62 protein-coding genes (2 of these 62 only partly in view) are annotated in these 56,534 nt (G+C 39.2%); 25 read left to right on the top strand and 37 right to left on the bottom strand.

What is annotated here, in order from left to right; genetic code table 11:
- Both acnD and prpF read left to right on the top strand, forming a co-directional pair.
- Positions 1 to 2,348: the 3' portion of a Fe/S-dependent 2-methylisocitrate dehydratase AcnD gene (gene acnD / locus I6F42_RS05175; RefSeq protein WP_197151282.1), read on the top strand. Its footprint begins 262 nt before the window's first position; 2,348 of the gene's 2,610 nt are visible here — the last part of the coding sequence; its start codon lies off the left edge, out of view; the stop codon is at positions 2,346 to 2,348.
- 11 nt (positions 2,349 to 2,359) lie between these two features.
- Complete coding sequence (gene prpF / locus I6F42_RS05180; RefSeq protein WP_197151284.1) at positions 2,360 to 3,526, top strand: 2-methylaconitate cis-trans isomerase PrpF; 1,167 nt, start codon at positions 2,360 to 2,362, stop codon at positions 3,524 to 3,526.
- A gap of 116 nt (positions 3,527 to 3,642) precedes the next feature.
- Here prpF and I6F42_RS05185 read toward each other — a convergent pair whose 3' ends face one another.
- Both I6F42_RS05185 and I6F42_RS05190 read right to left on the bottom strand, forming a co-directional pair.
- Entirely contained in the window at positions 3,643 to 4,284 is a 642-nt protein-coding gene (locus I6F42_RS05185; protein WP_197151285.1) for a CPBP family intramembrane glutamic endopeptidase, read from the bottom strand.
- A 65-nt stretch (positions 4,285 to 4,349) separates the two neighbouring features.
- On the bottom strand, positions 4,350 to 4,922 hold the full coding sequence (locus I6F42_RS05190) for an inner membrane-spanning protein YciB (RefSeq protein WP_010554210.1): 573 nt from the start codon (positions 4,920 to 4,922) through the stop codon (positions 4,350 to 4,352).
- Positions 4,923 to 5,113: 191 nt separating this feature from the next.
- Here I6F42_RS05190 and I6F42_RS05195 point away from each other — a divergent pair, with 191 nt between their 5' ends.
- Together I6F42_RS05195 and I6F42_RS05200 are read left to right on the top strand one after the other, a co-directional pair.
- Complete coding sequence (locus I6F42_RS05195) at positions 5,114 to 5,383, top strand: HU family DNA-binding protein (protein ID WP_007375441.1); 270 nt, start codon at positions 5,114 to 5,116, stop codon at positions 5,381 to 5,383.
- A 464-nt stretch (positions 5,384 to 5,847) separates the two neighbouring features.
- A complete protein-coding gene (locus I6F42_RS05200) occupies positions 5,848 to 6,426 on the top strand; it encodes a type 1 glutamine amidotransferase domain-containing protein (RefSeq protein ID WP_007582489.1) in 579 nt (192 codons plus the stop codon).
- Positions 6,427 to 6,548: 122 nt separating this feature from the next.
- On the opposite strand, the gene trpA is transcribed toward I6F42_RS05200, so the two are convergent.
- The 6 genes from trpA to I6F42_RS05230 are packed head-to-tail and all read right to left on the bottom strand — an operon-like array spanning position 6,549 to position 13,137.
- Positions 6,549 to 7,370 carry a tryptophan synthase subunit alpha gene (gene trpA, locus I6F42_RS05205; protein ID WP_024590411.1) on the bottom strand — a complete coding sequence of 274 codons (822 nt, stop codon included), beginning with the start codon at positions 7,368 to 7,370 and terminating at the stop codon, positions 6,549 to 6,551.
- Positions 7,367 to 8,551 carry a tryptophan synthase subunit beta gene (gene trpB / locus I6F42_RS05210; RefSeq protein ID WP_024590412.1) on the bottom strand — a complete coding sequence of 395 codons (1,185 nt, stop codon included), beginning with the start codon at positions 8,549 to 8,551 and terminating at the stop codon, positions 7,367 to 7,369. Before trpB ends, trpA begins: the two co-directional genes overlap by 4 nt.
- 7 nt (positions 8,552 to 8,558) lie before the next feature.
- Entirely contained in the window at positions 8,559 to 9,923 is a 1,365-nt protein-coding gene (trpCF, locus tag I6F42_RS05215; protein WP_197151290.1) for a bifunctional indole-3-glycerol-phosphate synthase TrpC/phosphoribosylanthranilate isomerase TrpF, read from the bottom strand.
- Positions 9,916 to 10,953, bottom strand: a complete 1,038-nt coding sequence (trpD, locus tag I6F42_RS05220) for an anthranilate phosphoribosyltransferase (protein WP_007582496.1) — start codon at positions 10,951 to 10,953, stop codon at positions 9,916 to 9,918. Before trpD ends, trpCF begins: the two co-directional genes overlap by 8 nt.
- Before the next feature lie 11 nt (positions 10,954 to 10,964).
- A complete protein-coding gene (locus I6F42_RS05225) occupies positions 10,965 to 11,567 on the bottom strand; it encodes an aminodeoxychorismate/anthranilate synthase component II (protein WP_007582498.1) in 603 nt (200 codons plus the stop codon).
- A 1-nt stretch (position 11,568) separates the two neighbouring features.
- Positions 11,569 to 13,137, bottom strand: coding sequence for an anthranilate synthase component 1 (locus I6F42_RS05230; RefSeq protein WP_197151291.1), 1,569 nt, complete (start codon positions 13,135 to 13,137; stop codon positions 11,569 to 11,571).
- A gap of 464 nt (positions 13,138 to 13,601) precedes the next feature.
- Between I6F42_RS05230 and I6F42_RS05235 the strand changes: the two genes are divergently transcribed.
- From I6F42_RS05235 to I6F42_RS05255, 5 genes are all read left to right on the top strand, one after another.
- On the top strand, positions 13,602 to 14,456 hold the full coding sequence (locus tag I6F42_RS05235) for a PHP domain-containing protein (RefSeq protein ID WP_197151292.1): 855 nt from the start codon (positions 13,602 to 13,604) through the stop codon (positions 14,454 to 14,456).
- Positions 14,453 to 15,073: an L-threonylcarbamoyladenylate synthase gene (locus I6F42_RS05240; protein WP_024590418.1), complete on the top strand. Its 621-nt coding sequence runs from the start codon at positions 14,453 to 14,455 to the stop codon at positions 15,071 to 15,073. Before I6F42_RS05235 ends, I6F42_RS05240 begins: the two co-directional genes overlap by 4 nt.
- Positions 15,074 to 15,079: 6 nt before the next feature.
- The gene (locus tag I6F42_RS05245) at positions 15,080 to 15,916 is read left to right on the top strand and encodes a ScpA family protein (protein WP_101163607.1); all 837 of its coding nucleotides are present in this window, start codon (positions 15,080 to 15,082) and stop codon (positions 15,914 to 15,916) included.
- A gap of 356 nt (positions 15,917 to 16,272) precedes the next feature.
- Positions 16,273 to 16,824: a cytochrome b gene (locus tag I6F42_RS05250; RefSeq protein ID WP_002961572.1), complete on the top strand. Its 552-nt coding sequence runs from the start codon at positions 16,273 to 16,275 to the stop codon at positions 16,822 to 16,824.
- Between the two features lies 1 nt (position 16,825).
- Entirely contained in the window at positions 16,826 to 17,407 is a 582-nt protein-coding gene (locus I6F42_RS05255) for a YceI family protein (protein ID WP_197151293.1), read from the top strand.
- A gap of 84 nt (positions 17,408 to 17,491) precedes the next feature.
- Here the strand turns inward: I6F42_RS05255 and I6F42_RS05260 are convergent, their stop codons facing one another.
- Together I6F42_RS05260 and I6F42_RS05265 are read right to left on the bottom strand one after the other, a co-directional pair.
- Positions 17,492 to 18,334 carry a transporter substrate-binding domain-containing protein gene (locus I6F42_RS05260; RefSeq protein WP_010554219.1) on the bottom strand — a complete coding sequence of 281 codons (843 nt, stop codon included), beginning with the start codon at positions 18,332 to 18,334 and terminating at the stop codon, positions 17,492 to 17,494.
- Between the two features lie 139 nt (positions 18,335 to 18,473).
- Positions 18,474 to 18,617, bottom strand: a complete 144-nt coding sequence (locus I6F42_RS05265; RefSeq protein WP_167381322.1) for a hypothetical protein — start codon at positions 18,615 to 18,617, stop codon at positions 18,474 to 18,476.
- Between the two features lie 394 nt (positions 18,618 to 19,011).
- On the opposite strand from I6F42_RS05265, the gene I6F42_RS05270 reads away from it, so the two are divergent.
- A complete protein-coding gene (locus I6F42_RS05270; protein ID WP_024590421.1) occupies positions 19,012 to 19,563 on the top strand; it encodes a hypothetical protein in 552 nt (183 codons plus the stop codon).
- Here I6F42_RS05270 and I6F42_RS05275 read toward each other — a convergent pair.
- Entirely contained in the window at positions 19,560 to 20,363 is an 804-nt protein-coding gene (locus I6F42_RS05275; protein WP_007582515.1) for a hypothetical protein, read from the bottom strand. The genes I6F42_RS05270 and I6F42_RS05275 overlap by 4 nt on opposite strands.
- A gap of 187 nt (positions 20,364 to 20,550) precedes the next feature.
- On the opposite strand from I6F42_RS05275, the gene icd reads away from it, so the two are divergent.
- The gene (gene icd, locus I6F42_RS05280; RefSeq protein WP_165721494.1) at positions 20,551 to 21,819 is read left to right on the top strand and encodes an NADP-dependent isocitrate dehydrogenase; all 1,269 of its coding nucleotides are present in this window, start codon (positions 20,551 to 20,553) and stop codon (positions 21,817 to 21,819) included.
- A gap of 12 nt (positions 21,820 to 21,831) precedes the next feature.
- Here the strand turns inward: icd and I6F42_RS05285 are convergent, their stop codons facing one another.
- The 6 genes from I6F42_RS05285 to I6F42_RS05310 all read right to left on the bottom strand — a co-directional run bounded on the left by I6F42_RS05285 (position 21,832) and on the right by I6F42_RS05310 (position 25,492).
- Positions 21,832 to 22,263, bottom strand: a complete 432-nt coding sequence (locus I6F42_RS05285; RefSeq protein ID WP_010554222.1) for a hypothetical protein — start codon at positions 22,261 to 22,263, stop codon at positions 21,832 to 21,834.
- A 436-nt stretch (positions 22,264 to 22,699) separates the two neighbouring features.
- Positions 22,700 to 22,906, bottom strand: a complete 207-nt coding sequence (locus I6F42_RS05290) for a hypothetical protein (protein ID WP_197151294.1) — start codon at positions 22,904 to 22,906, stop codon at positions 22,700 to 22,702.
- A 29-nt stretch (positions 22,907 to 22,935) separates the two neighbouring features.
- Entirely contained in the window at positions 22,936 to 23,385 is a 450-nt protein-coding gene (locus tag I6F42_RS05295) for an N-acetyltransferase (RefSeq protein ID WP_197151299.1), read from the bottom strand.
- Entirely contained in the window at positions 23,369 to 23,818 is a 450-nt protein-coding gene (locus I6F42_RS05300) for a hypothetical protein (RefSeq protein WP_101216730.1), read from the bottom strand. Before I6F42_RS05300 ends, I6F42_RS05295 begins: the two co-directional genes overlap by 17 nt.
- Before the next feature lie 87 nt (positions 23,819 to 23,905).
- A complete protein-coding gene (locus I6F42_RS05305; RefSeq protein WP_133120254.1) occupies positions 23,906 to 24,238 on the bottom strand; it encodes a hypothetical protein in 333 nt (110 codons plus the stop codon).
- A gap of 306 nt (positions 24,239 to 24,544) precedes the next feature.
- Complete coding sequence (locus I6F42_RS05310; protein WP_101216732.1) at positions 24,545 to 25,492, bottom strand: LysR family transcriptional regulator; 948 nt, start codon at positions 25,490 to 25,492, stop codon at positions 24,545 to 24,547.
- 381 nt (positions 25,493 to 25,873) lie between these two features.
- On the opposite strand from I6F42_RS05310, the gene aceK reads away from it, so the two are divergent.
- The 3 genes from aceK (at position 25,874) to I6F42_RS05325 (ending at position 28,987) form a co-directional block, all read left to right on the top strand.
- The gene (aceK, locus tag I6F42_RS05315; protein ID WP_197151301.1) at positions 25,874 to 27,646 is read left to right on the top strand and encodes a bifunctional isocitrate dehydrogenase kinase/phosphatase; all 1,773 of its coding nucleotides are present in this window, start codon (positions 25,874 to 25,876) and stop codon (positions 27,644 to 27,646) included.
- 64 nt (positions 27,647 to 27,710) lie between these two features.
- Positions 27,711 to 28,673 (top strand): zinc-binding dehydrogenase, encoded by a 963-nt coding sequence (locus I6F42_RS05320; protein WP_197151302.1) that lies wholly within the window; start codon positions 27,711 to 27,713, stop codon positions 28,671 to 28,673.
- Positions 28,674 to 28,735: 62 nt separating this feature from the next.
- Positions 28,736 to 28,987: a DUF2999 family protein gene (locus tag I6F42_RS05325; RefSeq protein ID WP_007582532.1), complete on the top strand. Its 252-nt coding sequence runs from the start codon at positions 28,736 to 28,738 to the stop codon at positions 28,985 to 28,987.
- An 81-nt stretch (positions 28,988 to 29,068) separates the two neighbouring features.
- Here the strand turns inward: I6F42_RS05325 and I6F42_RS05330 are convergent, their stop codons facing one another.
- Positions 29,069 to 29,569, bottom strand: a complete 501-nt coding sequence (locus I6F42_RS05330; RefSeq protein ID WP_007582534.1) for a fasciclin domain-containing protein — start codon at positions 29,567 to 29,569, stop codon at positions 29,069 to 29,071.
- A gap of 183 nt (positions 29,570 to 29,752) precedes the next feature.
- Between I6F42_RS05330 and lepB the strand changes: the two genes are divergently transcribed.
- A complete protein-coding gene (gene lepB, locus I6F42_RS05335; protein ID WP_007582535.1) occupies positions 29,753 to 30,403 on the top strand; it encodes a signal peptidase I in 651 nt (216 codons plus the stop codon).
- Between the two features lie 81 nt (positions 30,404 to 30,484).
- On the opposite strand, the gene I6F42_RS05340 is transcribed toward lepB, so the two are convergent.
- Both I6F42_RS05340 and metG read right to left on the bottom strand, forming a co-directional pair.
- Positions 30,485 to 31,132 carry a bifunctional 4-hydroxy-2-oxoglutarate aldolase/2-dehydro-3-deoxy-phosphogluconate aldolase gene (locus I6F42_RS05340; RefSeq protein ID WP_024593389.1) on the bottom strand — a complete coding sequence of 216 codons (648 nt, stop codon included), beginning with the start codon at positions 31,130 to 31,132 and terminating at the stop codon, positions 30,485 to 30,487.
- A gap of 116 nt (positions 31,133 to 31,248) precedes the next feature.
- On the bottom strand, positions 31,249 to 33,270 hold the full coding sequence (gene metG, locus I6F42_RS05345; protein WP_007582537.1) for a methionine--tRNA ligase: 2,022 nt from the start codon (positions 33,268 to 33,270) through the stop codon (positions 31,249 to 31,251).
- A gap of 187 nt (positions 33,271 to 33,457) precedes the next feature.
- On the opposite strand from metG, the gene apbC reads away from it, so the two are divergent.
- Both apbC and dcd read left to right on the top strand, forming a co-directional pair.
- On the top strand, positions 33,458 to 34,534 hold the full coding sequence (gene apbC, locus I6F42_RS05350; protein ID WP_010554232.1) for an iron-sulfur cluster carrier protein ApbC: 1,077 nt from the start codon (positions 33,458 to 33,460) through the stop codon (positions 34,532 to 34,534).
- 6 nt (positions 34,535 to 34,540) lie between these two features.
- Positions 34,541 to 35,125, top strand: a complete 585-nt coding sequence (gene dcd / locus I6F42_RS05355) for a dCTP deaminase (RefSeq protein WP_007582539.1) — start codon at positions 34,541 to 34,543, stop codon at positions 35,123 to 35,125.
- Between the two features lie 230 nt (positions 35,126 to 35,355).
- Here dcd and I6F42_RS05360 read toward each other — a convergent pair whose 3' ends face one another.
- Positions 35,356 to 36,279 (bottom strand): GlxA family transcriptional regulator, encoded by a 924-nt coding sequence (locus I6F42_RS05360; protein WP_197151303.1) that lies wholly within the window; start codon positions 36,277 to 36,279, stop codon positions 35,356 to 35,358.
- 99 nt (positions 36,280 to 36,378) lie between these two features.
- Here I6F42_RS05360 and I6F42_RS05365 point away from each other — a divergent pair, with 99 nt between their 5' ends.
- Entirely contained in the window at positions 36,379 to 36,942 is a 564-nt protein-coding gene (locus I6F42_RS05365; RefSeq protein ID WP_010554235.1) for a cysteine hydrolase family protein, read from the top strand.
- A gap of 48 nt (positions 36,943 to 36,990) precedes the next feature.
- On the opposite strand, the gene I6F42_RS05370 is transcribed toward I6F42_RS05365, so the two are convergent.
- Together I6F42_RS05370 and I6F42_RS05375 are read right to left on the bottom strand one after the other, a co-directional pair.
- Positions 36,991 to 37,773, bottom strand: a complete 783-nt coding sequence (locus I6F42_RS05370; RefSeq protein ID WP_197151553.1) for a CLCA_X family protein — start codon at positions 37,771 to 37,773, stop codon at positions 36,991 to 36,993.
- 24 nt (positions 37,774 to 37,797) lie between these two features.
- Positions 37,798 to 38,394, bottom strand: a complete 597-nt coding sequence (locus tag I6F42_RS05375; protein WP_024590433.1) for a tRNA-uridine aminocarboxypropyltransferase — start codon at positions 38,392 to 38,394, stop codon at positions 37,798 to 37,800.
- 137 nt (positions 38,395 to 38,531) lie between these two features.
- On the opposite strand from I6F42_RS05375, the gene I6F42_RS05380 reads away from it, so the two are divergent.
- A complete protein-coding gene (locus I6F42_RS05380) occupies positions 38,532 to 38,876 on the top strand; it encodes an Hpt domain-containing protein (RefSeq protein WP_007582543.1) in 345 nt (114 codons plus the stop codon).
- 105 nt (positions 38,877 to 38,981) lie between these two features.
- Positions 38,982 to 40,199: a pyridoxal phosphate-dependent aminotransferase gene (locus I6F42_RS05385; RefSeq protein WP_197151304.1), complete on the top strand. Its 1,218-nt coding sequence runs from the start codon at positions 38,982 to 38,984 to the stop codon at positions 40,197 to 40,199.
- Positions 40,200 to 40,629: 430 nt separating this feature from the next.
- Here the strand turns inward: I6F42_RS05385 and I6F42_RS05390 are convergent, their stop codons facing one another.
- The 4 genes from I6F42_RS05390 to I6F42_RS05405 all read right to left on the bottom strand — a co-directional run bounded on the left by I6F42_RS05390 (position 40,630) and on the right by I6F42_RS05405 (position 43,706).
- Entirely contained in the window at positions 40,630 to 41,097 is a 468-nt protein-coding gene (locus I6F42_RS05390; protein WP_008134100.1) for a glycine zipper 2TM domain-containing protein, read from the bottom strand.
- A gap of 178 nt (positions 41,098 to 41,275) precedes the next feature.
- Entirely contained in the window at positions 41,276 to 41,896 is a 621-nt protein-coding gene (gene lpoB, locus I6F42_RS05395; RefSeq protein ID WP_007375407.1) for a penicillin-binding protein activator LpoB, read from the bottom strand.
- Between the two features lie 11 nt (positions 41,897 to 41,907).
- Entirely contained in the window at positions 41,908 to 42,333 is a 426-nt protein-coding gene (locus I6F42_RS05400; RefSeq protein ID WP_007582549.1) for a YcfL family protein, read from the bottom strand.
- Positions 42,334 to 42,341: 8 nt separating this feature from the next.
- Positions 42,342 to 43,706: a COG3014 family protein gene (locus I6F42_RS05405; RefSeq protein ID WP_197151305.1), complete on the bottom strand. Its 1,365-nt coding sequence runs from the start codon at positions 43,704 to 43,706 to the stop codon at positions 42,342 to 42,344.
- 516 nt (positions 43,707 to 44,222) lie between these two features.
- Between I6F42_RS05405 and I6F42_RS05410 the strand changes: the two genes are divergently transcribed.
- Positions 44,223 to 45,092 (top strand): DMT family transporter, encoded by an 870-nt coding sequence (locus tag I6F42_RS05410; protein ID WP_197151306.1) that lies wholly within the window; start codon positions 44,223 to 44,225, stop codon positions 45,090 to 45,092.
- 19 nt (positions 45,093 to 45,111) lie between these two features.
- Here the strand turns inward: I6F42_RS05410 and I6F42_RS05415 are convergent, their stop codons facing one another.
- The 7 genes from I6F42_RS05415 to I6F42_RS05445 all read right to left on the bottom strand — a co-directional run bounded on the left by I6F42_RS05415 (position 45,112) and on the right by I6F42_RS05445 (position 51,766).
- A complete protein-coding gene (locus I6F42_RS05415; protein ID WP_197151307.1) occupies positions 45,112 to 45,798 on the bottom strand; it encodes a M15 family metallopeptidase in 687 nt (228 codons plus the stop codon).
- On the bottom strand, positions 45,798 to 46,928 hold the full coding sequence (gene dapE, locus I6F42_RS05420; protein WP_197151314.1) for a succinyl-diaminopimelate desuccinylase: 1,131 nt from the start codon (positions 46,926 to 46,928) through the stop codon (positions 45,798 to 45,800). The genes I6F42_RS05415 and dapE overlap by 1 nt, the downstream gene beginning before the upstream one ends.
- A complete protein-coding gene (locus I6F42_RS05425) occupies positions 46,928 to 47,272 on the bottom strand; it encodes an ArsC family reductase (protein WP_197151315.1) in 345 nt (114 codons plus the stop codon). Before I6F42_RS05425 ends, dapE begins: the two co-directional genes overlap by 1 nt.
- Before the next feature lie 4 nt (positions 47,273 to 47,276).
- Positions 47,277 to 47,774 carry a PTS glucose transporter subunit IIA gene (locus I6F42_RS05430; protein ID WP_007582561.1) on the bottom strand — a complete coding sequence of 166 codons (498 nt, stop codon included), beginning with the start codon at positions 47,772 to 47,774 and terminating at the stop codon, positions 47,277 to 47,279.
- Positions 47,775 to 47,777: 3 nt separating this feature from the next.
- Positions 47,778 to 48,164: an ACT domain-containing protein gene (locus tag I6F42_RS05435; RefSeq protein WP_007582563.1), complete on the bottom strand. Its 387-nt coding sequence runs from the start codon at positions 48,162 to 48,164 to the stop codon at positions 47,778 to 47,780.
- 226 nt (positions 48,165 to 48,390) lie between these two features.
- Positions 48,391 to 50,550, bottom strand: coding sequence for a phosphate acetyltransferase (gene pta, locus I6F42_RS05440; RefSeq protein ID WP_197151316.1), 2,160 nt, complete (start codon positions 50,548 to 50,550; stop codon positions 48,391 to 48,393).
- 1 nt (position 50,551) lies between these two features.
- Positions 50,552 to 51,766 carry an acetate kinase gene (locus I6F42_RS05445; RefSeq protein ID WP_197151317.1) on the bottom strand — a complete coding sequence of 405 codons (1,215 nt, stop codon included), beginning with the start codon at positions 51,764 to 51,766 and terminating at the stop codon, positions 50,552 to 50,554.
- Between the two features lie 284 nt (positions 51,767 to 52,050).
- Between I6F42_RS05445 and yfbV the strand changes: the two genes are divergently transcribed.
- The gene (gene yfbV, locus I6F42_RS05450) at positions 52,051 to 52,497 is read left to right on the top strand and encodes a terminus macrodomain insulation protein YfbV (protein WP_007582569.1); all 447 of its coding nucleotides are present in this window, start codon (positions 52,051 to 52,053) and stop codon (positions 52,495 to 52,497) included.
- Here yfbV and I6F42_RS05455 read toward each other — a convergent pair.
- The 3 genes from I6F42_RS05455 to xthA are packed head-to-tail and all read right to left on the bottom strand — an operon-like array spanning position 52,494 to position 54,765.
- Complete coding sequence (locus tag I6F42_RS05455) at positions 52,494 to 53,309, bottom strand: putative RNA methyltransferase (protein ID WP_197151319.1); 816 nt, start codon at positions 53,307 to 53,309, stop codon at positions 52,494 to 52,496. The genes yfbV and I6F42_RS05455 overlap by 4 nt on opposite strands.
- A complete protein-coding gene (locus I6F42_RS05460) occupies positions 53,306 to 53,953 on the bottom strand; it encodes an energy-coupling factor ABC transporter permease (RefSeq protein ID WP_197151322.1) in 648 nt (215 codons plus the stop codon). The genes I6F42_RS05455 and I6F42_RS05460 overlap by 4 nt, the downstream gene beginning before the upstream one ends.
- Positions 53,954 to 53,958: 5 nt before the next feature.
- Positions 53,959 to 54,765, bottom strand: coding sequence for an exodeoxyribonuclease III (gene xthA / locus I6F42_RS05465; RefSeq protein ID WP_165727397.1), 807 nt, complete (start codon positions 54,763 to 54,765; stop codon positions 53,959 to 53,961).
- A gap of 240 nt (positions 54,766 to 55,005) precedes the next feature.
- Between xthA and I6F42_RS05470 the strand changes: the two genes are divergently transcribed.
- From I6F42_RS05470 to scpB, 3 genes are all read left to right on the top strand, one after another.
- Complete coding sequence (locus I6F42_RS05470) at positions 55,006 to 55,437, top strand: hypothetical protein (protein ID WP_007582577.1); 432 nt, start codon at positions 55,006 to 55,008, stop codon at positions 55,435 to 55,437.
- 227 nt (positions 55,438 to 55,664) lie between these two features.
- Positions 55,665 to 56,186: an EF-hand domain-containing protein gene (locus I6F42_RS05475; protein ID WP_197151324.1), complete on the top strand. Its 522-nt coding sequence runs from the start codon at positions 55,665 to 55,667 to the stop codon at positions 56,184 to 56,186.
- Between the two features lie 151 nt (positions 56,187 to 56,337).
- Positions 56,338 to 56,534, top strand: the 5' portion of a protein-coding gene (gene scpB / locus I6F42_RS05480; RefSeq protein ID WP_197151334.1) for an SMC-Scp complex subunit ScpB. 394 nt of this gene lie beyond the right edge of the window; the window shows 197 of its 591 coding nt (coding positions 1-197); its start codon is at positions 56,338 to 56,340; the stop codon falls past the right edge of the window.

Raw genomic sequence — 56,534 nt, forward strand, 5'->3', positions numbered from 1 at the left:
GCCAAACGGCACTTGTTGATTTAGCAGGTTTGCGTGATGCAATTGCAGCTAAAGGCGGCGATCCGGCAAAAGTGAATCCTGTGGTACCCACGCAGTTAATAGTGGATCATTCACTAGCGGTAGAGCATGCCGGTTTTGATCCTGACGCATTTGAAAAAAACCGCGCCATTGAAGACAGACGAAATGATGACCGTTTTCACTTTATCAACTGGACAAAAACTGCCTTTAAAAATATTGACGTTATTCCACCGGGTAATGGCATTATGCATCAAATTAACCTTGAAAAAATGTCGCCGGTTATTCAAAACCGAGATGGCATTGCATTCCCAGATACACTAGTTGGCACCGACAGTCACACACCACATGTTGATGCGCTGGGCGTTATTGCTGTGGGCGTAGGTGGGCTTGAAGCTGAAAGCGTAATGCTTGGCCGTGCTTCTTATATTCGCTTGCCTGATATTGTCGGTGTTGAGCTAACAGGCAAGCGCCAACCCGGTATTACCGCAACCGATATTGTGTTGGCTATTACTGAATTTTTACGTGAGCAACGTGTTGTTTCTACTTATTTAGAGTTTTACGGTGAAGGTGCCGACGCGCTTACTCTTGGCGACAGAGCAACCATTTCGAACATGACGCCTGAATTTGGCGCAACTGCAGCCATGTTTTATATTGATGATAAAACAATAGATTACTTGCGTTTAACAGGCCGTGAAGAAGAACAAATAGCCCTTGTAGAAAACTACGCTAAAACAGCAGGCCTTTGGAGCGATAGCTTAAAAACCGCAAAATATGAGCGTGTGCTTAAGTTTGATTTATCAAGCGTGGGGCGCAATATTGCCGGTCCATCTAATCCACACCGCCGTGTATCGACAAGCGATTTAGCTAAAGAAGGTATTTCGGGTGTTGTTGAAAATGAAGAAGGCTTAATGCCAGACGGCGCGTGTATTATTGCCGCTATTACTAGCTGTACTAATACGAGTAATCCACGCAATGTAATTGCCGCTGCACTACTTGCCCGTAACGCAAATGCTAAGGGTTTAATGCGTAAACCTTGGGTTAAAACTTCATTAGCACCGGGCTCAAAAGCAGTGCAATCATACCTTGAAGACGCAAACCTACTAACAGAGCTTGAGCAACTTGGCTTTGGCATTGTTGGTTTTGCGTGTACTACCTGTAATGGGATGAGCGGGGCGCTTGACCCTGTTATTCAAAAAGAAGTAATCGATCGCGATTTATACACTACAGCGGTGCTTTCGGGCAATCGTAACTTTGATGGGCGCATTCATCCTTATGCTAAGCAAGCATTTTTAGCTTCACCTCCTTTAGTTGTTGCGTACGCTATTGCAGGTACTATTCGCTTTGATATTGAAAAAGGGATACTAGGGCAAGATCAACAAGGCAACGATATTACGCTTAAAGATTTATGGCCGTCTGACGAAGAGATTGATGCAGTAATTAAGCAAAGCGTTAAGCCAGAGCAATTTAGAAAAGTGTACGAGCCAATGTTTAATTTAACCGTAGATTACGGTGAAGATAACGACCCACTTTACTACTGGCGCCCAGAAAGTACGTACATTCGTCGCCCTCCTTATTGGGAAGGTGCACTTGCGGGTGAGCGCACAATGACCGGTATGCGTGCGCTTGCTGTACTTGGCGATAACATTACAACGGATCATTTATCGCCATCAAACGCAATTATGGCAAGCAGCGCTGCTGGCGAATACCTGACCAAAATGAACGTCCCAGAGGAAGACTACAACTCGTACGCAACGCACCGGGGCGATCATTTAACAGCGCAGCGCGCAACCTTTGCCAATCCAAAACTACTTAATGAAATGGTACTGGATGAAAACGGCAACGTTAAACAAGGTTCTTACGCACGCTTAGAACCACAAGGCACTAATACCCGTATGTGGGAAGCAATCGAAGCCTACATGGAGCGTAAACAACCGCTTATTATTGTAGCCGGTGCCGATTACGGCCAAGGTTCGTCGCGCGATTGGGCTGCAAAAGGCGTAAGACTTGCAGGCGTTGAAGTAATAGCAGCTGAGGGCTTTGAGCGTATTCACCGCACTAACCTAATTGGTATGGGTGTTTTACCGCTTGAGTTTAAAGCAGGCACAACGCGTAAAACTCTAAAGCTGGATGGCAGCGAAACGTACGATGTAGCAGGCGATTTAAAACCAGGTGCCACCGTTAATTTAAGTATTACTCGTAAAGACGGTGAAGTACTCACTGTGCCTATGAAGTGCCGTATCGATACCCAAGAAGAGCTTTCTATTTACGCGGCTGGTGGTGTGTTACAACGCTTTGCACAAGACTTTTTAGAAGCAGCACAATCTGCATAAGGGCAAGCATTATGTTTAAACCGCAAATTAAAGTGCCTGCAACCTATATGCGTGGCGGCACCAGTAAAGGTGTGTTTTTTAATTTAACTGATTTGCCAAAGCCTGCTCAAGTAGCAGGCGAGGCGCGGGATAATTTATTACTGCGTGTTATTGGCAGCCCCGATCCGTATGCTAAGCAAACGGATGGCATGGGTGGTGCTACATCAAGTACCAGTAAAACTGTAATTTTAAGTAAAAGTGAACAAACTGACCACGATGTAGATTATTTATTTGGTCAAGTGGCAATAGATAAACCTTTTGTAGATTGGAGCGGTAACTGCGGTAACTTAACCTCAGCAGTGGGTGCTTTTGCCATTAGTAATGGTTTGGTCGATAAAAGCAGAGTACCCGATAACGGTGTTGCTATCGTGCGTGTGTGGCAGGCTAATATTAAAAAAAGCATATTAGTGCATGTCCCCATGACAAATGGCGAAGTACAAGAAACCGGCGACTTTGAGCTCGATGGCGTTACATTTGCAGCAGCTGAAGTAAAACTTGAATTTATTGACCCCGCTGATGGCGATGGCGCGTTATTTCCAACTGGTAATGTAGTTGATGATTTAGAAGTACCGGGTGTTGGTACTTTAAAAGCAACAATGATAAATGCAGGTATTCCTACCATATTTATTAACGCCACTGATATTGGTTATACCGGCACAGAGCTGCAAGACGATATAAATAACGATGTTGCAGCGCTTGAAAAGCTTGAAACCATTCGTGCTTATGGCGCTGTTAAAATGGGTTTAATCACTAACATTAGTGAAGCGCAAGCTCGCCAACATACGCCTAAAGTTGCGTTTGTTGCAGCGCCTTTAGATTATACAGCGTCTAGCGGTAAGCTTATTGAGGCTGCAAATATTAACTTACTCGTGTGCGCTATGTCGATGGGTAAGCTGCATCATGCCATGATGGGCACAGCTGCGGTTGCTATTGGCACTGCTGCCGCGATTGAAGGCACACTCGTTAATATAGCCGCAGGTGGCGGTGTATTGAGTGAAGTTAACTTTGGTCACCCGTCAGGTACGCTAAAAGTAGGTGCTGAAGCTAAAAATAATGCAGGCAACTGGCTAGTTACCAAAGCAAGTATGAGCCGAAGTGCACGGGTATTAATGGAAGGGGTTGTAAGAGTCCCTCAGTAGTTCCTCATTAATAACTATCGTACAGCCATCGCATAAGTATTGTGATTAATTTACAGCATCAAAATACTTATGCGCTTTGTGCTTTCATTATTGTCATAATTAATAACAAAACAGCACTAACTCATAGTGCCTGAATCAAGGTAGCTGCCGATCCCGAGTGTAAACATCCATATCCCCCATAAACTATGCTCAATAACACACACGACGGTTGAGCGGCTTTGTGCATAGGTATAAGCAAACAGTAAGCCACCTAAAAAGGCTAAGGCTACTGCAATCCAATTTGCATACACAATATGCGCCAACGCAAATACACTCGCACTAACTACAATACGCACTGCTTTTTTGGGCATGATGCGCTTATAACGATGAAAAAAATACGTTCTGAATATTAATTCTTGAGGAATAACCGACAGTATTGGGTAGAGTAGCAACAGTAAAAGCCAATCATTAAACGAGTTACGGGGAAGGGTAAACCAGTTGCCTTGATGAATAATCCCGTAAAACATACCTGAGAACAGTGCACCTAAAAAAAAGAAGCTAAACACACGTTTTTTAACAGCAGAAAATTGCCCAAGGCTTGTAAGCCTAAAACGTTTAAAATGCGGATCGCCCAGTAGCAACATACAACACACGCTCATTAAAATAATAAGCGCAGGAATAAGCCAGTTAGCTAAATACTCGCGTAATACAAAACCCAACAAGGGTAGTAACACAAAAATGAGGGTAAATTCAAACCAGCGATATTGATTGGCGTTCAAGGTCGTCTCAACTTGTTTTTTTAATAAACTATCAAGCTAAGACGACATTTTTATGACGAGGGGGCTTACTTTGCTGGTTCTTCACTAGGGAGGTATTTGTACAAGGCAATAATAGTGGCAAAAATACTCACAAAGGTAATACCCATTAAACCAAACACTTTAAAATTAACCCAAAAGTCGAGCGAAAAATTATATGCAATATAAATGTTTAGTGCTGCGATGCCAGCAGTTATAGCAACCCACATTAGGTTAAGCTTATCCCATAATGGTTCTGGGACAACAATGGCTTGTTTTGTATCATTAGCATTTTCGAGTATTGAACTAAGCGCTTTTTTAACGAGATTTTTCTTAAGTACATAACGGCTAACAAGTAACGTTAAGCTTAAACCTGCGTATATGAGTGTTGCTTTCCATTTTATGTATTGCTCATCATGAAGTACCAGCGTTAACGTACCAAACACAGCAGCAATGCCAAAAAATATCCACTGACGAGTAGGCACAGTTCCATGTTTAAAGTAGCTATAAGCAACTTGAATGAGCGTAGTGGCCATTAATAAACCGGTAGCCCAGTAAATATCGACTAGCTTGAAAACTGCAAAAAACAGTATGAGTGGAATGTATTCAATTAATGCGTGCATATACTACCTAAATTATACAAAAAAGAGTCAAAGGCTTTTTACCACATAAAGCTTAGCAACTACAAGGTTGACTTGTTGCCCTGTAACCCTTAGCCTGCGTGGCTTTATTGCCAATTTGGTTTGGTATTCTTTATATCATCATATTCCCACGCTTAACCAACACTGATTTGGCGTGTATTTAGGAGCCTAAAATGAATAAAGCAGAACTCGTTGCTGCCATTGCACACAAAAGTGAATTAACAAAAAAAGATTCTCAAGCGGCGCTTTCAAGCTTGCAAAAAGTAATTACTAAATCGCTTTCTGAGGGCGATCAGGTTCAAATTAATGGCTTTGGTACGTTTGCACTAAGTTATTACCCAGCGCGTACTGGGCGTAACCCGCAAACAGGGGCTGCAATTGAAATAGAAGGCGCAAATAAAGCGGTTTTTAAACCGGCTAAAGCGTTAAAAGATCTACTTTAAATTTATTTAAGGTTTTAAACCCCGTATTGATAGATAAGTTACATGAGCGCGAAGTAAATTCGCACCTACGGGTATATGTCGTAGGTGAGGTTTTGCACCTCGCGTTTGGTGGCTTTAAATTATATGAGCTGGAAATAAATTCGCACCTATGTAGATTATTCATAATCTCTAAATGATTTACATGGCATTATAAATCCCACAGACATTAAATCCTTTATTTTCAATTGCTTGTTATCGGCATGCATTATGCTGTTTAACTGTGTGTTTCGAACATATTTTTAAACAATACCAATCAGCTTATATATGGGGTCTATTGAACGTTAAGAAAATCACGCTAGAACTAGGCAAAAATTTTTCGTATTTAGTTGTTCTAAATGAAAGATTTTTAACAACGTTATAGTGCGATTTAATTCGTTAAATTGCTCAAAGATTTATGCAGGTTGGTATAACATAAGGAGATCTCAATGAGTACATTACAAACAAGCACGCGTTTACAAGGCAAAAAAATTGCAATTCTAGCCACTGATGGATTTGAGCAAAGTGAGCTTTTATCTCCACGCAGCGCATTACTTGATGCTGGTGCAAACATCGAGATAGTATCAATTAAAGAAGGCCAAATTACGGGCTGGGATGAAGACAAGTGGGGCGATAAAGTAACAGTAGATAAACTAGTTACAAACGCAGACCCCGCTGATTATGACGCGCTTATGCTACCTGGTGGTTTATTTAACCCAGACAGTTTACGCCAAGATAAAGATGCTAAAGCCTTTATTGATGGCTTTTTTGGGGCAGAAAAAAACAAACCCGTTGCTGCTATTTGCCATGCGCCGTGGCTGTTAGCCGAAATTAATAAACTGCGTGACCGTACTATTACCTCTTTTCCAAGTATTAAAAGCGATTTAATTAATGCAGGTGCCAATTGGGTTGACCAAGAAGTATGTGTAGATAAAGGCTTAGTAACGAGCCGAAGCCCAGCTGATTTAGAAGCATTCAATGCTAAATTTATTGAAGAGATTTTAGAGGGTAAACACCAAGCTCACTAATTTTCTTTTTAAAACGTTTGGATATTGATACAGCGTTTGATTTTAAAAAACAAAAAAGGGCATTTTAAATGCCCTTTTTTTAATGCGTATAAAACACGCCCTAGTTAGCTTATAGCGATGGCTTAAAGCGATGTAGCTGCTTTCATATCGGCTACAAATGCTTTTAGTTGCGCGGTCATTGTTGGTAAATCATTAAGGTTAGCTTCAATAATTTTAACTACAGCAGAGCCTGAAATAGCACCGGCTGCTCCTGCATTAAGAGCCGCTTTTACATCATCTGGTGTTGAAATACCAAACCCTAAAAGAGCAGGGGCTGCATGGTATTCTTTTAATTTAGTAACAATATTACCAGCAGGCATTTGTGCTTTAGTATCGGTACCGGTAACACCTGCGCGCGATAGTAAATACGTGTAACCACGACCGTAAGAGGCGCACTGGCGAAGTGTGTCGTCATCGGCATTTGGTGTTGCAATAAAAATTGGGTCTACACCGTTATCCATAGCTGACTTTCTAAACATTTTAGATTCATGCAGAGGCACATCAGCCACTAAAATTGAGTCTACGCCTACTGCTTTTGCATCTTTATAAAATGCTTCTATACCGCGTTTAAACACAAGGTTTGAATACAATAATAAGCCAATTGGAATATCGGCATTATACTCACGTATTTCTTTAATAATATCAAAGCAATCTTGTGTATTAATGTGCACATCGAGTGCGCGAATATTAGCTTTTTGAATTACTGGACCATCTGCAATTGGGTCAGAAAACGGAATACCAAGCTCAAGCGCATCTGCTCCGCCGTCAATTAGACTTTTAATAATCGCAATACTTTGCTCTTTACCTGGGTCGCCAATCGTTACAAATGGTACAAAAGCACCTTGTTTTTGCTCGTTAAGCGCTGCAAACATTTTGCCGTAACGATCCGTTTTTACTTGGCTCATAGCTGACCTCTTTCAGTTAGTACATTGTGAACGTGTGCTAAATCTTTATCGCCACGACCACTTAAATTAATCACTATAACACTTTCCTCGGTTAGCTCCTCTGCGTACTTAAGCGCATAAGCTAACGCATGGCTTGATTCAAGCGCCGGAATAATCCCTTCATTTTTAGCAAGCGACTGAAACGCATCAAGCGCTTCTGTATCGGTAATACCCACGTATTGAGCGCGACCAGTTTCGTGTAAAAATGCATGCTGAGGACCAACAGCTGGGTAATCAAGGCCCGCTGATACAGAGTAAGACTCTTCAATTTGGCCATCATCATTTTGCATAATGTACGTATAAGTACCGTGCAATATGCCTTTTGTGCCTTTACAAATTGTTGCACCGTGCTCATTTGTATCAAGACCTTTACCAGCAGGCTCAACACCAATTAATTTAACGCCTGGCTCGTCAATAAAATCAGTAAACATACCAATTGCGTTTGAACCACCACCAACACAGGCAATAACAGCGTCAGGTAAACGACCTTCTGCTTTAAGTACTTGTTGCTTAGCTTCTTCACCAATAATTTTTTGATACTCGCGTACAATTGTTGGGAATGGGTGAGGACCCGCAGCTGTACCTAGTAGGTAGTGCGCGTCTTGGTAGTTTGCTGACCAGTCACGCAGCGCTTCATTTACTGCATCTTTTAATGTGCCAGAACCCGCTGTTACTGGAATAACCTCTGCGCCCATTAACTTCATTCTAAATACGTTAGGTTGCTGACGATCAACGTCTTTTGCACCCATATAAATACGACATTTTAAACCCAGTAAGGCACACGCTAGCGCTGTTGCAACGCCGTGTTGACCGGCACCTGTTTCAGCAATAACTTGTTTTTTACCCATACGCTTAGTAAGTAACGCCTGACCAAGTACTTGGTTCGTTTTGTGTGCGCCGCCGTGTAATAAGTCTTCGCGCTTTAGATACAGTTTTACTTTTGGGTTTTTAACTAAATTGCGCGTTAAAGTAAGTGGGGTAGGACGACCCGCATACTCGTTTAATAATTTACTTAGCTCTGCCTGAAACTCAGGATCTTTTTGTGCTTTGTTAAATTCATTTTCTAACTGCTTAAGCGCAGGGACAAGTAACTCGGGTACAAACATACCGCCAAACTCGCCAAAATAAGCTGGATTTTGCATTTTAACCTCAATAATTTCTGATGCTTGTAAAAGCATTATGTAATTTGTTAGGGCACTTTTTACCCGCAGATTCTTCAACGCCTGAGTTTAAATCAAGGCCTAAGGCACCTTTAAAAAGCGCATCTTTAATATTGTCTGGATTTAAGCCTCCAGCGAGCATAAATGGTGTAGTTGCGCCGCTAAGCACCGACCAATCAAATGCTTTACCAGTACCGCCAGCTTGTGTATCACTGTGCGTATCGTAAAGGTGTCGATCAACCCCATTTACAGGCGTTGGCAATGCATCTTTTATTGCTTGGGCTTTCCAAATTTCGCAATTAGTTGGAAGTTGTGTACGCAGCGCAGCAATGTAATCGTCACTTTCTTGGCCATGTAATTGAACTGCCGCTAATTTTAGCACACTTGCGTATTGAGCAACTTGCTCAATGGGAGCATCTACAAATACACCAACAAAGTTAAGTGGTGCGCTTTGGCTCAGCTCTCTTGCACAATCTAAATCGACATAGCGAGGCGATTTAGGATGAAAAATTAAACCACCATAAACAGCACCGTTTTGATATGCCGCTTGTGCATCTTGGCTACGTGTTAAACCACATACTTTATTGTCGCCTAAAATAACACGGCGACATGCTTGCTCTAAATCACGCTCGCCCATAAGTGAGCTGCCAATTAAAAAGCCATCGCATAATGGAGCTAAACGTTTTACGTCTTGATGGGTGTAAATACCCGATTCCGAAATAACCACTTTATCAGCCGGAATAAGCTTTCGTAGTTTTTCAGTAGTGGCTAAGTCGGTGCTTAAATCGCGTAAATCGCGGTTATTAATACCAATAATTTGTGCATCAAGCGCAAGTGCGCGGTGTACTTCTTCTTCATTACTTACTTCGGTTAACACCGACATATTAAGTGAATCGGCAACAGCATGCAGTGCTTTATAGCTTTCGTCATCGAGTACCGAAAGCATCAGTAATATAGCATCACCGCCATAAATACGTGCCATGTACACTTGGTACTCATCTATAAAAAAGTCTTTACAGATAAGCGGTTGTTCTACTTGGCTGCGCACAAATTCAAGATAATCAAAACTGCCTTGAAAATATTTAGCATCAGTTAACACACTCATGCAGGTAGCGTATTTTTTATAAACTGAGGTAATTTCAGTTAAATCAAATGGGTTTCTAATTAACCCTTTTGAAGGCGATGCTTTTTTACACTCTAAAATAAACTGAGTGCCAGGTGCTGCAAGTGCTTTATAAAAGCTACGACTTGTAGGCACTGCAAGATACTTAAAGCTTTCAAGCGGACGTGCAGCTTTTCTCTCAATTAGTTCTAATTTTTTATCAGCAACAATTTTGTCTAATACATTAGCCATTACTTACCTCAATAATTGCACTTAGTGTGTTCATGGCTTGCCCTGAACTTAATAATGTTTGTACTTGTTTTGCCCCTTCTTTTAACGTTTCTGCTTTACCTGTTAGGTATAAAAGGGCAGCTACGTTAACCACAATAGCAGCATTATGTGCATCTGTGCCTTTGCCTTGCAAGATGGCGAGGCTAGCATTTGCGTTGTATTGTGGGCCTTCACCAGCGAGTTGTTCAAGTGAATAGTTTGCAAGGTCGAAGTCGCTTGGGTTTAGTGTGTACTGCGTAATCTCGCCATTATTTAGCTCAACTACCGTTGTTGGGCCGTGTAGGGCTATTTCGTCAGTGCCCGAGCCGTGAACAATCATAGCGCGCTTTGTGCCAAGGGTTTTAAGTGTTTGTGCCATTGGCATACACAATGCTTCGTTATAGACGCCGAGTAATTGCACTTCAGGTGCAGCAGGGTTAGCAAGCGGACCTAAAATATTGAAAATAGTGCGTGTTTTAAGCGATGTTCGTACGCCCATCGCATGGCGTACGCCACTGTGATAGTGCGGTGCAAACAAAAAGGTAAAATTGGTTTGCTCAAGACATTTTGCTGCTTGCTCTGGGCTCATATCTATATTAATGCCCAGGGCTTTGAGTAAATCGGCTGAGCCTGAATTACTGGATACACTGCGATTACCATGTTTTACCATGTTAATACCGGCAGCAGCGGCAACAATTGCAGCCGTTGTACTTATATTAATTGTGTTTGAACCATCGCCACCAGTGCCACAGCTATCGGCAAGTTGCGTACTGCTGGTAGTAAAAGCAACGGCGTTTTCGCGCATTGAGGCTGCAGCGCCTGCAATTTCGTCGCTTACTTCGCCTTTAATTTTAAGGCTTATAAGTAGGGCGGTTAGCTCAATTTCACTCATATTACCTTGCATTATTTCATCAAAAAGCGCTTTGGCGTCTGCGTAACTTAATGATTGCCCCGTAATTAGTTGTTCAATAGCGTGTTGAACATTTATGGGTTGTTCTGGTTGTGTACTCATAATGTCCTCTTTTATTTGGCACGTGTTAAGTAGGCTACACTTTGCTGAAGTAGCATTGCGCCGTTCGGCGTTAGTATTGACTCTGGATGAAACTGGTAACCCAATGCGTTGTCATCATGATGATAAATAGCCATAGGGATATCTTCATACTGGGCAATAACCTCAATATTATCAGGTACCTTTGTTGCCATTAAGGAATGATAACGTGCAACAGGCATTGTATTGCCCATACCATCAAATACAGGGTGCTCGCCTAAATTAATAATTGAAGACTTACCATGTACGGTTTCACCGGCATGACCGATTACTCCGCCATAGCTTTGGGTTAACGCTTGTTGACCCAAACAAATACCCAGCATAGGGAAGTGCCCTTTAGAGAGCTCAATAAGCTCCATCAAACAGCCTGCATCGCTTGGTGTGCCAGGACCTGGCGAAAGTACCAATAGCACTTGACCTTGTTCTTGGCGCATTTTGTTAAAAATAACCTCAGCGCTAATGTTGTTTCTGTAAACAACCAGTTCGCAGCCAAGCATCGTTAGCTCATCAACAAGGTTATATGTAAATGAGTCAAAGTTATCTAAAAAATAGATTTTAATAGGATTCGCTTTACTCATTTTATACCGCCTTATACGTAGATTTTATGGCGGTGATAACCGCTTGTGCTTTAGCGCGAGTTTCATTTGCTTCAGAAATAGGATCTGAGTCAAACACCACACCGGCACCAGCCTGTACATAAGCTATATTATTTTTAACAAAAGCTGAGCGAATAACAATACAGCTATCCATTGCACCGTCACCGGTTAAGTAACCTACAGCGCCGCCATAACTGCCACGGCGTTTACCTTCAGTTTGACGTACAAGCTCAGCAGCCCGAACCTTTGGTGCACCAACAAGCGTGCCCATGTTCATACAAGCTTGGTAAGCATGCAGTGCATCAAGCTCGGGTTTTAGTGTGCCAACAACGCGTGACACTAAATGCATTACTTGTGAATAACGGTCTACTTTTAATAGCTCTTTGGCAAAACGAGTACCTGCAACACTAATACGTGCTACGTCGTTACGGGCTAAATCGACAAGCATTAAATGCTCGGCGCGCTCTTTTTGATCGTTTCTAAGTTCAAGTTCGATACGGCTGTCTAGGTCTGGGTTTATTTGCCCATTAGCAAATTTGCCACGTGGGCGAGTGCCAGCAATTGGGTATACTTCAACTTGCTGAGATTGCACTGTGTATTTAAGTGCTGATTCAGGCGATGCGCCAAATAAAGCAAAGTCTTCATCGCGCATATAAAACATATACGGACTTGGATTTTGCTTTTTAAGCTGGCTATAAGCATGCAAAGCGTCAGGACAAGGTAGTGAAAATGTACGCGATGGCACTACCTGAAAAATATCACCGTCTACAATATTCTTTTTAAGCTTAACTACTTGCTCGCAGTAAGTGTCATCGTCTATATCAACGCTTACCTCACATTCGCCACTTTGCATATCCGCACTAAATTCTGAGGCGTTATCGCACAGTGTATTTAATCGCTCTAGCTCTTTGCCTACTTCAAAGCAATTTGCATGTACGTCAGGGCCGTTAAATACATTACCAATGAGTTCGGTTGTTTGTTTTTGATGATCAATAACAACTAAGGTTTCGGCTAAATAAAATACGTAATCTGGGCACGTATTTTCGCCATCAGGTACATCACTTAACTGCTCAAAGTTTGCTACCATATCGTAGGCAAATACACCGCCTAAAAATAACGAAAATGGATTGTTAGTTGTGCTTTTAATACTGTTAATACAAGTACGAAGGGCGCTAAATGCGTTATCTGCAATTAGTTTACTCGCTTCGTCAGTATCGCCGCTAGTGTCTAAATAACACAGGGTAAGTGTTGCGCCGTCTAAAGTAGCGTCACAGCTTTTAACATTTGCCTGCAAGTAGCTTAGAAGCTGTTGCCCATTATTGGATTGAGCAGTAATAGTAACTGTTTTACCTTGGCATACAATGCGCAGTGCGCAGTCGACTAAAATTAAACTTTTTACACTGTCTTTAGAATCAATCTCAGCCGATTCAAGCAGTAGTGAGTTAGGCTTATCAAGTGCCGCGTATAATGCAAGAGGGCTACTAATATAGTCGCGTACTTGCGTAATGCTTGTTACTTCGCCTGGTGTGGTAGTTATATGACTAAAAATCAAACCTCATTCCCTCAAAAAATTAAACCCCGCAGTGCTTTTGCAATGCGGGGTTTGACTAACGATATCTAAATTACAAACAGATCATTACCGTCCCGCTATATCAGGCGCCACCACCAACGATGTGTAAGAGTAAGACCGTTATTCATGTTTTTCTGCCTCAAAATTTATTAAATATTTTTAACGTATACGTTTCGTAAAATTTAGTTATAAAAAAACCCGCATAGTTGCGGGTTTTGAATTTTTGTTAGACACGACAATTCATCACCCGATAATTACGAGTGCCACCACCAAATAGTGTTTAAGTTTGAATTGATCATTATTGTTAATTCTTAATGTGTCTGAAAGTGGCTACAGTAAAACGTATCTTATGCTTTTGTGTCAAGTGTTTATTTAAAACAATTTAGTCAAAAAAGTTGTTATACTTACATAAACACTAGTAACCCTTAATTTTAAGCAGTTTTCTTTTGATAAAATATGATTTACATAGCCATACCACACATTCAGACGGGCGTTTAACGGTTGAAGAATTATTGCATCGCGCTGTTGATAAAAATATTGATGTGTTTGCTATTACCGATCATGACACTGTGGCAGCCATTAAGCCTGCGCAGCAATTTATTAAAACCGAAAACTTACCGCTTTCATTAATAACGGGTACCGAAGTGTCTACTAAATGGGAAAGCTTCGAAATTCATATTGTAGGTTTAAATATTGATATTAATAATATTGACCTTACCTCTTTATTATCAGCTCAGCAGCAAAAGCGAGAAGAGCGTGCACTAGAAATTGGTGTTCGCCTTGCAAAAAATGGCTTTGATGGCATTTACGAGCAAGCTAAAGAGCTGGCAAAAGACGCGCAAATAACGCGTGCACATTTTGCACGCGCCCTTATTGAGCGCGGTGTTGCTAAAAATTTCCCGGGTGTTTTTAAAAAGTACTTAGGGCGTGGCAAAACAGGCTACGTACCAAGTTGCTGGTGCACCATGCAAACCGCTATTGAGGCCATACATGCCGCTGGTGGTGTTGCTGTACTTGCGCATCCAAGTAGCTATCAAATGTCAAACAAGTGGCTACGCAAATTATTAGTAGAATTTAAAAGTGTAGGAGGGGACGCAATGGAAGTTGCACAACCTCAACAGGCGCCAAGCGAACGTCAATTTTTAGGTGAACTCAGCCGTGAGTACGGGCTACTTTGCTCGCAAGGGTCTGATTTTCATTTTCCGACAAGCTATTTAGAGCTTGGCAAAAATTTATACCTACCAAAAGACTGCCAAGGTGTTTGGCAAGCTTGGGAAGGAGAAGAAGGGGCATTAACATGAGTCAATTATTTCATATTCATCCTGATAACCCGCAACCGAGACTGATTAGTCAAGCCGTTGATATTATTAAACAAGGCGGCGTTGTTGTTTACCCAACAGATTCGGGTTACGCCATCGGTTGTAACATTGGTAATAAGCAAGCCAAAGAGCGCATAGAGCGTATTCGTGGTATTGAAAAAAACGATAATTTTACGCTAGTTTGTCGTGATTTATCAGAGTTATCTACTTATGCACGCGTAGATAACCAGCTATTTAGACTCATTAAAAATAATACGCCAGGGCCATATACCTTTATTTTTAAAGGCACAAAAGAAGTCCCTAAACGTTTATTAAACGACAAGAAAAAAACCATTGGCATGCGTGTAATTGAACACCCAATAGCCTGTGCGTTGCTTGCCGAACTTGGTGAGCCGTTAATGTCGTGTTCTTTAATTTTACCAGGTGAGCAGTTTACAGAATCAGATCCTGATGAAATATTAGAGCGATTAGATAAACACGTTGATTTAATTATTCACGGTGGCCACTTAGCCGAGCAAGCAACCACGGTAATCGATTTGTCGGAAGATGAAGTCAAGATTTTACGTGTTGGCTGTGGTGATACAAGCCCGTTTGAGTAATAGCGAGTGAGCGAAAGCACTGCGAATACAAAAAATAGTGAAAAGCCAGTGCAGCAAAAGCTGCCACTGGCTTTTTTGCATGGTAAAGCGGTTGTAGACAAACCAGAAGATTTATACATTCCACCTGACGCGCTCGAAATAATATTAGAAACCTTTGAAGGCCCGCTCGATTTACTGCTCTATTTAATTAAAAAGCATAAGCTTGATGTACTCGAACTTTCTATTTTTAGTATTACAGAGCAGTACGTAAGTTATGTAGAAATGATGACCGAGTTTCAACTCGAACTTGCCGGCGAATATTTAGTAATGGCTGCGTTACTTGCGCAAATTAAGTCGCGCTTATTATTACCTGTACACGAAGAGCTTGAAGAGGAAGAAGATCCTCGCGCTGAGCTTATTAAACGCCTGCAAGAGTATGAGCTGTTTAAACAAGCCGCCGAAAACCTCGACGATATTCCTCGTGTTGGTCGTGATATTTTTATAGCGCATGCCGCTATGCCAATAAGTGAAGATACAAGTCAAAACCTCCCCGATATTGAACTTAAAGACTTAATGCTGGCGTTGAGTGATGTAATGGCGCGAGCAAAAACCTTTGAGCATCATCAAATTACTGCCGAAGTACTCTCAACCCGAGAGAGAATGAGCCAAATATTACAGCAACTATCGCAAGCAAACTCGGCATTGGTATTTAATGCGCTTTTTACCCCAAATGAAGGGCGAAGTGGTGTAGTGGTTAGTTTTATAGCTATGCTTGAGCTCATTAAAGAAGGGCTTGTTACCTGTTTGCAAGTAAGCCCTGAGAGCTTAATTTATGTCAGCTTAAGCGAACAATCCACCCTATAAAACTATTTGTTTAATCATCTCATACCAACCTGCATGAATATTTGAGCAATTTAACGAATTAAATTGCACTATTACGTCGTTAAAAATTTTTTATTTACGACTGCATGGATGCAGGAGGTAGAGCAATGCAGGGAGCAATTGCCGAGAACAACTAGATACAAAAATTTTTGCCTCGTTCTAGCGTAATTTTCTTAACGTTAAATAGACCCCATATACAAGCAGATTGGTGTTTTTTGCAAAACTGACTTTAAATAATAAAGTTCTGTGCGTATACGCACGTAAAGTGTTTGTAAATGTTATTTTCATTTACGGCTGTGCACTATATTGTAACGTCATAGCATTATAGGAACTTACACATGTTTAAAAATACACCTTCATCTTACGGACTTGTCGCCATTATTTTACATTGGCTCATGGCGCTGACTATTTTTGGCCTGTTTGGTTTAGGTTTATATATGGTTGAGCTTACTTATTACGATAGCTGGTATAAAGGTTCACTCGATTTACATAAGAGTATTGGTATTACGCTTGTGGCCGTATTTTTATTTAGAATTTTATGGCGTGCTTTATCTACACAACCTAAACCATTAGGTGAGAGTAAAGGCATGAACCAATTAGCGCATACGGCGCATATTGCTATGTATATTATTTTGGCTGTTATTGTTGTTGCAGGGTATTTAATATCAACCGCAGACGGGCGTCCAATAGAAGTATTTACTTTATTTAATGTATCAGCGCTTGATTTTGCCTTTGATGACCAAGCCGATATTGCAGGAAAAGTACATTATTACGGCGCGTGCACATTAATCGGGTTTGCAGTATTGCATGCACTAGGAGCGTTAAAACATCACTTTATCGATAAAGATAAAACCTTAATTAGAATGATCAAACCATTAAAGGATGATTAAAATGAAAAAATTATTAGTAAGCGCAGCCGTTTCGGCTGCAATGATGTTATCGGCAACAGCCGCCAATGCAGCTGATTATGTAATTGATACAAAAGGCGGGCATGCATCTGTTAACTTTAAAATTAAACACTTAGGTTACAGCTGGTTATATGGTCGTTTTAATACTTTTGACGGCACATTTAGTTACGATGCTAAAAACCCTGATGCGTCAAAAATTATGGTAAACATTGATACCACAAGTCTTGACTCTAACCATGCAGAGCGCGATAAGCATTTACATGGTAAAGATTTTTTAAATGTAGATAAATACCCAAAAGCGACATTTAAAAGCACGAGTATTAAATTTGATGAAGACGGCGAAGAGGCTGATGTAACCGGTGAGTTTACGCTGCACGGCGTAACTAACACTATTACCTTTGAAATAGATAAAGTGGGCGAAGGTAAAGATCCGTGGGGCGGCTACCGCGTAGGTTTTGAGGGCGAAACCAGCCTTAAACTTACCGACTACGGTATTGATTATAACTTAGGACCTGCATCTACTCATGTTGATATTATTTTATCAATAGAAGGCGTTCGTCAGTAATACCATTATTAAATATAAAAACGCCACTTACTGTGGCGTTTTTTTTGCTTAACAGAAACTCAAATTAAGCGACTTCGAATTTGCTTATTTTGCGCTATTAATACGTGACTGTAATAGCGGCCTTAAATGCTCGGGCAACCAGCGCATGAGTAAATCATTATAAGCCTGCGTTTTTTTAATAACTTTAAGCTGCTCATTAAGAATAGCAATGTCTTCTGCGCCTTGCTCGTTTTTAGTACAGCCAATAAAACCATAACTTAGCGCGGGTGATTCGGTTAATGGACGCTGCGTTAAGTTTTCTTCAAAGTGCATTGATTTAGCTAAATAGTAATGCTCGCTTGGGTAACCCAGCAAAATATCAATTCGTTTTAGGTTAAGCATATATGTGAGGCTCGCTAGGCTATCGCGAGTGGGTCTAATTACTAAATCTATATTAGGCGTACTGTTTATCAATGTATCTATCTCTTGGCCATAAGAGCGGCTCATAGAGATCCCAAGAGTTAGTTTTTTATCTTGTATTAAATCTAATAGTGATACTTCTTTTGATTCCGCTATATTTAGCGCTTTGGCGAGTCTTTTGTGCATTGCTATTGAAGGCGAGAGGCCCGTTGTTGAGCTCTCCTCTGTAAAATAAATATGCTCTTTTCTGTAATCATTTTTATAAAGCGATAACGCACAAACATTATTTGAAGTATTAGATAGCTCTTGGATTACTTTACCTGAAGGGATAAGCATGCGGTTAAAGGTAATATTAGGAAGTTGTTTTTCAAGTAATGAAATTATGCTTTCGTCACGGCCTTGGTGTTGATATTGACCATTTAAAATATAATAGGGTGCAAAGTCGTGCGCTAGCCAGTTTATGGTTCTAGCATTGCCTATTGAGGTCAGACAGAAAAAAAGTAAGAAAGTTAAAAATATACGGAGCATTACAACAGCTGCCAGTAATTATTATTGTAAAACTATTGTAACCAATAAAGAGCTAAAAAGTAAAATGCCAGCAACGAGGCTGGCATAATATCTTATCAATAATTGCAATAATAAAAGGGCAATTAAAGTTATGTGTTGCTTAGTTAGCTTTTAGCCACTTAACAAACTGGCGTGCATCACTCGCTTTTTGAAACAATGCATTTTTTAAACCTTGTGTATCACTAAAGATTACACGATGTTTGTTTACTGAAATTGATTGCACTGGATGTGCGATTTGGATCATAGACCCATTATATTTATAAGACATAATAAAACTCACTTTATTCTTGTTATTTATTCTGCGCTATATTTTTATAGCAAATTGCAGTTAATAAATTAACGATGTTGTGTTTAGCTTCATTACAGTGTTGACGATCTTTATGACACTTTTGCGATGATAGTAAAAAATCATCTCGGTATTATTCAAGGGGTTCTCGCCGTACAATAACTTAGCTTTCAAATATACGTTTTGCGGGGCTTACTGGATCAGGGTAAATGGTTAACCGCGGCGGTTTCTTTAAACCAGAGAGGGAAGGTAACTTATATATAAATTGTGTGCAAGCTATTTTTGTAAAAATATTTATAATAAATCTTATCAACTGCTTACAAAGCCCATTTTTAGTTACCAAAGGATAAGTATGAATTACCTAATAGTGAGTGATATTTATGGTTTAACCCCTGCTTTAAGGAGGTTATCACAGGCAATTAGTTCAAATTTGGTGATTGTTGACCCTTACAATAACAAGTTTCAAGCTATTGAAAGTGAACAAGATAGTTACAACAATTTTATACAGCAGTGTGGCCATGATAAATACACCGACAAACTTCAAAAATGCTTTGAGAGTTTAAAATTGCCAACGACGTGTATTGCTTTCAGTGCAGGGGCAAGTGCAGCATGGCGGGCACAGTTATTAACAGGCAATACACACCTTAAAAAGTTAATTGGCTTTTATCCGTCGCAAATTAGACATAATTTAAATTTAAGCGCAAAAGTACCCTGTGAGTTCATATTTCCAGCAAGTGAGAGTCACTTTAATGTTGATGAAGTTATTAAAGCTTTAAGCACCAAAGCGAATGTTAAGTGCTATAAAACCAATTTTTTGCATGGTTTTATGAACGAGTACTCAACCAATTTTAACGCGCAAGGGCTTGTTGAATATAGTAACTATATAAAACAGAGCAGCCGTTAAAGCGTGTTTAGCTGCTCTTTACTAATATCAGGAAAATCGGTGCGGGTATTATATTTTGCATACAGCGTTGTAAAAACGCTACTACCGGATAGCTTATCTAACTCTTTTATAAAGGTTTTAGCACTAGAGCGAGCGGGTCTACAGCATACTTGATACTGTTTTATTATACCCGCGACAGATAAACCTTGTTTTTGTAGCTTCAAATCGGCCTGTGCAAAAAAAGCCGCACCCGTCCAATAAACACGTTGCTGGGCTCGTTGTTTCCACATATCGGCAGAGAGCTTATTAAGTGGCTGTGTTTTAGTTTTAGTTTGCAGGCGGGCACGATCAAATCCTGCATTTAAACGTTGTACAAATTGCGGCTGGGTAATTATACCGCTGTCACGCATTATTACGTTTTGCATATAACTGGCAAAACCCTCGCTAAGCCAAAAACCGGAGTAGGGAAGTAGCGGCAAATATAAATGTGAAAGTTCATGGTATAGCGTCCAATCTTTAGTGAATGCATTTAAACTGGCATAGCGATCTATATGAAGTTCAAGCCCATCGGGGTTATTGCGCTTAACTGTAGCCCAAGGTACAGGCTCAAAAGCAAAGTATTGCGGTTTTAAATAAATAGGCAATGTGGTTTGTTTTAAAGGTCCCAGTGTATTTTGTGTTTTTTCAACACTTTGATTAACCCATATAGACACCGTATTTTGAGCATTACTTGAGAGCGAGCTAAGGTTATGTATGACTACTTCAACGGCTAATGCGTTAAAAGAGCTGATTAATAGTAGCAGTACAAAAAAGAATTTCATTAAAATGCTCCACTGTAATTTAATAATTGGTACGAAAATTCTAATACACAAGACCAACTAAATGGATAAATAATCACGTCTAATTCTTTATTTTTTAAAATGATAGTAACTATAAAAGCACAAATACAGACACTCCTAGCTAAGCATGGTTTAATCAATTAATCGTTATTTTAAGTTAGGTTTAGCCATGACGTATCAGCATATTCACGTTCCTGAGCACGGCCAAAATATCACTATTGATGCACAAGGACACTGGCAAATACCGTTAGAACCTATCATTGCTTTTATTGATGGCGATGGAGTGGGTCTAGATGTTATGCCGGTAATGCGCCACGTTGTTGATAGTGCAATTGAGCATTGTTATAAAAGCGCACGGAAAATTCATTGGATGCAGGTTTATAATGGCGAGCAGGCCGCAAAGCTGTATGACGGTGACTGGTTTCCACAAGAAACAATTAACGCGGTACGTGCCTGTAAAATTGCCATAAAAGGGCCGCTAACCACACCACTGGGTGGTGGCTTTAGATCGCTTAATGTTGCACTCAGGCAAGAAATGGATTTGTTTGTAAATATGCGCACTATAAAAGGCTTTAGTGCACTCCCTTCTCCTTTAAAAAACCCTTTTTTAACAAACATAACAGTGCTTCGTGATAGTAGCGAAGACGTGTACTCAGGTATTGAGTGGCAAGCAGGCAGTGTAGAGAGCGAAAAAATGCTCGATTTTTTATGTGAGGAAATGGGCGTAACCCGCCTAAGGTTTTCACAAGAGTGTGGAATTGGTATTAAAAATATATCTAAAGAAGGCTCTGAGCGATTAATGCGCTTTGCAATTAACTATGCACTTAAAAACGATAGTGAATCATTAACGCTAGTACACAAAGGTAATGTACTTAAATTTACCGATGGTGCATTTAAGCGTTGGGGGTTTGCACTTGCACAAAACGAGTTTAATGCCACCGCACATGAAAATGGGCGTTGGTTGCAAATAGAGCGAGCACACCAAGCGCCCTTAATTATTAAAGAAGTTATAGCTGACAACATGCTGCAACAATGTTTAATGCATCCAGAGCAATTTGATGTAGTGGTGACGACTAACCAAAATGGTGACTTTTTAGCTGATATGCTCAGTGCACAAGTTGGTGGTGTTGGTATAATGCCTGCTGCAAATTTAAATAACGATGTCGCATTTTTTGAGCCTACACACGGCACGTTTGAACGTATAGCAGGGCAAAACAAAGCAAACCCAAGTAGCAGTATTTTAAGTGCGGTATTAATGCTTAAATTTATGGGATGGGACGAGGCCGCATTACTCATAGAAAATGCGTTAGAGCAAACATTTAAAAGCGGTGAAGTAACCTTTGATTTAGCGCAAGAGCAGAGCGATAACTCAAGTATTCATAACTCGACAACCTTAACTTGTACTGGCTTTGCAAAGAAGGTTATCGAGCACTTTTAAATACATTCATTATTAAGCTGCTGAGGCAGTTTTTACTCTGTGCATACAAGGGCGGTTGGTTAACTGCGCTGCACGATGGTAAATCTCATGTGCTTGGGGTTCATCGCACTGTGTACCACTAAGCGTATCCATTAACGCAACAACAATAATTGCAGGAACCTGGCAGCAATATTCGTCTAAAACGGCTTCCGTAGTTTGTGCATCAACATGGCAAAGTGGATGATTTTTAAGTTGGTATGCATTTAATAATGTATCAACTTCTAACACATCATCTGGTTGATGCTTTGTTTTACGGCATTTACAACCAAACTCATCAACTAAAGTAGCTAACGCTTGGTAAGTTTCAGTGGTGTTAGCTTTAGTGCATAACTGCTCTTCAATGAACTGATGCAAGTTAGCATCAATGAATAATCCGTCTTGGCGTGTGAAAGAAGCTGTTGTCATAATAATTACTCTTAGTTTGTTGGCTTAACTTCACTCTAGCGCTAAGTGTAATATTAATAAAATTGTTGTTTTCAATAACTGATATTGATTTTATCAATAGTAAGATTTAATGGTTAATAGAACGCAGAAAACAATCTTAAATAATACTAATTAATTTGGTGCAATGCGGTGAAAGTGTGCACAAAACTGGAACAAAGGGAGGAGTTGAGGAATAAAGAAGGAATCTTAGTTAATTGTTTTTATTGAATTTTAATTATTTTATGAAGTTGGTACTAAGCTTGCAAATAATACGCTGTAGGTAGATTCCTATATCGACGATTTCCAAAAGCGCCACGGTATTTTCCCAAAGTTGAATACCGTGGCGCTTTTTTATTTTTCGCGTGTATTTTATTTATCCGTCACAATAGCAATAGCAATAGCAATAACAATAGTAATGTTAAATTTTAATAAAGTAGGGAATAGCTACTAAAATACCGCCTATAATCAACAGCATGCTAACACTGGTCATAAAGTACGGAAAAACCAATAATGACAAACCAATACAAAGTGGTACTACGGCTTTTTTTCTTCGCCCGTAAGTAAGGTAGCCAATACCAATGCCACCAAACAAAACACTCCACGCAATTATTGATGCACTATCCATTTATAAATTACCTATTTTGAAATACTGATTTAAATTACGACCGACATAGCCAGTTTTTCAATACCATGTGAAGGAGTCCATCTTTTGAATTCCACGAAACCATGCTTTTTATATAAATTTATTGCAGGAGTATTAGCAACTGCAGTCTCAACTCTTGCATGAGATAAATCATCCATTGCTAAAACATAATTTATTAGCTTACTTGCGATACCTTTTTTAAAATAGCTAGGATCAACGGTTAAACTACAAATATCTAAACACTCGTTGTTTGTATCTACTTCAATAACGGCTGCTAAACATTCTTTTTCACTGTAGCCATAAAAGGTAGTTTCTGACTTTTTTATACCTTTAATATTACGCGCTAAAGGAGGGAAGTTATGCGCGCCGATCAGTTTAGCCTCAATAGCATAGGATTTTTGAAAGACAGCAAAAATTTTATTTGCAGTATCGTTATTCTTATTATTAAGTTTGTTTATCATTGTCTTCTTTTTTAGAAAATAAAGCATGAATACCATATGCCGTAATAAAACCTCCGGCACTAATTGTGAAAAAAAGAAATAAATAAAACTTTTTCGGGTTATTTTCTAAAGATGCCACTGCCGGCTCATTGTATCTCTTATAAATGACACCACTTTCGTAATTAAAATAGCTGCGCAAAAGAATAAACAAACCTAAAACAATACACAGGAGCGCTTTACTTGTTTTCTTAGTGTTCTTTTTAGCTATTACTATTTGTTGCGCAGCTTTTGGCTCGTTACGATTTGGTTTAGCTAATTCATCTTTAAGGCGTTTGTAGTTCTCTGGATATTTATGTGAGTCAATACTTTCAATTGCTTCGTTTAATTCACTAAGTGAATAAGCAGAGTAATCAATATTTATAATAATCTTCCTTAAAAGGCTCTTAAATAACACTTACACAGCAAGGTTTTTAAGTTGTTGTTATTTAATGATATTTTTATAATCCGATTAAGTTTATTTTAATGTAGCAAAGACTTGAGGTTAGTCACTTTTACTTTCATATTTAAACTCGAATGAAACTATTGCAGCCAATATACCTCCAGTCGCTAATATAGCAGCGCTAAATAACATCTCCCATAATAATTTTTTCAACAGTAGAGTCTGATGAATATTTGTAAATATTACGCTCCAAGTTTGTTCAAAGTTGTATAAATTAACAACTTCATGAACATCATATAAAAAAGTACCTAACCCATTCAAAAAGTATGCAAGAGCTATATAAACAAAAAATCGTGCAGTAAATAAGAGGGTTTTTAAATTATCAGTTTCAACTTTAGAGAAAGGAAGAAAGCTAATTTTGGTGACCTTGCTCATTATAAGTGAACACTTCAAATATAGGTATTGGTACATAAAATTCCATTTTTTAATATGTCTTAGGTTATTGATAACGAGTATCTAAAGTTATTGACTTTATATCACTAATTAAGAATAACGCAGTACCTATTTTGATTCAATTCTTCAGCGAACACTGTATTTGAGTTCTAGCTTTTTCATTAGATAGTTTTTAACTCAATGTATTTAAAATGCTAACCAAGCTATTAGCTCAAAATAAGATGATTCAGTACATAGCACAGGCACTCGCATTAGGCTCTTGAGTACTAATCAAAGGTTTGCTCTTAATTACCTATCTGCAATCGTTTTAGCAAACGCTAATAATTCACGCCTTAACCATTGGTGTGCAGGCGCGTGGTGTAGTAGCGGGCTCCATATCATTTTTACCTCAATAGGCACTATTTGAAATGGTACAGGGCTGATTACTAAATCAGTATGAGAGGTTAACAATTTAGCCTGCCTGCGCGGTAGGGTGGCAATAAGTTGCTCTGATTGGCAAAGCAGGCTTGCGACCATGTAGTGGCGAGTAAAAACACGTATTTTACGGGTTTGTTCTAGTTGCCAAAGGGCTTCGTCTACCCAGCCTAATTTTTGCTTACCTGATTTATTAGTAACAGCGGCCTCTGGTCCCCAGCCTGCACGGTTTACCCAAATATGTTCTTTTTGTAAGTAGTCGTCTAACCCTGAATGTTGTAAAAATGTATTTTTAGGATGCGTTAAACAACAGTAGTTATCGCGCCAAACACTGGCCTGATGAAACGAGCGAGGGAGACCGTTAAAGCGGTTTATAGCTAAATCAATAGTGCCTTTTTCCATATCTTGTAGGTTTACGTCGCTTGGGCTCAATACATCAAAATTAATACCGGGGTTTTTACTAAGCTGCGCCGTTATAAAAGGGGCTATTAAGGTCGACTCTATATAGTCGTTTGCCATTATTCTAAACGTAACTTCAGCGGTTGTAGGGTTAAACTGCTCACTAGGCTGCGTAATAGCTTCAGCCATTTTTAATAGGGCCTCAACTTCAGGCTTTAATGCAAGTGCCTTTGCCGTTGGCGTCATAGAGCCTGCGGCACGCACAAGTAGCGGGTCGTCAAATAAATCGCGCAAACGTTTTAGCGCATTACTCATAGCCGGTTGCGTAAGAGCAAGTTTATTTGCAGCTTTTGACACACTTTTTTCATCTATTAACACATTTAAATAAACGAGAAGGTTAAGATCGACATTTCTTATATTCATATGGGCGTGTTGGCCTTTCAGGGTTGAAATTTGTTCAATCTAGGGGCGATTTAATCGCGGCGCGAGGTTTGCCACCTAGTGGGCTAAGTAAAAATCGAGCAACAAAGAGTTAATCGTCCCTAGAAAGAACCCTATGGGCAGTGTGTATTTGGCCTTTATGCAGCGTTAAAGTACATTTATGGGGAGTCACCACACTACATGTACTTTGCCTTGCTTAAAAACCAAATACACGGCTGCAAAATTAACCTCGAAAGGTCAATACGCCCAATAAATTCTATTTATATGCTTTATTAATTATCTAAATTAAAGCCTGCTTGCTAAGGTGTAAACCATTAATAAAAAATAACCGCCATAACTGGCAACAATATAAGTGCTGTATTTATGCAAAATAAGCTAACAAATCAATCTAATAATGCGCTACAACACGTTGTAGCCAGTAAGCTTGCACGATCTGTTTTTGCTGGATTTGAGGCGATGTTTTCGCAATTTTTAAATATTACACTGGGTGCACAAAGCCGTTTTGAACAACGACAGTATCACAGTGTACAAAGTGCTATGCGTGAACGTTTACAGGTGTATGAGCGCGAAGTTAAAAACGTGAATGAAGCCGTCAGAGTTATTGCTTATGCTGAACTTACTTGCCCGCAAACGTGGCAGTTAGCTAAAAATATTTACGGCGATATGGTAGAAAATCACGAAAATAAACCTATTGCGCATACCTTTTTTAACTCAACGTTTGGCGCAATTTGGGACGATAAAAAAATTCGTACTGTGCATTTGTTTGTATTAAAAGCAAAGTATCGTAGTGAGCCGCGCTCTTATGAAAGCTTAGTGAGCAGGGTATCGCTACATAATGGGTTTAATAACGCCGTTAAAACGCTTATCACTAATCAAGTATTTAGAGTGCCGTTTAGTCATTTAGAACGCGATGTAGCCACATTACAAAGTACGTTAATGCAAGGCGCTAAGCAGCAATGCAAACAGGTGTACGAACTTATAAATTTAAACGATGGGTATATTGAATACGCCAACTCATTATTTTTTAGAAACAAAGCCTGTTATTTAATTGGGCGCTGCATTGCTAAAAATGGCGACAATATGCCTTTTGCTATCGCTATTTTAAATACCGATGAGGGATTAAAGCTTGATGCTGTAATGATGGGCGCCGATCAATTAAGTTTATTATTTGGTTTTGCACGCACCTATTTTATGGTTGATACCGATAAGCCCGCTCGTTATGTAGATTACTTAAGTGTGTTAATGCCACATAAACAACGCTTTGAGTTATTTAACGCCATTGGTTTTATAAAGCACGCCAAAACTGAGTTTTATCGGCACAAGGTTGATACGACTAAAAATAGCCCAGCCAACTTCAAGTATGTTACAGCACCAGGGACGCCGGGTATGGTAATGCTGGTATTTACTATTGAAGGGCTAGATTACGTTTATAAAGTAATTAAAGACAAATTTAGTGCGCCAAAAACAGCCACCAAAGCACAAGTGAAAGAAAAGTATAACTTTGTAAAACAAGCCGATAGGGTTGGTCGTTTGGTAGACACACACGAATTTAGATATTTAGCGTTTGATTTAAGCCGTTTTAGCGACGAGCTGCTTGAGCAGATGAAAAGCCAAATTGGTAGCAGCATGGTTATATCTGGCAAGGCACTTATTTTAAAGCACGTTTATGTTGAGCGTAAAATGACCCCGCTTAATTTATATATTACCCAATGCGATAACAAAACCTTAGAGAGAGTTATGCATGATTACGGTAAAGCAATTAAAGAATTAGCCGGTGCTAATATATTTCCGGGCGACATGCTAATGAAAAACTTTGGCGTAACGCGATGGGGGCGAGTTGTGTTTTACGACTTTGACGAAATTTGCCCACTAACCGATTGCAACTTTAGAGAGGTGCCACAAACCCAAAATGCACTTGAAGAGCTAAGTAGTAACTCGTATTTTGATATAGCTGAAAACGATATATTTCCAAGCCAATTTAAGGTGTTTTTTAGCGCCAACGAGATTGCGTTTAATTATTTTAATAATGAGCACAGTAACTTGTTTTTAGCGACGTTTTGGCAAGGTTGTCAGCAACAAGTACACAATGGTTATCTACCCGATGTTTATCCTTACAAACAAAGTTGGCGCTTTTGAGGTTGTTTGAATCTGTGTTCATCCCCATCTATAAGTTATTACAGTTTTTAAACTTGGAGCAACAATGAAATATATTTCTCATGAAGATGGTAATCTTGCATTTAGTGAAACCGAAAAACCGGTTTTAAAGAGCCATGAAGTACTTGTTAAAGTTGCAGCAATAGGTGTAAACCGTGCAGACAGTATGCAGCGCCAAGGTAAATACCCGGCCCCTGCCGGAGATAGCCCTATTTTAGGTTTAGAATGTGCCGGTGTTGTTAGCGATATTGGTGGTAAAGTTGATAGAGTTTGGCTTAATAAACGTGTTTTTGCTTTGTGTTCTGGTGGCGCTTACAGTGAATACGTAGCCGTTGATGCAAAGCAGCTTATGGAATTACCCGATGATGTAACAATGGCTGAAGGCGCTGCAATAAGCGAAGTGTATTTAACAGCATTTGGCGCGTTATTTGAGCTTGGTAAATTGCAAAAAGGGCAAACAGCGCTTATTCATGCAGGTGCTAGTGGTGTGGGCGGTGCAGCAATTCAAATGGCTAAAAGCGCAGGTGCTACCGTAGTTATTACTGCCGGTACGGATGACAAATGCCAACACGCAAAAGAACTCGGTGCCGATCATGCAATTAACTACAAAACTACCGACTTTGTAGAATATATGAAAGCAAATGAGTTAACAGCAAATGCAATTGTAGATCCTGTTTCGGGGAGTTACTTAAATAAAAATGCCGCTATTGCAGCGATGGATTGCCAAATTGTAATGCTTGCATTTTTAGATGGACGTTTTGCAGAAGTTGATTTTGCCGCGCTTTTAAAAAAGCGTATTTCGTTTCATGCCTCAACACTTAGAAATCGTAGTATTGAGTTTAAACGCCAGGTGCGCGACGACTTTGTAGCGCGTTTTTACAATGATGTTGCCATTAAAAAGTACGACTTTAACCTGTACAAAACATTGCCTTGGAGCGACGCAAACGAAGCTCATGCTATTTTAGAGCGTAATGAAAATGCTGGTAAAGTTGTTTTACTTGTAGAGTAACTCTTTAATTTTAGGGTTTAGCCCATATACTAAGCCCTATAAAAAACACTTAAGGTTTAATAATGAATCCAATACTAGCAATACTTAAAGAGCACAATGTAAGCGACGAAAAAGTAAAAGCATTGTTTGAAGCGTTTACTCAAAACCCAATGATGGCAATGGCGCTTGTTCAAGAGCTTGGTATTCCGCCAGAAAAACTACAGCAACTAATGGCAGTCGTAATGACTCAACCGCACCTTATTAAAGAAGCGACTGACGAACTTGGTTTAGATTTTGAAAAAGTAAAAGAAGCGAAAGAAAAACTAAATCAATAATTTTTTATGTGATAAAACATAAAACAATAAAAAAGCATAAGTATTTACTTATGCTTTTTTATTTGGCTTATTCTTTTATGACTACTCTTTTGGAAGTAGTACTGTGTCGATAACATGAATTACGCCGTTGCTTGCTTTTACATCAGCTTTTACAACTTTAGCGTCATTTATCATTACGCCCATGCTGTCGGCTTTAACCATAACTGATTGGCCTTGTAGTGTTTTCGCACTATCTACCTTCATTACATCGGCTGCCATCACTTTTCCAGACACTACGTGATAAGTTAATACCGCCGTTAGCTTGTCTTTGTTTTCAGGCTTGAGTAGCATTTCAACAGTGCCTTCAGGTAATTTAGAAAATGCAGCATCTGTTGGTGCAAAAATAGTAAACGGTCCTTTACCTTGCAGTGTTTCAACTAAACCTGCGGCTTTAACAGCAGCAACAAGAGTAGTGAACGAACCATTTTCAACGGCTACTTCAACAACGTCTTTTTTCATACCATGATGATCAGCATAAGCCATTGTAGTAAATCCAAGGCTTGCAGTTGTAAACAATAATGCAGTAGTAATTTTCTTAAACATTTTATTTTCCTTTAAGTTAATACCCGTTGGTTTCGTTAAATGTTACGACGCTCTAAATTTAATCGATCAATTAAAATTAGTAGTCAACATGTTTTGTTACATCATTGATTGAACTGCAGCTAATTAGCAAAGTCATATAAATAGTTACTCAATTAAAGACTTGTTCAATTGAAGGGAATAGGCATGAAATTAGTTTATAAGTTTTGGAAAAATAACCGCTCTCTTATCGTATTTATTGCACTGATGAGCGTATTTAGAAGCGCTGTTGCCGATTGGTACGAAGTGCCAACAGGCTCAATGAAACCGACCATTCAAGAAGGTGACAGAATACTTACCGATAAAATGGCCTACGATATTCGCGTCCCATTTACGCACATAAAATTACTTAAATTAGCGGATCCACAAGCTGGTGATATTATTGTTTTTGACTCACAAGCTGCCGATAACCGTTTAATTAAACGTGTAATTGGTGTGCCAGGAGACACCGTTGCGCTTGAAAATAATGAGCTCATTATTAATGGTAAAAAACTTAATTATGCAGATCAGCGAAGCAACATAGACTCGCTTGATAAAATTGAAGATTTAAACGGATTAGAGCATTCGATAAGAGTGGCAAATATTCCTTCACGTTTATCGGGGTTTGATGCAATTACAATTCCTGATGATTATTACTTAGCAATGGGCGATAACCGCGACAATAGCGCTGACTCGCGTGTAATAGGTTTAATTCCGCGTAACGAGTTATTAGGAAAAGCAGAGCGCGTTATAGTGTCACTTGATTACGATAATTATTACCTACCAAGAAAAGATCGCGTATTGAAAAAGCTGAATTAATTAGTAGTAATTAATTTTGTATAGCGCCCAATCAAATTTTATGAGCACACATTTGGCTATTTTATAAATAAAATAAACTGCCTATTTAGGCAGTTTACTTATATAGTTTTTTACAAGCTTGGTAAGGTGGCTACGCTCTTGTTCGGTATTTAATACCTTACAAAAATCGCCACTTACTGCCGCGCCACAAGCACCTGCTTCAAACCATTGTGATAAATTATCTAAATTCACACCACCAACAGGTATTAATTGTGCTTCTGAAAATGGACCTGTTAATGCTTTAAAGTAACCAACGCCCATACTGCCCGCAGGAAATACCTTAATAATATCTGCCTTATATTCAATTGCATTTGCTACATCGGTAGGTGTTAGCGCGCCCATTAATACTGGTAACCCGTGCTGGTGGGCAAGTTCGACAACCGATTTGTTGGTATTTGGCGTTACAATAAACTGCGCGCCTGCATCAATTGCTTGCTGAGCAAGGGTGGTGTTGATTATTGTGCCTGCACCAATAAGTGCGTTTTTATGAGCTGCACGAGCTTTTGCTATTTCTTGCTCAAAGCCCGGTGTATTTGACGTGATCTCGAGTGCGTTTATGCCCGCATTAACTAAACAATCAATTAATGGTGCTACATCACCTTGTTGCTTTAAGCGCAGTATGGCGACTAATTTGTGTTGTTTTATTTGGCTACTTACTTTTATTCTGTTGGCATCTAAAATTTGGGTCATAATTACAATTCACTTTATTTAATACAGAGGCATTAGTATTGAATATACGACTAAACATTGCTTTTGCCCATAAAAAAACCGCTGATGTATCAGCGGTTTTTATTGTATGAGTAATATTACATTACGCGCATACCAGGCTCTGAGCCGTCATCTGGGTTAAGAATATAAATTTCTTTTCCGCCAGGACCTGCTGCTAATACCATGCCCTCAGACATACCAAAGCGCATTTTACGAGGCTTAAGGTTAGCGACCATAACGGTTAACTTACCTTCGAGATCCTCTGGTGCGTAAGCTGATTTAATACCTGCAAACACTTGGCGAGTTTCGCCGCCTAAATCAAGTGTTAGCTTAAGTAGTTTATCAGCGCCTTCTACGTGCTCTGCTTTAGCAATTTTAGCTACGCGTAAGTCTACTTTTGCAAAGTCATCAAATTCTATTTCGTCGCTAATCGGCTCTTTTGCAAGTGGGCTGTTAGGGTCAATAGTTACTTTTGGCGCTAAGCTTTCTTTAGATTCTTCAACCATTTTATTTACTTTATCCATTTCAACACGCTGCATTAACGGTTTAAATTTATTGATAGGGTGGCTTACGAGAGCATTTTGAACGCCGTCCCATGCAAGGTCGTCATTTAAAAATGCTTGTACGTTGTCGGCCATTTCTGGTAGCACAGGTTTTAAGTAAGTAATTAAAACGCGGAACAAGTTAAGACCAAGAGAACACACTTCGTGTGCTTCTTGTTGCTTAGTTTCGTCTTTAATTAATACCCAAGGTGCTGCGCCATCAATAAATTGGTTTGCTTTGTCGGCAAGCGCCATTATTTCGCGAATTGCACGGCTGTAATCGCGGTTTTCGTAGTGTGTTGTAATGCTAGGTGCAGCCGCTTGAAACTCTGCTAACAGCTCTGGTTGCATAATTGTGCTGCTTAGCTTGCCATCAAACTTTTTAGTAATAAAGCCAGCACAACGGCTCGCTATGTTTACTACTTTACCTACTAGGTCTGAATTTACGCGTTGTGCAAAGTCTTCTAGGTTTAAATCAAGGTCAACAATACCGCTGCTTAATTTTGCTGCGTAGTAGTAACGTAAGTACTCTGGGTTTAAGTTATCTAAATAAGTACGCGCTTTAATAAACGTGCCCTTCGATTTAGACATTTTTTCGCCATTTACAGTAACAAAACCATGAGCGAATACGTTAGTTGGCTTTCTAAAATTAGCGCCTTCTAACATTGCTGGCCAAAATAAGCTGTGGAAATAAATGATGTCTTTACCAATAAAGTGATAAAGCTCAGCGTCTGAACCTTCAGCCCAAAACTCATCAAAGTTGATGCCTTTTTTATCACATAGGTTTTTAAAGCTCGCCATGTAACCAATAGGTGCATCTAACCAAACGTAAAAATATTTGCCCGGTGCATTTGGAATTTCAAAACCAAAGTAAGGCGCATCACGGCTAATATCCCACTGTTGCAAGCCATCGGTAAACCATTCGTCTAGCTTGTTAGCCATTTCTTGTTGAATAGTGCCCGAGTGTAACCACTCTTTTAGCATGCCTTCAAATGCTGGCAGGTCAAAAAAGTAATGTTCAGAATCTTTAAGTACAGGCTCTGCACCTGACATTACAGAACGCGGATTAATGAGTTCGGTAGGGCTGTATGTAGCACCACACGAATCACAACTGTCGCCGTTTTGGTTTTCAGACTTACACGTTGGGCAAGTACCAGTTACAAAACGATCGGGTAAGAAAATACCTTTTTCCGGATCGAATAATTGCGAAATAGTGTGCTTTTTAATATGACCGGCATCGTTTAGGCGGTTATAAATAAGTTCGCTTAATTCTTTGTTTTCTTGGCTGTGCGTGCTGTGGTAGTTATCAAATTTGATATTAAAGTCAGCGAAGTCGCGTTGGCGCTCTATGCTCACTTGTTTTACCATTTCTTCAGGCGTGATCCCTTGCTTTTGCGCATTAAGCATAATTGGCGTGCCGTGGGCATCGTCTGCGCAAACATAATAAGCTTCGTGGCCCTGTAGTTTTTGAAAACGTGACCAAATATCAGTTTGAATATATTCCAATAAATGACCTAAGTGAGTAGGGCCATTTGCATAAGGTAATGCGCTGGTAATCAGGATCTTTCGCTGCGTCATAATCATTCCGAATTGAGGATAAAACGCCGTTTTTATTATACAAACGGCAATTATCATTAATTTATCTACAAGCTATCTGCTTAGAGTGCGCACAGCTTATGGATTTTTATTAATTGACTGGTGTTAATGCCCTGAATGTTACATAATTCCGTGGCACTTTTCATCAAAGAAACGCTATTTAATTGCTATGTTTGGACTGTCGAAACTATTCTCTTCTAAATCGGTGCAAAAACAACCGATTATTACTGCCTTAGCGGCATATCGTAGTGCGGCTTTTGCCGTCGGTATTGACGAAAGCTTCATTAATACTATTACTCAAAATGACGATAAATCACTACACATTAAATTAACCCTGCCATTTGCTGGGCAATCAGAAATGCCTTTAGTTGAGCAACACGTAAGTGAAAGCTTAAATGTGCCTGTAACAATTAGCGCCAAGGTTATCATTAAAGAGGCAGCTAAGTTTAAGGCGATTAAACATATTGTGCTTATTGCCTCAGGCAAAGGCGGAGTAGGTAAGTCGACTACTGCCGTTAACTTGGCGGGCGCGCTTAAAAATGAGGGCGCAAAGGTCGGTATTTTAGACGCTGATATTTATGGCCCATCTATTCCAATGCTTTTAGGCTTGGTAGGCGCAGAGCCCGTCACTAAAGATAATAAACAGCTACAGCCTTTTGATGCAAACGGCATTAAAGCGCAGTCAATTGGCTTTTTAGTCCCAAGCGATGATGCCACCGTATGGCGTGGACCAATGGCGTCAGGCGCACTTAGCCAATTGCTTAACGAGACTGATTGGGGTGAGCTTGATTACTTAATTGTGGATATGCCACCGGGCACCGGTGATATTCAACTAACAATGAGCCAAAAAGTACCAGCGAGCGGCACTGTTATTGTCACTACGCCGCAAGACTTAGCTCTAGCCGATGCGCAAAAAGGCATTGCTATGTTTAATAAAGTAAACGTGCCAGTACTGGGCTTAATTGAAAACATGAGTTATTACATTTGCAGCCACTGCGGTGAAGCTAACCACGTATTTGGTAAAGACGGTGCACAAAAACTGGCGCACAAGCACGGCGTACCCGTACTTAGCCATATTCCGCTTGCAATAGATATACGTGAGTATTCTGAGCAAGGAAAACTTATTGCCAACGATAACGACGCGGCGATAAGCAAAACATACAGCGCAGCAGCGAGGCTTATAGCCAGCACGCTCTATTATCAACAGCATCACAATGCAATTGAAATTGTGATTACAGAAGATTAATAAATAATGAGACTTTCAGACACACATATTAATGAATACCTAAGCGATGGTCGCATTGTTATTGAGCCTGCGCCAACAAGTGACATGATTTCAGGCGTAACTGCCGATTTACGCTTGGGTAATAAATTTAGAACCTTTAATGCGCACAACGCAGCCTACGTTGATTTAAGTGGCCCAAAAGATCAGTTAAATAAAGCCATGGAATCAATCATGAGTGAAGAAATAGTGCTTGATGAAGGTGAAGCATTCTTTTTACACCCAGGTGAACTTGCACTAGCTATTACCCATGAAAAAGTAACGTTGCCAGCAGATATAGTAGGTTGGTTAGATGGACGTTCATCACTTGCACGTTTAGGTTTAATGGTGCACGTAACCGCGCACCGAATCGACCCAGGCTGGAGCGGTAATATTGTTTTAGAGTTTTACAACTCAGGTAAATTACCACTGGCGCTTCGCCCACTGATGAAAATTGGTGCTATGAGCTTTGAAATGCTCTCAGGCCCTTGTGAAAACCCATACAACATTCGTAAAGATGCAAAGTATAAAGATCAAAACAGTGCAGTAGCAAGTCGAATTAGTGACGATAAGTAACTACTAAATAAAGCTCTTTATTCGTCTATTTTATGAAGCGCATAACCCAGTAGTTCAAAATAGTGGTTAAGCGCTTCATTTGCTTTATTAAGCGGGTGCAACAAGTTTGCTAAGTATAAAGATTAAAGTTTTATACCTTTAATTCAATATTTACAATAATAGCCATTTATTTTAATAGTGAAGTGAGAATATAACGGTAATTAATGGCTCTTCCCTTTGGTATTATCTATTCAAACAAATCTTTCTTTAAACGCCGTAGGGCTTAATCCGATTATCTTAATAAATACTTTGCGAAAACTGTTTACATCGTCATAGCCAATATTCAGAGCCACTCGCTCAAAACTGTGAGTGGTCGATTCTAATAGCTCACATGCCTTTTGCACTCTTATTTTTTGAATATACTGTATTGGCTTTAATGTTGTGGCATGGGTGAATTGTCGAAGAAATGTTCGCTCGCTCATACAGGCCAAAGCAGCTAATACAGAAACATTCAGTGTTTTACTATAATTTGCTTGAATGAAATGCTGAACTAGTAATATTTGTTTATTCCCGTGATTAAGTTTTGGCGAAAAACTACCGTAATAGCGTTGTTCTCTTTTACCCGTATCAACGATAAGAAACTTTCCAAGTGTACGCATAACGTGTGGTTTTGTGAATTGAGCCACGATTTCTAGCCCTAGATCAATCCATGACATCAGCCCACCTGCGCTAATAATATCACCGTCATTAATTAGTAAACTTTTAATCTCAAGAGATACTTTGGGGAATGCCTCATGAAATTCATCAGCTAATTGCCAATGTGTTGTAGCAACACGATTATTTAATAAGCCTGTTTTGGCAAGTATAAATGCACCAGCGCAAGCAGAGCATAATATAGTCCCTTTTTGATGAGCCTCGTTGAGGTATTGCAACAACTTGGGTTGAGGCGTGAAGAAATAATCACCATCTAAGTTTGGTGGGAGAATAATAATATCATTTTGGCTCATCCCATCTAAATCTATATCGGGCTGAATGACCTTTACAGAGAACTGAACTTCAAGCTGGCTTTCTATAACTATTCTGTTTGCCAAAAAAAATAACTCTTTAAAGCCTTGTACTGCACTTTGTAGGGCGTTGGGGTAGTCGATAATTGTGATCTGAACATGCTTTGTCATTTTTAAACTGATTTATGGCTATTTCGCCATCGGTGTAATGAGTTGATGTTTTGCATAATAGTCTCAACAGATAACCTAAACAACATAAGAGAGATTATTATGTCTAACATAGCATTACTACTTATTGATTTACAAAACGATTATTACTCTACATTCGAAGGAGCTAAATGGCCTCTGTCTGGAACTGAAAAAGCCTCAGAAAATGCAGCAATACTACTAGCTCAATTTCGTGATAATGGTATGCCTGTAGTGCATGTTCGTCATGAGTTTCCTTCTGACGAGGCTCCGTTCTTTGTGCCTAACTCTGATGGTGCGAAAATCCATCCTACGGTTACTCCAATTGAAGGTGAGCCGGTCGTTTTAAAGCATCAAATAAATAGTTTTCGCGATACTGATTTACAAAGAGTACTAGAAGAGCTCAACGTTGAAAGGTTGATTATTGTTGGTGCTATGAGCCATATGTGTATTGATGCTGTTACTCGTGCTGCAGTAGATTTTGGCTATGAATGTCATGTAGCACATGATGCTTGTGCTACATTAGATCTTGAATTTAATGGGGTGGTAGTATCTGCACATAATGTTCATCATGCATTTATGGCTGCATTGAGCTTTGGTTATTGTAATGTTCAGAGCACAAACAAATTACTAGATTTAGTTCGCTAACCATTAGTACAGGTAATGGTTTAGCTAAGCATCACTTTATGAGCTGATTTAATCCATTTTATGAAGCGCATAACCCAGTAGTTCAAAGTACTGGTTAAGCGCTTCATTTGCTTTATTAATATGCTCAGCGTTTGGGTATATTAAATTACTACTTTGTAAGCCCCCCACTAAAAAGTTATTTTTTATATTTGAATGTTGCTCAATACAGGCTTCAAAACAACGTGCGGCAAGCTCCTCTGGCATACTCATATAATTCATATTGTGAGCTTTATCGTGTTCTATGCATGTTTGTACAAAGTTATTAGCATCAACGCCGTGCTCATCTAAAAATACATGTTTATAAAAACTGTTCAAAGCATTATTAAGTGGGTGCGATAAATTAGGCGTGTTTGAAAGCCATAATTTTGAGGCAAAACCAAATTGTGGTTTTGCTGCAAATAAATGCTCGCTTATATGATGGTCAAACGCATGAAACCATTCGTGAGCAAGTGCACCACCGCCTGCATTTTTTGCAAGGGCAAGCGTTTGAGAAGCTGCATTATAATGCGCTTGTACACCTTTTTGACCGCCATGCCCAAATGCAAAATTAAGTTTGCCACGAAGACCAATAGCTTTGGGCGGTAAATGCAGTATTTGTGCAAGGTCGGCCAGTGCATCGTAAATTAAATTAGCGCTAATGTAGCGCTCTTCTTTAGTTACCCATTTACCGACGACCATTGATCTAAAGCCAAAGGTATCTCTTATATCGCTAAAGTCGACTTGGTCGTCAAAGCGATAGTCGGGGCCTTGGCGAGTAAAGCCACGTTTTAGCCTGTTGGGGTAGTTACGCATTGCAAGTTTCATATAGTAACGAATTTAATCTAAGTAACGTGCTTTTACGTGCTCGGGCATGTGTTGGGTTTGTTTTTGTATTAATTCATCAAGCACATTATAAAGTGGTGCAGGATTTAGCTGCTCTATTAAAAATAAACTATGCGCTACAGCTTCAAGTGTGGATAGGCTGTCAGCCCTAGGGGCTTTACGAATAGCATAACGATTTTTAGGTAACTGTTTAAAACTGACCGTTTTGAATTGATTTAGCAATGTGGTGAGCTGCAAAATTTTGTAGGCTTTTTTCCATGTACCATCAACCACGATTAAATGGGTGATGTTTTTTATATTAGATTGCTCAGCGCTATCGTCTAAATTAATAGCGTTTTCGTTAGGGTAGAGCAAAACAGTTGAGCTTACGGGCAGTGATTTAAGAATAGAAAAGTCGTCATTATTTTCGCCTTTGACTATTTGGCAATCAGTTAGACACAAATTGAGTAGTTTAGCGGTATTTTTTGCTATTTTTTCTTCGCTTGGGTGCTGTAGAATAATAACCTTAACTTTGTTGTTTATATTTGTAATTGCGCTGCAAATACAGGTGTTAAGTGCAAAGTTACAATGATTACAAAGTGTGCGTGCCATTTAATAAACTTTTTGTTGCCAGTATGATCCCCACAATTATACATTTATAAGGTAATTAAGTTGGTTTTTTTTACGCATCAATATAAAGTAGTACTATTAAACTGTAATTTACATGGATTGTTTTAAGGGCTTAAAATATGACAGAAATAAATATTGATACATCAGCATTAGAGAGTATGGAATCGTTATTGGGTGAGCAGTTTGCTGATACACTTGATTTTTGCTGCTCGGAGTTTGAGCGTTTAGGCTCTGAAGTTTTAGCAACCATTGGAAAAGACAGAGAAGCGGCGATTCGTCATTCTCATAGCCTAAAATCTAACGCTGCGCAGTTTGGTGCTTCAAGCCTTGCTGAAGTATCTCGCGTTATTGAACAAAATTTAAACCTAGATAACTTAGCTGAAGCCATCGACGCATCTAATAGCTTAATGGCCCAAGTAACAGGCTCTCAAGCTAAGCTAAATGAATGGTTAGCATCTCGTTAATTATTGAAACTGAAACGTGAATTTATTTCAGTATTAAGTAATCAAATACACTGGCATTTTGCGCCTTTACTAGGTTAGTCTAAAGACTCACTAGTCGAGGTAAAAATGTCTGATATTAAAAAGAGTCACAAACTAGAAGGTGTATGTTATGACATTCGTGGGCCGGTTTTAGCGCAAGCTAAAAAAATGGAAGACGAAGGTCAAAAAGTATTAAAATTGAATATAGGTAATCCGGCTGCTTTTGGTTTTGATATGCCAGAAGATATGCACCGCGATATTATCCGCAACTTATATTCAGCCCAAGGTTACTGTGACTCTAAAGGCCTCTATTCAGCCCGCGTGGCTATTTATCAACACTACCAACAACGTGGATTACATAATTTAGATGTAGATAACATTTATATTGGTAATGGCGTAAGCGAACTTATTCAGATGATCACCCAAGCGCTATTAAATAATGGTGACGAAGTGCTTATTCCTGCTCCAGATTATCCACTTTGGACTGCTTCGGTCACGTTATCGGGTGGTAATCCGGTACATTATTTATGTGATGAAGAGCAAGATTGGTTTCCGGACATTGCCGATATAAAAAGTAAAATCACGTCTAAAACTAAAGCTCTGGTATTAATTAATCCTAATAATCCTACTGGTGCGGTTTACAGTGATGATTTGTTAATGCAATTAATTGATATAGCGCGTGAACATAAACTGCTGTTATTGAGCGATGAAATTTACGAAAAGATTTTATACGATGGTATAACGCATACTTCAATCGGCTCACTTTGCGACGATGTGCCTATTATTACTTTTAATGGTTTAGCTAAAACCTACCGTGCAGCGGGGCTGAGAATGGGGTGGATGGTTCTAAGCGGTCGTACCTCGGTAATGGATGATTTACGCAAAGGCCTAGAAATACTTTCATCTATGCGTTTGTGCGCAAATGTACCTGCACAGTATGCGATTCAACAGGCTTTGGGCGGCGTGCAATCAATTGATAGTCTAATAAACCCGGGTGGTCGCTTGTATGAGCAGCGTGATATTGCATGGCGCGGATTAAATGATATTGAAGGCATTAGTTGTAAAAAACCTAAAGGCGCACTCTATGCGTTTGCCAAAGTAGATACAGCACTTTTTAACGTCAAAGATGATGAAAAGATGATGTACGATTTGCTAAAAGCCGAAAAAATATTACTTGTACATGGCAGGGCGTTTAATTGGCCAGATCCTGATCATTTTAGGTTGGTCTTTTTACCAAGCAAAGATGATTTATTGGATGCGATGTTAAAAATGAAGCGCTTTTTTAAAGACTATCGCCAAGTATAGTTATTAAAAAAATAATAAAAAAAACGAGCCAAATTTGGCTCGTTTTTTACTTTAGTCATGAATATATTAACAGGGCGTGTTGATCTTTGTGGATTGAAATTTGTTCAATCTAGGGGCGATTAAATCACGACGCGAGGTTTGTAACCTAGTGGGCTCGGTAACTGCTCCTGCGTTACTCTACTGGCTTACATCCATGTAAGAATAAGTAAAAACCGAGCAAAGCTTCCGCGTCCTGCTCACGCCCCTTACCTACATCCATGTAGGCAACAAAGAGTTAATTGCCGCTAGGCAGAACCCTTCGGGCAGCGCATGTTTGGCATTTATGCTGCGTTATCGCCTATTTATAGGGAACAACCACAGTTCATAGGCTCTGCCTTGTCTAAATACCAAACATTCTGCTGCAAATTCAACCACCAAAGTTCAGCACGCCCTAGTACGCTTTATCTACACGCACTGTGTTGTCGTTCAAGTACACTAATCTTACGTTATCGCCTTTGCTAAAACGCATTGATTGGTCCTGATCTTGAACAACCATAAACTGGTCGCCATTTTCAACTTGTATTAATAACTCTACAAAGTGATTTTGCTGATAATGACTTTGCTGCTGCCTATTATGTGCAACACTGCCGCCAATTACCGAACCTAATATTGTTGCTACTGTGCGGCCGCTACCACCACCAAACTGGTTGCCTACTACGCCACCGAGTAATGCACCGCCGAAGGTTTTCCAGCCGTTGTTTTTGTCTTGAATGATTTCTTGTTCGGTAATATTGCGTACCGATTTTACGTCACCAAATAAAACTTGCTGCACAGGGACTGCTTTATTGCGCTCGTATTTAGCAAACGTAGGCGCGCTTATTGTAAGTAAAGCGCACATAATTACAGTAATTGCTTTCATAACTTGCTCCTTTTATACCAACCTGCATAAATCTTTGATCAATTTAACGAATTAAATTGCGCTATAACGTCGTTAAAAATTTTTTATTTAGAAAAACTAAATACAAAAATTTTTGCCTAGTACTAGCGTAATTTTCTTAACGTTAAATAGACCCCATATATAAGCAGATTGGTATTGGCTACCAGCCAAAGGTTGATTTTTCTTTAGTTTTACGAATTTCAGTTTCGTCTGCCCACTCAACTAGGCCGCTTTCCATATCCATTAAACGCATTGTAAATTTGTAGTATACGTCTGATTTATCGGCATTTGATTTAACGATGCTTGATAAGTTCCCATATAACATATATTGCGCACCAATTTGTTTACCAAATGCAACGGCTGTTGCAGGGTTAACAAGAGCATCTTCATTTTGAAACGTTAATTGCTCACGTACTGACTCAACACGGGTCATATCTACAAAACGGAACTTACCGCTGCGTAGCATTTGTGTTGAGATTGAATCGGTGATTGATTCTGTATCAATGTGCTCGCTGGTTTTATTTTTAATACGCTCAACAAATACTACAGGGCGTTTATTAGCGGTCATTGTGCCAACAACAGGTGAGCTGAGTAATGAGTCGGTCATTTGGCTCGCTACTTTTTGTAAGTCGGTAGAACCAAAATTAATATCTGTTGTTTCTACTGCTTGTGCATCGCCATAACTTACTACGGCTTTATTAGCACAGCCACTTAATACTAAAGCGCTCAAGCCAACTAAAGCGTAAGTTGATGCTGTTTTAAATTTGTTACTGATGATCATGGTTGTTTCCTTTAATCTTTAAATTCTTGTGATTCGGTAGACACTTCTCTTACTGCTAAAGAAAAGGTAACCGCATCAGAGCTAGGTGCTAAGCCCGGTAATTGTGTTTTTGCAAAACCAAATAAGGTGAGTGCTTGCCAAGGTGAATGATTGCCTTTAATAACAAAGCCGTCTTTATCAAACCAATTAAATTGATACTGCAAATACTGTGATTTTTTATACTGGCTCGAAAGTGTCACTACTACATCGGTTAACTGGTTGGTTTGACGTGTTTTAACATCAGTAATGGCCAGCTTTTTACCGAGCTCTGGGTTATCTACACGTAATTGCTCATTAAACTGATTTTTATTTTGTTCAACAGAAATACCCGATGTAACCGGTTTGCTGGAACATGCACTGAGCATTAAGACTGCTAATAATGGCGCTATGTATTTCATGATGGCTCCTAAAGTTGAACTACGTGGTAATTAAAGTAGTTATTGACGGAGGTTAAGTAAATTAACGTTAACCCTTGCTTACTAACGGTAAAATTTATAGGTGCTTGTGTGCCTATATGCACAGAATGCTCACCTGTATTTAGGCTTTGCCTTGCAACACTTATTTGATTTGGAAGTGTAAGCCAGCTACGTGTATCAGCTTGCTCAGACGCCAAATTATAAATATTAGCAAGTATGTTACCTACATCACCTGCACTGCGAGCAAGTTCTGCACGCACTTTCTCTTTAGCTACTAATCTAAGTACTTGACGAGCTACTTTTGCAGGTATTTGATCCTCTAATGTTTTTGCTGCAAGTGCTTCAATGTGTACTAATGGGCTCAGCTCTAAGCTTTGTGCATCTATGTTTATATTATTAAGGCGGCGCACATAGGCATTATCTTTATATACTGGCATTGCAAGGCTGTAAAAGCGTGCATCGCCGCGTGATGAATAAATTGGTAAGCGCAGTTTAAATTCATCTTGTTTTGGTACTAAGCCTTGTTCAAATAAAACAATTACTTCGCCTTGTGTTGCAGAAATAGTGGGTGCATCACTAAAACGTTTTTTAAATTCGCTTAGGTCTTGGTCAAACCCTTGTTTTTTAGCAAGGCGCATTACGTCCTGCTGTAAATAAATATTGTTAGGTTGTATAGCCAGTGCTTTTTTATAATCAATATAAGCATCGTCATACTGTTTAGCACTTTGGTAAAGCAAAGCAGATAAATAAAATGTGTAGGCATTTTGAAAGCCATTTTTTACATCTCTGGTCACATTACCCATGCTAGGGTAGTGCTGCTGCGCTTCTTTAACTGTTGAGTCGACTTCTGCGTCATTTTCGCTAAGTGCATCAACTTGTACTTTATTAGCACGACGAATTTCAACTAAAGCACCCTCTACATCATTTTTATATACATAGTTAAGTGCTTTATAACTGTGTAGCATGCTCATTTCGTAAGCCGGTGGTACATAGGTTATTGCTGAGTCGTTAGTAAATAATGCATTACTTTGTTCAAGCCCTGCACTTACTTGTATTTTGGCACCTTCGCGTTTTTTTTGCATTTGGGTATACACGTTTTCAAACTTACTTTGTGCACCCTCTGGTGTGTTGGCTAAGTCGTTTAAGCGAGCTTGCTCAAGTTGATTGAGTAAGTAGCTACTGTGCATGGCGCTATTATTAGCAATAAGAGATTGCGCTTCTTCGATATTATTTTTTTCGACCGCATTTCTTATTGGTGTCATTTGCGTGGCATAGTCATTAAATAGGTCATTAAAGCCCATTGTGCTACACCCACTTAAAATCCAACAAAAGCTTAAAATTATACTTAGGCGCACTGCGCACTCCTCTTAATTTACCTGTATACATTAACATATTATTTTTAGCTAAATGTGTGAAATATTGTAAAAAATCGTAGAGTAAATTTGCTTGTCAGTATGAGAATATAAAATGATATTGGTGAACAAAGTGTGAATTTTTCTTGTTGAGTAACAATAGTGAAATGCTTAAGGTACTTTATTGGTCTTATTGAATACAATGATCCCTAAAGCGTAACGATAAATGAATTTTTTAAATGAAGTAATTGCTACTCATTAAGTCGTATATGAAAAATACTAAAAGGATATCTTGTGTTGTAGACACCGTATTTTGCAAATGCGGCTAAGATTTTAGTATAAATGATCTAATTTATTAAAACTAAATTCTCTCTTTGCACAGTTATACCAATCCTGTTTAAATGTGCTGCTCATTTAGCGGTTTTATAGGCGCTTATGACAATGTTTTTAGCTTAGTAGGTTAATTAGTTAATTAATTGAAATAACGCTGTAATTTGTTTTTATTGCTAAGGAATTTTTTTGAAAGCTACGTTGTACACAATCATTGCTTTAATTGCGTTTGCTGCAAATTCTCTTTTTTGCAGAATGGCTTTAGCCGTAGGCTATATAGATGCTTGGAACTTTACAGTTATTCGCTTACTCAGTGGTGCTGCGTGTTTGGGCATTATAATGGCTATTTATACTCATAATTTAAAACGAAAAGGCACATTTAACCACGCTATTTTAAGTGATAAAGGAAGCTGGCGAAGCAGTATAAGCCTATTAGTTTATGCACTTTGTTTTTCGATTGCATACGTAGAGCTAGATACAGGCACCGGTGCACTGATTTTGTTTTCAGCCGTGCAACTCACTATGATTGGCTGGGGTATATATCAAAAAGAGCAGTTGAGTGTGCTTCAGTGGTGCGCGTTTATAGTGGCGCTAGGTGGGTTTGTATATTTAATGCTGCCATCTGCTGCTGTACCGTCATTATTAGGTGCATCACTTATGGCACTCAGTGGTGTGGCATGGGGTATTTACAGTATTCGCGGTAAAGTGTGCGTATCGCCACTGCGTACTACAGGGTTTAACTTTATAAGAAGCTTAGTGGCTATCCCTGTTTTATTACTTGTTGGTATGAGTTATTTAAAAAATATGAGTATTGAAGGGGTTTTGCTTGCATGTGCCTCGGGTGCGATAGCGTCTGGAATTGGTTACAGTGTTTGGTATGTGGCTATGCCACTGCTTAAAAGTACCCAAGCTGCTGTTGTGCAGCTTTGTGTACCTGTACTTGCAGCCGTGGCCGGGGTCTTGTTTTTATCAGAGCAGGTAACAATGGAGTTTGTAATAGCAAGCTCGTTAATATTAGGGGCTGTGCTGGTATTTATCTTAAATAAAAAGAAGGTGTGATACCACTTAAACAAGTTCTTTATGGCAGACTAACGTTCGTTACAAAGCGTGTATAAATAGCGGGTAAGTTATCAAGTATTGCCTGCTTACCCTGTAGTTCACTGTTTTTTATGCATTCAAAAAGTACTTGTTCGCTAAGCTTATTCACTAATAATTGCGATTGCTTAATATGGCTTATATGCCAAAGCTCAGGTGCGACACCACCTAAATCATGCTGGTAAGGGCGATAAAAGCCAAATTTATCTAAGTTAGTATCAAGCCAATTACTTAAAGGCGCAAACGGCCCACCTTGCAGGTATTCATCAGGTGTTAGCTGTAGTTTATAATCATCACTTACCGCAGCTTTATCAAACACATCTAAATCGGTGCCTAAATGGTGCCTGCTTGCCCCAGGTAATGCAGAGTAGAGCATTATTGCTATGCATTTATCTACATCATTTAATTTAGTTAAATCTACAACCTTTTGCTGTTTATTATAAACAGGTCGAATACCTAAAAACTTATTATTCCAAATAATTGATTGACGATTAAAGTCGCGAAAACTTGAGGCAATAGTAAGCTCAAATCCTGCTTTTTGTGCTGCACTTTGCAGCGCTAAAAAGTCGCTGATAATAGCGCTGTGCAAGCGATGATTTTGTATATCAGTTAAATGTGTATCACTTTGCCCTGTGATACACATTATTGGTGTTGGTTTAGTTACATCCATTATGCTAAAAGTTGCTCTAATATTTGCTCGTAAATGTCGGTAAGGGCTATTAAATCATCGGTACTTACGCATTCATCCACTTTATGGATAGTGGCGTTACGTGGACCTAGTTCAATTACTTTAGCGCCTGTTTGTGCAATAAAGCGACCATCTGATGTGCCGCCGGTAGTTTCTAGATTCGTGGTTAAACCGGTTACTGATTTAATCGCTTTAACTGTGGCATCAACAAGCGGGCCGTGCTCGGTAATAAAAGGTAAGCCATTTACTATCCAACTTAATTCATAATTTAAGTTATGCTTTTGTAGAATGTCATTTACACGCTGTTGTAATTGCTCATGTGTTACTTGCGTGCTAAATCTAAAGTTAAACTGTACTTCTAGTTCACCCGGGATCACGTTACCAGCACCTGTGCCGCCATTAATATTCGAAATTTGAAAGCTAGTTGCTGGGAAGTACTCATTTCCGTTATCCCACACCGTTTGGCTAAGCTCAGTAAGTGCAGGCGTTGCTAGATGAATTGGGTTTTGTGCTAAATGTGGGTAGGCAACATGACCTTGTACGCCTTTAACCGTTAGATAAGCGGTAAGTGAGCCTCTTCGGCCATTTTTAACAACATCGCCTAATACATCTCGTGATGAGGGTTCGCCTACTAGGCACATATCAATTTTTTCACCGCGTGCCTCTAGCGTATCAATTACGCGAGTAGTCCCGTTTACAAACGGTCCTTCTTCGTCAGAAGTGATTAAAAAAGAAATAGAGCCTTTATGATCTGGATGTTTAGTAACAAAACGTTCGGTTGCTACAAGCATTGCGGCTAATGAGCCTTTCATATCGGCAGCGCCACGCCCGTGCAGTAGGCCATCTTTTATTAATCCTGAAAACGGCGGGTGTTGCCAATTTTTTTCAGGGCCTGTTGGTACAACGTCGGTGTGACCAGCAAAACAAAAATGCGGCGATTGTGTGCCTTTTCGAGCCCAAGTATTAAGTGTGTCGGTAAAAAATAATGATTCTATATTAAAACCAACCGCAGCAAGGCGATCGTTCATCTTTTGTTGGCAGCCAGCATCTTCGGGCGTTACCGATTCACGTTGGATTAGCGCTTGGGCGAGTTGAATTACGTCATTAGTCATTATTTAAAAATCTCGTCGTATTGGGCTGCTTTAAAACCTAAATGGTAACTGCCATTGTTTACCAGTACTGGACGTTTGATCATGGCAGGTTGTTCAACCAACAATGGGATAGCACTTTCTTTAGTTAGGTTTTGTTTTTGCTCATCAGTTAATGCGCGATAAGTTGTTCCACGTTTATTAACGAGTTGTTCCCAATCGAGCTTGTCTGCAAATTCACTCACCATTTGCTCATTTACGCCATCTTTGCGGTAGTCATGAAACGTAAATTCGATGTTGTTATCGGTTAAATATTTTTTAGCTTTTTTTATCGTATCGCAGTTGCTAATGCCGTATAGAGTGATCATAAATCTAGTTCTTCTTAATAATAGTTAATAGGGTGTCTTCACCCGCATTTACATGCGAATGCGAGTAATGAAATGTGCCAAGGTTATGGCCGTTTAGTAAAATTAAACTAGCAAGCATTGGAGTATCAAGTTCTCGTAAATCAAAATAAGCAAGGCGTTGACCTTTGCATATTTTGCTACCATTGAGTTGCGCAATATGAGTATGCGTAATTGATTGTGAATCAAAAATAGTTAAGTTAATCAAGACTTTTAGACCATTATTAGCTTGTAGAATAAACTCAGTACCTGCATTTTTTACTTGTAATAAAGTTCCATCAAACGGTGCTAAAATTTTATGACTTGTTAGTTGCACCATAATACCGGGGCCCAGAGTGCCAAAACGAAAAAAAGGTTCTGGGTGCTCTTTCAGTTCAATTACTTTACCTGTAAATGGGCTGGTAATATTTATTGCATTAAGAGGCGTTTTATTTTGAGCTAAATAGTCAATTTTTTGAGCTTTCATAAGTTAGTTTACCACCACGTTATAACCCTCTTTTTTTAAAGCGGAAATAGCATTTTCTGCAGTGTGTTTTTTTATGAGAATATAATCAGTATCGTAGGTTGAGATTGAAAAGATAGAAATTTTAGCGCGCGCTAATACCCCTGAAATATTAGCCATAATTCCGGTTAACGAAAAGCCAAGTGGACCTACAACCTCTAAAGCTTGCCAGTCGGGTTCGGTATCCAGGCTTTTTACTTCAAAATCGCTTGGGCATACAATTGAAAGTTCATCATGGGTTTTAGAAATAAAAAACAAAGATTGCTTTAAAAGTGCCGCAGGTATGTCGGCATCTACATCTAAACTGTGTATAGATAAAATGGTGCTGTGTAATTGTAATGTTTGTTTTGACATTAAAAGCCTGCGAACAGCAATATTGATAGCTTTATAGTATAGATTATTGGCTTTAAATTAAAGGTGTAACAACGACTAACTCAGCAGTAAATAAGTAGATAAAAGAAGGGAGTAAAAACTTACCCACAATTTCTGTGGATAAGTATGGGGGTTGCAGGGTATAAATAACCTAACTAGTTAATTATTAAATAAATAATAGCTAGGCTATAAAAAGCACACGTTACGTTTAATGAGTAAATAGCGCTTCTGTTTGAGCTGCCTGAATGGCAGTTAAGGCGATTGTATACACAATATCATCAACTAATGCACCACGGCTTAAATCGTTTACAGGTTTACGCATACCTTGCAGCATAGGGCCAATACTTATCAAGTCGGCACTACGTTGTACTGCTTTATACGTGGTATTACCCGTATTTAAATCTGGGAATATAAATACGGTCGCTTTACCGGCTACAGGGCTGTTAGGTGCTTTTTTAAGTGCTACGTTTTCCATTATAGCGGCATCGTATTGTAGTGGGCCGTCGATAATTAGATCAGGACGTTTTTGTTTTGCAATTTTTGTGGCTTCACGTACTTTTTCAACATCGGCACCCGTACCTGACGTGCCCGTGCTGTAGCTGATCATGGCAACACGCGGCTCTATGCCAAATGCAGCTGCAGAGTCGGCAGATTGAATCGCTATGTCTGCAAGTTGTTCAGCATTAGGGTCTGGGTTAATCGCACAGTCACCGTAAACTAACACTTGGTCAGGCAGTAGCATAAAAAATACAGATGATACTAGTGATGACCCTGGTGCTGTTTTAATCAATTGCAGTGGTGGGCGAATTGTATTTGCCGTAGTGTTTACTGCACCCGATACTAAACCGTCTACTTTACCTTGCTCAAGCATCATTGTACCCAGTACGACGTTATCTTGTAGTTGCTCTTGTGCTACTACGGCAGTTAGGCCTTTGCTTTTACGAATTTCGACCATAGGCGCAATATAATCATTAATAATGCTTTGAGGCTCGATAATACTTACATGTTCGTTTAGCTCAATACCTTGCTGCTGTGCAATACGCATTATTTCTTCGCGATCGCCTAGTAATATAGTTTTAGCAATTCCGCGTTGACCACAAATAGCAGCCGCTTTAATTGTACGAGGTTCATTACCTTCTGGTAGAACCACGGTTTTACCTGCTTTACGCGCTTTAGTGGTAAGTAAGTAACGAAATGCGGGTGGTGATAACTTACGCGTTTTACCTACACTTTTAGCTAGAGTATCTAGCCAGCTTGAATTGATATGCTCTGCGTTGTGATCTTTTACTTTTTCAATACGTTGGTCATCATCATTTGGTACTTCCATATTAAAGTTATGCAGTAGTAATGATGTACGCCACGTGTCTGCATCGGTTGCGAGTATTGGTAAGCCGGTTTGCATGGCTTGCTCACACAAGGCCATAATACGTGGCTCTGGCTCAAAACCACCGGTGAGTAATATAGCGCCAAGTTTAGTGCCGTTCATAGCAGATAAGCACGCAGCAACAAGTATGTCAGAGCGATCGCCCGGTGTTACTAATAAAGCGCCTGGCGTAAAATAATTTAAAATATTTGAAACCGTACGAGCACAAAAAGTAATACGGCGCAGACGACGATGAAGCATATCGCCTTCGTTAATAATCGTGGCTTTTAAGTATGCGCTTAAGTCTTTTACGCGCGGCGCTACTAAGTCAAAATCCCACGGGATTGCACCAAGTAACATAAACGGATTTTTTTTAAAAATAGGTAGGGATGCTAAACGATTTAACTCGTTTTCAAGCTCTTCAGGTTTATAGGCATCGACTAAATCGGCGCGTGCACGACCTTCTTCATCAAGTGGCGCATTTACTTTATTAAAAATACAGCCCAGTACGCGAGGGTGATCGATACCACCATAGTTACCTGCTGCAATTTCAAGGCGGTCTTCTATTTGAGTAATGGTGTAATTACCTGGGGTAAGTACAAATACAATTTCGGCGCCGAGTGTTTGCGCAATTTCGCGGTTTACACGCCCAGCATAAGGTTGGCGACGAGTAGGTACCATACCTTCAATAATAGCGACTTCGTCGTCGTTTATTTTACTTTCAAAGCGTTCAACAATTTCCTCTAGTAGGTCATCACCTTTACCGTCGCCAATCATTTGCTCAGCATAATCAAGTGCAAAAGGCATTGGTGGGTTAATAGGTGAGCCTTGAGTGACTATTTGCGTTGATTTTTCAGGGCCTGTTTCACCTGAACGTGGCTGAGCTATTGGTTTAAAAAAGTTAACTTTAACTGTTTTTTGTTCAAGTGCACGCACTAAACCAACTGATACCGACGTTAAACCCACACCGGTAGAAACAGGAATTAACATAATACGACGTGCCATATTAAAGCTCCTTTACAATATTTGCAGCATCAAGGGCAATAACCCATTCTTCATTAGTTGGCATTACTACTGCTTTGACGTGTGAATTTTTACAGCTAATAACGCCTTCTTGACCAAAGCGCGCATTGAGGTTGGCTTGCGGATTACAATTAATGCCTAAAAAGGCAAGTTGTGTAATTACTTTTTCACGAATAATATCTGAGTTTTCACCAATACCACCAGTAAATATAACAGCATCAAGGCGCTGTAATGGCACCATATACGCCGCGATTTGTTTTGAAAGTCGGTAGCAAAACATTTCAATTGCGAGTATCGCTTTTTTATTCCCGGCCAAAGCGGCTTCTTCAATGGTACGGCAATCGTTAGAAAGCTCGCTAATACCTAACAAGCCACTTTTTTGATTTAGTAGGTTATCAATTTGCTGGGCTGTGTAATCAAGTTGAGTGGTTAAAAAGTTAAATAAACCAGGGTCAATATCGCCGCTACGTGTGCCCATTATCAGCCCCTCTAGAGGCGTTAGTCCCATGCTGGTATCAACACTCTTACCATTTTTAATAGCGCATACAGAACAACCGTTACCTAAGTGGGCACTAATAAAATTGCTTTGCTCGATAGGTTGCTTTAGCAGCTTTGCTGTTTGCCCTGCAACATAAAAATGACTTGTGCCGTGAAAACCATAACGCCTAACACCAAACTCGGTGTACAACTTATATGGAAGAGCGTAAAGAAAGGCAACTTCATTCATAGTTTGGTGGAATGCAGTATCAAACACCGCGACTTGTGGCAAACCTTCAAACGATGCCTGCGCCGATGAAATACCTAGTAAATTAGAGTGCCCATGAAGCGGCGCAAGCGTTGCAGACTGTGTAATGCCTGCAATTACTTTTTCGTCAATCAATACCGATTGCGTAAAGTGCTCGCCGCCATGTACAACACGATGGCCCACTGCGATAAGTTGCTCGTCTAAGTTGTGAGCTTTTATTAAGCTTACAAGCGTATTTATAGCCTCAGCATGAGCTTGATTAGCCGCTAAGTCGATAATTGTTTTAGTACCATTAAATTTGTATTTAATAGAGGGTGCTTTGTCGCCTAAGCGTTCAGCAAGGCCTGAAATGATTTCGTGACCATCGTTCGCATCAATAATGGCAAACTTTAAGCTAGAGCTACCACAATTTAAAACTAAAACGTGTTGTGATTCAGGAGAGGTTGTTGGCATAGATTCAATTTCCATAAACAAATTTAGTAAGTAAACGTTAATTCGTAATCGTTACACTTACGGTATTAAGTAAAGCTAAAACAATTGAATGTTCAATTGCAAAGTAGTTAACGCAATGTTAAATACTTTACCTTAATTAAGATGTTTAAGTTAGGATTGTTCGCCATTAAAAGGTAAATTTAAGCTGTTTTACTGAGAAAGTGTAACTCTTTCATTTTGTGTTACACTTTGCGTATAGCTCGTTTTTCCATTGTATTTAAAAGCAGTATCTGTGAGGAGTCATGATGCAAAAAAGTGTGATGTCACAACTACAAACAGGCCGTTTGTATGGTAAAAAATGGCCAATGCGCAAAGAGCTTGCGCCTTTGTTTTTAGAGTTTAGGGTAATTAGAGCGACTGAGCTTGCCATTACAGTAATGCCAATCTTAGCCATGCTAACATTGTTTTTTCAGCTAAATTACTTGGGTTCTGATTTTTTACCGCAAGCCATTGCAAGTGCATTATTTTTTATATCTTTACCATTACAAGGTTTATTTTGGTTGGGTAAGCGAGCGCAAACGCCTTTAGAGCCTGCGATGCAAAAATGGTATAACGAGCTGTACACTAAAATGGCAGCTAATGGATATCAAACGCAGTTAAGTGAAAACAAGCCCCGTTATATGGAGCTTGCCAATTTACTTAAAGATATGTTTGATAAAATGGACAGGGCGTTTACTAAAGAGCAGTTTTAGGGAGTTACATCATTATCTATTTTGGTAAACTGAGTAATATAAAACGATAAGGTGACAGTGTGTTCACCTTTTTCTTCGAGAGCTGTCCAGTGCTCGGGTCTAAATTTCCATGCAAATGGCGTCATCATTATTAAGTTTTTAATATCAGTAAAGCTAAGCGCTACATGCTCTGTTAAAAGGATCTGCTCTGATTTTTGAAACCCTTTTGGAGTGGCTATTTCAGTATGTTCGTTTACTTCTGAATATATATACGATTTTAGCTCTTTTAAATGACAAGGTCCTGGGCTTGCAACTACTAATGTTGCGTTTTGATTTGCTAGGCGTTCAAGCTCTTGCTCAAACAAAGGTGCAAATACACTTACAAGTACATCAGCAAATTGGCTTTTAAAGGGCGCTTGGCTGATTGATGCCACACTAAATTGGCAATTAGGGTAGCGCTTAGCTGCATATCTAACCGCTGATTTTGAAATGTCGACACCGTATACAACAGCATTTGTTTTATTCGCGATTGCTTGGGTATAAAACCCTTCACCGCATCCTAAATCAATAATAGTACTCGCACTTATATTACTGATAATATCACTAAGGCTTTGCTGTAAAAAACGATAATACCCACGCTCTAAAAATGCACGTCTGGCTTGTACCATTTCAAGTGAATCACCCGGTTGTTTTGAATTTTTCTGTTGCACAGGCAGTAAATTAACATAGCCTTCTTTAGCAAAATCAAAGCTGTGGTTGTTAGCACAACGAAGTGTTGAATCAGTTTTCAAAAGTGCTAGGTTACAAAGCGGGCATTGATATTCAAGACTCATGAGCCTAGGTAGTCCTTATCGTAAAAAGTTTTTACCCAATGCGGGCGATAGGTGATCATAATTGTTATAGCCATGCCGTTGAGCATTGCTTCAGGAAACCAAATTATGGCACTTAAATAAACGTAGTTATCTGCAAGTTCTTGCCAATTGTATTGCCCTATAGCTAAGTAAAATAAAGCACCTAGGCCTATTTTTATACAGGCTATAAATCCTGCGGTTATAAACGCACAAACAAATATATAAACAAAAAAATGACGAGGTAAATATTGGTAACTAATTATAAAGCCAAGATAGCTCAATAAAATAGGAATAAACGCACCAATAAGCAGTTGTACTGGTAACAGCTCAAGTTCAATTTGACCAAAGGCAGCGAGTAGGGCTGTGGCAAGTAGGCTACTTAAAATAGTCAATCGCCAGCCTAAAATTAATGTAGCAGCCGTAACACCTAGTATGTGTAAATCAAGGCCAGTTAAAATGCCAGCCTTTATTCGCCAAAGCACTGCAAACACTAACGCACACGCAAGTACGCCAGTTTGACGGACTGGCGTATTAAGCAATGTTTTATATGTTTTTTTATCAAAGCTTAATAGAGCAATAATAATTACAAGAGCCCAAAGTAGCCCCTGCAGTGTTAGGCTGAGCATAATAATTACTTAAATGTTGACCATATAGGGGCATGATCTGACGGTTTTTCAATACCGCGAAGTTCGTAATCAATACCTGTATCTATGCAGCGTGCTGCAAGCTCATTGGTTGCAAGCACTACATCTATACGAAGTCCTCGATTATCTACAAACCCTTTAGAGCGATAGTCAAACCATGAGTATTGATCGTCTGTTTCGGGGTTTTGCTCTCTAAAGGTGTCTTTAAAACCCCAATTGAGTAATGTTGCAAGCCATTCACGCTCTACCGGTTGGAAAGAACATTTACCCGTTTTTAACCAACGTTTAGCATTTACTTCGCCAATACCAATATCTAAATCGGTAGGTGATATGTTGATATCACCCATAACGATGACGTCTTGATCGGGTGTGTGATTGGTTTCAAGGTGTGTCATTAAATCTTTATAAAATTGACGTTTATAAGGGAATTTAGTTTCGTGATTAATATTATCACCTTGTGGGAAATAGCCATTCATGACAGTAAGGTCGCGACCGTTTTCTTGTTCAACAGTGACGCTTATCATGCGTTTTTGCGATTCATCTGTATCGGTGGCAAAACCTTTTAAGACCGATTTAGGCTCTTTTTTGCATAACATAGCTACGCCATAATGCGCTTTTTGACCATGAAAGTAGACGTGATATCCCATTTTTTGTACATCTTCTAATGGGAATGCTTCGTCGTGAACTTTAATCTCTTGCAAGCCAATAACGTCTGGTTGATGTTTGTCGATAATTGCTTGTAATTGGTGAAGACGAGCACGCAGACCATTGATATTGAAAGAAATCACTTTCATAAAATTTACCTTAAAATTGGTTCTATTTAATAGATTAAATTGTATCAGTAAATACGCGTACATAACATGACTGAATTGAGATAATAGCTGCGCAAATGTTGATCAAATGATGGGTAAAGTTTAAACATTGTGAATACAATATTAATTATTTAAATAAATAAAAAATTCAATTGAACTTAACTTTATTGAATATATAATGCGCGAAATTCACTTGTTTAGCTCGTTCAAATAGGATCTCTCATGAAAACTCAACTACTTTTAGCCACTGCTTTACTAGCATCTGCAACTGCGTCAGCTCAAAGCAATACTTACTTTAGCCAAGATAACAAAATTGAGTCTAAGTTATGTGTACTAAGTGCAAACGAAGGCTTTAGCGTTGCTCGTAAAGAAGCTGCCCAGCACGGTGTTTACCTATCTCGTTTTTCTAAAAGCATTTTATGTAATGGTGAAGATATTCGTGATATTGCTAAAAAAACGACATTAAGCAACGCATCAGTTGAGAAAGTAGAAGTATTTGCAAAAGACGCTCAACAAGAAACTCAATTATGTATGACGGCTTTAAAACAAGGTTTAGCACCTGTTCGTCAAAAAATTGGTAACCTAAACTCATTAAAATGTAATGGTCAAAACGTTACTGAGTTTGTTAAACGCTACCAAAACGCAGCAATCTAATTATTAGCTTAACTATAATAAGTAAATTTGAAATGCCTGGTTTTTACCGGGTATTTTTTTGCAAAAATTACAAGGTTGTTTGCAAAGCTTGCAAGCTTAACTTATTGAAACTGTTTAATAAATACACCGATAGAGATTAAGTTATTGATTATTATAAGTTAACTATTATTGGCATTGGATTTGTATTAGTTAAAGTGACATTTAATTAATTACGAAGGATACGTCTTATGAAAAAGTTAACATTAGCAGCCACTATTTTAGCATCATTAAGCCTAGCGGCTTGTTCATCTAATCAAGGTCTTGAAAGAATAGACAGTGACTTTGCAAGTTTAGATAATGATAGCGATGGCTACATCTCAAAAGTTGAAGCTGATGACGATAGCATTTGGGGCCATTTTTCAAATATTGATACCAATATGGATAACGAAATTAGCCGCAAAGAATTTAACACTTATATGAAGCTTAATAATGGCAAAGTAGCCACTGATTTTGAAGTAAGTGAGTCGGCATTTAAAGCTGAAATTGCTAAATTCGATAAAATTGAAAGCAGTTTTTCAAGCTTAGATAACGACAGCAATGGCTATATCTCGGTAGTTGAAGGTAACGATGATGATATTTCAAATCATTTTGGTTACATGGATAAAAACCAAGATAAGCGCATCAGTAAAAGCGAGTTTATGGGTTACATTAAAAAGTACGGTAACGCAGTAGCTGAAGATGATGCATTAGAAGCTTTTAAAAGTAACTAATAGTTACCATTTTAGTAAGTAAGATTAAAGCCAGTGCTAGTCACTGGCTTTTTTGTGTTTTAAATTTAGTTATTTGATAGATATATTTTCCTAGTTTGGTGTTGTTCTGTCATAATAGATGGCTGTGTATTTTTATTTGTTAAGAGTGTGTATGGCGGGTCGGCGAATTAGTGATGAACAACTAGTTGAGATCATTGAAGCAGCTATTTTTGTTGCAGATAAGCCTGTTAGTAAACGCCACCTTAAAGACATCGTATTAATAGATTTAGCTATTTCTATGGCACGAATAAATGACGCAATAGATACAATACAAGAGCATTTTCAAACTCGTGGTATTCGCTTAGTTGA

Origin of the sequence: Pseudoalteromonas sp. SWYJZ12 (assembly GCF_015864395.1) — a bacterium.
In the GTDB taxonomy this organism is placed as follows: domain Bacteria; phylum Pseudomonadota; class Gammaproteobacteria; order Enterobacterales; family Alteromonadaceae; genus Pseudoalteromonas; species Pseudoalteromonas arctica.

Excerpts from the sequence above, each read along its gene's own strand:
- prpF (WP_197151284.1), top strand. The coding sequence starts at position 2,360 with ATGTTTAAACCGCAAATTAAAGTGCCTGCAACCTATATGCGTGGCGGC.
- I6F42_RS05190 (WP_010554210.1), bottom strand. The coding sequence starts at position 4,922 with ATGCACGCATTAATTGAATACATTCCACTCATACTGTTTTTTGCAGTT.
- I6F42_RS05195 (WP_007375441.1), top strand. The coding sequence starts at position 5,114 with ATGAATAAAGCAGAACTCGTTGCTGCCATTGCACACAAAAGTGAATTA.
- I6F42_RS05200 (WP_007582489.1), top strand. The coding sequence starts at position 5,848 with ATGAGTACATTACAAACAAGCACGCGTTTACAAGGCAAAAAAATTGCA.
- trpA (WP_024590411.1), bottom strand. The coding sequence starts at position 7,370 with ATGAGCCAAGTAAAAACGGATCGTTACGGCAAAATGTTTGCAGCGCTT.
- trpB (WP_024590412.1), bottom strand. The coding sequence starts at position 8,551 with ATGCAAAATCCAGCTTATTTTGGCGAGTTTGGCGGTATGTTTGTACCC.
- trpCF (WP_197151290.1), bottom strand. The coding sequence starts at position 9,923 with ATGGCTAATGTATTAGACAAAATTGTTGCTGATAAAAAATTAGAACTA.
- trpD (WP_007582496.1), bottom strand. The coding sequence starts at position 10,953 with ATGAGTACACAACCAGAACAACCCATAAATGTTCAACACGCTATTGAA.
- I6F42_RS05225 (WP_007582498.1), bottom strand. The coding sequence starts at position 11,567 with ATGAGTAAAGCGAATCCTATTAAAATCTATTTTTTAGATAACTTTGAC.
- I6F42_RS05240 (WP_024590418.1), top strand. The coding sequence starts at position 14,453 with ATGAGTCAATTATTTCATATTCATCCTGATAACCCGCAACCGAGACTG.
- I6F42_RS05250 (WP_002961572.1), top strand. The coding sequence starts at position 16,273 with ATGTTTAAAAATACACCTTCATCTTACGGACTTGTCGCCATTATTTTA.
- I6F42_RS05255 (WP_197151293.1), top strand. The coding sequence starts at position 16,826 with ATGAAAAAATTATTAGTAAGCGCAGCCGTTTCGGCTGCAATGATGTTA.
- I6F42_RS05260 (WP_010554219.1), bottom strand. The coding sequence starts at position 18,334 with ATGCTCCGTATATTTTTAACTTTCTTACTTTTTTTCTGTCTGACCTCA.
- I6F42_RS05265 (WP_167381322.1), bottom strand. The coding sequence starts at position 18,617 with ATGATCCAAATCGCACATCCAGTGCAATCAATTTCAGTAAACAAACAT.
- I6F42_RS05270 (WP_024590421.1), top strand. The coding sequence starts at position 19,012 with ATGAATTACCTAATAGTGAGTGATATTTATGGTTTAACCCCTGCTTTA.
- I6F42_RS05275 (WP_007582515.1), bottom strand. The coding sequence starts at position 20,363 with ATGAAATTCTTTTTTGTACTGCTACTATTAATCAGCTCTTTTAACGCA.
- icd (WP_165721494.1), top strand. The coding sequence starts at position 20,551 with ATGACGTATCAGCATATTCACGTTCCTGAGCACGGCCAAAATATCACT.
- I6F42_RS05285 (WP_010554222.1), bottom strand. The coding sequence starts at position 22,263 with ATGACAACAGCTTCTTTCACACGCCAAGACGGATTATTCATTGATGCT.
- I6F42_RS05290 (WP_197151294.1), bottom strand. The coding sequence starts at position 22,906 with ATGGATAGTGCATCAATAATTGCGTGGAGTGTTTTGTTTGGTGGCATT.
- I6F42_RS05295 (WP_197151299.1), bottom strand. The coding sequence starts at position 23,385 with ATGATAAACAAACTTAATAATAAGAATAACGATACTGCAAATAAAATT.
- I6F42_RS05305 (WP_133120254.1), bottom strand. The coding sequence starts at position 24,238 with ATGAGCAAGGTCACCAAAATTAGCTTTCTTCCTTTCTCTAAAGTTGAA.
- I6F42_RS05310 (WP_101216732.1), bottom strand. The coding sequence starts at position 25,492 with ATGAATATAAGAAATGTCGATCTTAACCTTCTCGTTTATTTAAATGTG.
- aceK (WP_197151301.1), top strand. The coding sequence starts at position 25,874 with ATGCAAAATAAGCTAACAAATCAATCTAATAATGCGCTACAACACGTT.
- I6F42_RS05320 (WP_197151302.1), top strand. The coding sequence starts at position 27,711 with ATGAAATATATTTCTCATGAAGATGGTAATCTTGCATTTAGTGAAACC.
- I6F42_RS05325 (WP_007582532.1), top strand. The coding sequence starts at position 28,736 with ATGAATCCAATACTAGCAATACTTAAAGAGCACAATGTAAGCGACGAA.
- I6F42_RS05330 (WP_007582534.1), bottom strand. The coding sequence starts at position 29,569 with ATGTTTAAGAAAATTACTACTGCATTATTGTTTACAACTGCAAGCCTT.
- lepB (WP_007582535.1), top strand. The coding sequence starts at position 29,753 with ATGAAATTAGTTTATAAGTTTTGGAAAAATAACCGCTCTCTTATCGTA.
- I6F42_RS05340 (WP_024593389.1), bottom strand. The coding sequence starts at position 31,132 with ATGACCCAAATTTTAGATGCCAACAGAATAAAAGTAAGTAGCCAAATA.
- metG (WP_007582537.1), bottom strand. The coding sequence starts at position 33,270 with ATGACGCAGCGAAAGATCCTGATTACCAGCGCATTACCTTATGCAAAT.
- apbC (WP_010554232.1), top strand. The coding sequence starts at position 33,458 with ATGTTTGGACTGTCGAAACTATTCTCTTCTAAATCGGTGCAAAAACAA.
- dcd (WP_007582539.1), top strand. The coding sequence starts at position 34,541 with ATGAGACTTTCAGACACACATATTAATGAATACCTAAGCGATGGTCGC.
- I6F42_RS05360 (WP_197151303.1), bottom strand. The coding sequence starts at position 36,279 with ATGACAAAGCATGTTCAGATCACAATTATCGACTACCCCAACGCCCTA.
- I6F42_RS05365 (WP_010554235.1), top strand. The coding sequence starts at position 36,379 with ATGTCTAACATAGCATTACTACTTATTGATTTACAAAACGATTATTAC.
- I6F42_RS05370 (WP_197151553.1), bottom strand. The coding sequence starts at position 37,773 with ATGCGTAACTACCCCAACAGGCTAAAACGTGGCTTTACTCGCCAAGGC.
- I6F42_RS05375 (WP_024590433.1), bottom strand. The coding sequence starts at position 38,394 with ATGGCACGCACACTTTGTAATCATTGTAACTTTGCACTTAACACCTGT.
- I6F42_RS05380 (WP_007582543.1), top strand. The coding sequence starts at position 38,532 with ATGACAGAAATAAATATTGATACATCAGCATTAGAGAGTATGGAATCG.
- I6F42_RS05385 (WP_197151304.1), top strand. The coding sequence starts at position 38,982 with ATGTCTGATATTAAAAAGAGTCACAAACTAGAAGGTGTATGTTATGAC.
- I6F42_RS05390 (WP_008134100.1), bottom strand. The coding sequence starts at position 41,097 with ATGAAAGCAATTACTGTAATTATGTGCGCTTTACTTACAATAAGCGCG.
- lpoB (WP_007375407.1), bottom strand. The coding sequence starts at position 41,896 with ATGATCATCAGTAACAAATTTAAAACAGCATCAACTTACGCTTTAGTT.
- I6F42_RS05400 (WP_007582549.1), bottom strand. The coding sequence starts at position 42,333 with ATGAAATACATAGCGCCATTATTAGCAGTCTTAATGCTCAGTGCATGT.
- I6F42_RS05415 (WP_197151307.1), bottom strand. The coding sequence starts at position 45,798 with ATGGATGTAACTAAACCAACACCAATAATGTGTATCACAGGGCAAAGT.
- dapE (WP_197151314.1), bottom strand. The coding sequence starts at position 46,928 with ATGACTAATGACGTAATTCAACTCGCCCAAGCGCTAATCCAACGTGAA.
- I6F42_RS05425 (WP_197151315.1), bottom strand. The coding sequence starts at position 47,272 with ATGATCACTCTATACGGCATTAGCAACTGCGATACGATAAAAAAAGCT.
- I6F42_RS05430 (WP_007582561.1), bottom strand. The coding sequence starts at position 47,774 with ATGAAAGCTCAAAAAATTGACTATTTAGCTCAAAATAAAACGCCTCTT.
- I6F42_RS05435 (WP_007582563.1), bottom strand. The coding sequence starts at position 48,164 with ATGTCAAAACAAACATTACAATTACACAGCACCATTTTATCTATACAC.
- pta (WP_197151316.1), bottom strand. The coding sequence starts at position 50,550 with ATGGCACGTCGTATTATGTTAATTCCTGTTTCTACCGGTGTGGGTTTA.
- I6F42_RS05445 (WP_197151317.1), bottom strand. The coding sequence starts at position 51,766 with ATGCCAACAACCTCTCCTGAATCACAACACGTTTTAGTTTTAAATTGT.
- yfbV (WP_007582569.1), top strand. The coding sequence starts at position 52,051 with ATGCAAAAAAGTGTGATGTCACAACTACAAACAGGCCGTTTGTATGGT.
- I6F42_RS05455 (WP_197151319.1), bottom strand. The coding sequence starts at position 53,309 with ATGAGTCTTGAATATCAATGCCCGCTTTGTAACCTAGCACTTTTGAAA.
- I6F42_RS05460 (WP_197151322.1), bottom strand. The coding sequence starts at position 53,953 with ATGCTCAGCCTAACACTGCAGGGGCTACTTTGGGCTCTTGTAATTATT.
- xthA (WP_165727397.1), bottom strand. The coding sequence starts at position 54,765 with ATGAAAGTGATTTCTTTCAATATCAATGGTCTGCGTGCTCGTCTTCAC.
- I6F42_RS05470 (WP_007582577.1), top strand. The coding sequence starts at position 55,006 with ATGAAAACTCAACTACTTTTAGCCACTGCTTTACTAGCATCTGCAACT.
- I6F42_RS05475 (WP_197151324.1), top strand. The coding sequence starts at position 55,665 with ATGAAAAAGTTAACATTAGCAGCCACTATTTTAGCATCATTAAGCCTA.